The following is a 55,885-nucleotide window of genomic DNA, read 5'->3' on the forward strand; positions in this document are numbered from 1 at the left end:
CCGTTGCACCGCTCCTGTCGGTGCGCCCCCGGGGGGCTTCCCCCCGGGGGGCGGCGCCCGTTGTCACCCGGCCCCCGCCACTGTCATCGTCTCGCGGGGTCAGCCGGCCAGGCCGGCCACCGGGGTCGGGTCGAGCACCACGGTCGCCGAGGCGGACTGCGGAGGTACGCCCGGGTCGGTCGGCGCGTCGGTGTACTCCGCGACGAACACCGCGGTCAGGTTGTCCGCGCCGCTGTGCCCACCGTCGAGGAAGGTGGGGATGCTTCCGGTGCAGCCCGTCGACGTGGACAACGGGTGCCCGTGCTCGTCGTGCCCGAGCACGTAGGTGACCTTCACCCGGGAGCAGTCCACCGGCAGGTCGTCGGTGACCTTCACCTCGTACGCGACCGTCTGCCCGAACTGGAACGGCTGACCGGCCTCCGGGGCGACGAACTCGACGATCGGTGCGGTCGGCCCGACCACGAGCGGCAGGGTAGCCGAGGCGGACCGTCCGGTCCGGTCGGTCACCTTCAGCGTCGGGTTGTACGAGCCGTTCTCCGGGAACGTCCAACTCGCGTTCGGAGCGGTGCTGTCCACCGAGCCGTCCGCGTTGAAGTCCCACGCGTAGCTCAGCTTGTCACCGTCCGGGTCGGTGGTGCCGGCGCTGGAGAACGCGACGGTCAGCGGGGCCTGCCCGACGGTGGGCGTACCGCTGATCTTCGGGATCGGGGTCCGGTTGCCCCGGACGAAGTCGATCCGGGACAGCTGCGCGTCCGGGTTCTCGGCGAAATAGCCGTCGCCGTACTCCAGCACGTAGAGCGCGCCGTCCGGGCCGAACTCCATGTCCATCGGGTTGTCCACCACCATCGACGGCGCCACCGGACGGATGTCCGTCACGTCACCGTCGGAGTCGAGGCGGAACTCCTTGATGTAGTCGCGGGACCACTCGTAGAACAGCGGCACCCCGTCGTAGTAGGCCGGCCAGCGGGTGCGCGACGTGCTGGTCCCGTCGTACTCGTACGCCGGGCCACCCATCGGAGAGATGCCGCCGGTGCCAAGCTGCGGGAACTCGGCCGAAGGGGCGGCCGCGTACCAGACCTCGGGCTGCTCGACCGGCGGCAGCACGCGCTTGCCGGTGTTGTGCGGTGAGTCGTTGACCGGGCGCTTGCAGTTGAACTTCGCGCCGGACTCGCCAGTGGCGAAGTCGTAGTCGCGGTAGGCGATCGTCGGCGTCACGCAGTACGGCCAGCCGTAGTTCGCCGGCTTGTCGACGCGCATCCACCGACCGTGCCCGGCCGGCCCGCGCTCCGGGCTCGGGTTGGACGCGTCCGGCGAGTAGTCGCCCACGTACACGTCATCGGTGCGCTTGTCGACGGCGAACCGGAACGCGTTGCGCAGCCCCATCGCGTAGATTTCCGGGCGGGTCTGCGCCGTGCCGGGCTTGAACAGGTTGCCGGCCGGCACCGTGTAACCACCACCGGCCTTCGCCTTGATACGCAGCAGCTTGCCGCGCAGGTCGTTGGTGTTGGCCGAGGTGCGCTGGGCGTCGTACGCCGGGTTGCGGTCGGCCCGCTCGTCGATCGGGATGTAACCGTCGGAGGCGAACGGGTTGGTGTCGTCACCCGTCGACAGGTACAGGTTGCCCTTGCTGTCGAAGTCGATCTGACCGCCGACGTGGCAGCAGATGCCCCGGTCGGTCGGCACGTCGATGATCTGCTGCTCGCTGGCGAGGTTGAGCTTCATCCCCTCCAGCTTGAAGCGGGACAGTCGCAGCGCGCCCTTGAACCGCTGCCAGTCCGCCTCGGTGCCGGTCTCCGGCGCGTCCCCCTCGTTGACGCCCGGGGTCGCCGGGTCGTCCACCGGGGTGTCCATCGGCGGTGAGTAGTAGAGGTACACCCACTTGTTCTGGGCGAAGTTCGGGTCGATCGCGACCCCCTGCAACCCCTCCTCGTCGTGCTCGTACACCGGAATGTCGGCGGCGAGGGTGTTCAGCCCGGTGCGGGGGTCGTGGATGCGGACCTCACCGGTGCGGGAGGTGTGCAGCACCCGCAGGTCGGGCAGGACGGCGAGGCTCATCGGCTCGCCCGGGAAGTCGTTGAGCGTCACTTTCTGGAAGCTGCTGTCCGGCGGCGCGGCCGGGGCCGCGGCGGCTGCCGACGGCGGTACGGCCAGGCCGGCCGTCACCAGCAGCAGGGCGGACGCGAATGCGGTCCTGTTCATCAAGTGTGTCCCCTGAGGTGGTGTCAGTACCGGAGTGAAGCGAGATAGTCGAAGCCGACGCGCGCGGTGTCCAGGGCGTCGGCGGGGGAGCGCGGCGCGGTGCCCGCGTCGTCACGCTCCACGATGTACTCCTCGATGCCGGCCTCCCGCTCGTGCGCGAAGATGCGGCCGAAGTCGATGATGCCGTCGCCGAGGTCGGAGAAACCACCCTCGACGTCGAGGTCCTTGACGTGCACCTGGCGGATCCGGCCACGGTTGGCCCGGATCACGTCGACCGGGTCGTGCGCACCACGCCACGTCCAGTAGAGGTCAAGCTCGAAGTGGACCAGCCGCGGGTCGGTCTGCCCGCTGAGGATGTCGAACCCGGTCGAGCCGCCGGTCAACGGCACGAACTCGAGCTGGTGGTTGTGGTAGCCGAACTCGAGCCCCGCGCGCTCGGCGAGCCGCCCGGCCTTGTTCAGATCCCGGGCCAGCGCCCGGTAGACGGCAGGGTCCCGGATCGGCTGGCCGGCCGCGTCCCGACCGAAGTACGGATGGACGATCTTCTTGCAGCCCACCACGTTGGCGTCGGCGAGGGCCTGCTCCCAGGTCGCGGCGTCGAACGGCTGCGGAATGCCGACATGCCCGGAGGTGGAACGCAGCCCGGCCTCGTCGAGCGCGGCCCGGAACTGTGCGGCCGTGCGGCCCACGAAGCCAGCGTGCTCCACCCGCCGGTAGCCGATCCGGCGCAGCGCGTCCAGACTGCCGGGCAGGTCGGCGGCGAGCTGGTCACGCAGCGTGTAAAGCTGGATGCTGATCCGGTCCACCGGCACCCGCCGGCGGCCCTGAGCCTGCCCACCGGACGCGGCGGGCGCGGCGGGCGCGGCGGCGGCCGGGCCGCCAAGGAGACCGGCGGCGCCGACGGCAGCCGCGGAGACGGTCGCGGCCCGCAGCACTCCACGCCGGCTGACCGGCTCGGACGCCGGTGTCGGCCCCGGTCGGTTGAGTTGTTGATCCATGGTGGTGGTTCCTTCCTGACGGTGGGTACGCCGTCGGCGGCGGTCGACCTGACTGCCGTCTGCCGGGCGCGCCGAACCGGCCGGAGACGGGCTCCGGCTGGACGGTAAGGACGACGCGGGTGCGGCCCACACCCATCGGGGGCGGAGCGCGGCGACCCGGCAGAGGTGGCGGCAAGTTGATCGACGGATGGGCAACCCTCTATCTAGATCGAAACCTTACCCTTGCCCTCGGACGAAGGCAAAGCTTCGTCGCGTTTGGCAGAAGTTTCGCTTCAACTGACAAAAGCTCGCCCACGAGGTGCGCCCACCGGCATGACCTTCTACTTCTCGCGCCCCCACCGCGGCCCGCCCTTGTCGCGTTCCGCCTCGCGGTGCTGAGCCTCGCGGCGCGCTGAGCCTTGCGGCGCGCTGAGCGTCGCGGTGCTGCGCCTTGCGGCGCGCTGAGCGTCGCGGTGCTGCGCCTTGCGGCGCGCTGAGCGTCGCGGTGCTGCGCCTTGCGGCGCTGCGCCTTGCGGTGCTGCGCCTTGCGGTGCTGCGCCTTGCGGCGCTGCGCCGCGCCGCGTCCCGCTGTGCTCGGCCCCGCTCTACTCGCCGCGCACCGCCTCGCCCGCCCGGTCCGCCTCGCCTGGCCGGTCCGCCTCGCCTGGCCGGTCCGCCTTGCCCGGCCGGTCCGGTTTGCGCGATCCGACTGACCTGCCTGGTCCCCCGGTGCGTGATCCACTCGGGCTCACGGAAGTCGCGGTATCCGGGGTCTGCTGACAGCGCGACCTCATGAAAGCCGAGTGGATCACCAGCCAAGGTGAGCGTGCTGGCATCCAGGGAACGGACAAATGCCGCGCATGACTCTGTGCGCCGGGGTATAGCTGTGACTCGCGAGGTGGCGAGGCCGCAGGCCTGGTGTCGGGTGGCTCAGCCGCACGAGTCCGGATGGTCTGGGCCGATTCCGCTCGGAGCTGGTGCTGCCCTACGCTCGGGCGCCACGCCCCGCCCAACCTCGGGTCTGCAGCTCGCCCACATCTCCCTGCCGCAGCGTCCGCACCCGCACACCCCCACACCGCAACTCGCGCCCACGTGCCATACGCCCCAGACCCCCACGCACGTGCCACGCCGCCGTACCCACGTGCCACATACCGCCATTCGGACAGTCGACGATGGGTCGCTCAAGCGGAGCACAGCGCATGACATGGGTCGGTTGAACCCCTGTTCCGCCAATTGGAACATAGTAGGAAAATGCGCCGGCTAAATGCGCTGACGATTATTTCTGAATACCGCGGATACTCCTGTCGGGCGGGTCAGAATGTGGCGGAGGGAAGCCGAAAACGGGGGGACAGAAGATGACGTCTAGGCGGCCATTGACGCTGTTGGCGGTAACCATCGCGGCCGTACCACTCGTCCTGGGTGGGTGCACCGCCGACCGGGGGTCGGCGAACGGCTCGGCCAAGAAGCACGCCGCGCCGCCGGAGCTCGCCGTGACGCCGGGGGACAAGGCCCGGGACGTCCCGGTCAGCGCCGAGGTGGGCACCGTGGTCAAGGGCGGGCGGATCACCGGTGTACGCCTCACCGACGACAAGGGCAAGCAGGTCACCGCCGAGCCGCGCGAGGACGGGTCGGGGTGGGTGCCGAGCGCGCCGCTGCAACCACGACGGACCTACACCGCCGAGGTGACCGCGACCGGCGACTCCGGTGCCACCACGACCCGCACCACCACCTTCACGACAATGGCCAAATCCACCAAACCGCAGATTACGAGCACCCTCTATTTCAACGGTAACCGGACGTACGGCACGGCAATGCCGGTAACGGTGGCGTTCGACCCGGGAATTCCGAAAGAGGCCAGAGCGGATGTCCAGCGGCGCTTGTTCGTGAAGACCAATCCGCCGCAGCCGGGCACCTGGTCGTGGCTCGCTGATGGAAGTCAGGTCTATTATCGGGCCCCCGATTTCTGGAAGCCCGGAACCACGATCAGCGTCCGCGCCGGCCTGGAGGGCCTGCCGATCGGAAAGGACCGGGTCGGCGACGCCGAACGGACCGCGACCTCCAAGATCGGCCGTCAGGTCTCGCTGGAGATCGACAACGCCACCAAGCAGATGACCGTGCTGCGCGACGGCAAGCAGGTCCGCCGGATCCCGGTCAGCCTGGGTAAGCCGAGCACGCCGAGTTCCAGCGGCAAAATGGTGATCATGGAGAAGCACGAGCGGGCCACCTTCGACACCCGGGGCGAGCCGAACGGTGGGTACGTGGTCGACGTCGACGACGCCCAGCGCTACACCTGGGGTGGCGAGTTCATCCACTCCGCGCCCTGGTCAGAGGGGGATCAGGGCAGCACCAACGTCTCGCACGGGTGCGCGAACGTGTCCGCCACCGCGGCCGACTGGCTGATGGGGGTGACGCAGGTCGGTGACCTGGTCACCGTGAAGGGCACCGAGGTGGAGCTGCAACCGGGCAACGGCTGGACCGCCTGGAACGTGAGCTGGGACGAGTTCGCGCAGGGCAGCGCCCTGCCGGTTCCGCCCGGGCTCAAGCCCGCGCCTGTCACTCCGGCACACCCCGGCGCGGTGGCCGGCGGGTCGCCCGCCCCCGCCCCCTCGGTCAGCGGTCGCTGAGACACCCGGACGGCCGGACGAGGCCGGCTCGCCCCCACGGCGGGCCGGCCGTCCGGCCGTAGGACCTCGCGGTGTGACCCCGCCGCGATCCGCGCAACATCCCCGATGTTGCTGCCTCCAACGCCGAAGGGGCCGCAACATCGGGGATGTTGTTGCCCGCAACGCCCGGGAGGCCGCGACCTCCCCGGTGCCGCGATCTTGCAGTTGCTGTGTCGACAGAAGGGGGCATTCTCCGCATTTCGGCGACAGGAAGTGCAAGATCGGCGCAGCGGGGTGGGGATCGGCGTGGTGGGGTGGAGTTCAGGGCAGTGGGGTGGAGTTCAGGGCAGTGGGGTGGGGATCAGGGCGGCGGGTGGGGATCCCGCGCGGTGTGGGTGCAGGATGGGCGCGGCGGGGTGGAGGTCAGTTGAGGGGGACGCGGGCTACCCCGGGGCCGGTGAGGCTGCCCAGCCAGAGGTGGTCGCCGTGCTGGCGTACCCCGGTGATCATTGAGTAGTACCCGTTCGGGCCGTGCAGCGTCCGGCGGACCGTGCCCGCGTCATCGACGAGCGCGACCAGCCCGTAGCGGCGTGGCTGCGGCTGCATCCGGTCGGGCAGCAGAGCGGCGATCTGACGCAGCCGCGGATGGGGCAGCAGCCGTTCGGCGATCGGCACCCGTGGGCTGGGCAGCGCGATCCAGTACGTCCCGTCGCCCACCGAGGCGAGGTTGTCCGGGTACGCGGGCAGGTCGGCCAGGACCCGGACGCCGCCGCTCAGTTCGACCCGCAGCAGACGGTGGGTGCTGGTCTCCACGAGCATCAGCGCCGACTCGTCCGGGGTCAGCGCGATCCCGTTGGGGAAGTACAGCCCTTCGGTCACCACCTCGGTGTGCCCGCTGCCCGGGTGGTGGGCCAGCACCCGACCGTTGGGGCGGTGCTCCAGTAGGTCCCGTTTCCAGTGTGAGACCGGAAACCGGTCGGAGCTGTCGGTGAAGTAGATGGTGCCGTCGCTCCCCACCGTCGCATTGTTGGCCAGGTGCACCGGGGGTGCCGTCCCGGTCAGTTCGCGTACCGCGCCGTCCGGCGTGACCCGCAGCAACCCGCGGTACGCGTCGCAGACCACCAGGGACTCGCCGTCCGGGTCCAGTTCGATGCCGAGCGGCCGGCCGCCGGTCTCGGCCAGCAGGTGGGGTCGGGTGCCGGCTGCCGCGTCGACCGGCCACCACCAGAGCCGACCGTCCTCGTCGCCGCTGATCACCCGCCCGGTCCCGTCGACGAGCACGTCCTCGGGGCCTACGGCGCCGGCCGGGAGCGGCAACAGATCGGCCTGGTCGAGCCGGCGGTCGGTGGGGGCCCACGGCCCGGCAAGTGCCGGCGGGTTGGTGGCCGGCTCGCGGACCGGACGGATCAGGCGTGGCGGCCGGGGCCGGGGGATCAGCACCGACCTATTCTCCACCCGGTCCCGATCGACGTCGGGCTGCGCACCCGCGCGGCGTGGCGTCCGGTGGTGAGCGCCGGCTCGGGGGTGTCCGTCCGCACATCTGCGACCAGGAGCGGGCGACTACCCGGCGTGACGAGCCTCTCTGGTCCCGGGCTCCACCCCGAGAGGGAGGCGGAGTACCTCGGGGTATGCCCCTGGGCGTACCCGGAATCACTCCGCCGAGGGGCGAAAGTGTCGGTGGTGGGGGCTAGATTTCTCTGCATGGAAGAGCACAGCGACCGGCTCGACGTGCAGGTCAGCGTGGGTGACCAGATGGTCCTCATGCGGGTGGCGGGCGAGGTCGACATCGCCACGGTGGCCGCGTTCCGGTCTGCGCTGTGGTCCGCGCCGGCCCGCCCGGTGCTGCAGCTTGATCTGTCCGGGCTGCGGCTGCTCTCCGCGGCCGGTGTTCGCACGCTGCTCGCCGCGCACCTGCGGGTGCGGGCCTGTGGTGGCGAGCTGGTCCTGGTCGACCCGAGCCCGGTGGTGGCGCGGGTGCTGCGCGTCAGCGGGCTGCACCGTGTGATGCCGATTCTCGAGCTGGCCTCGCCGATCGCGCCCGCACGTCGGCCGGTGACCGCAGCCACTGACCTGCAACTGGCGGCCTGACCGAGGGCACCGACCTGCACTTGGCGGCCTGACCGAGGGCACCGACCTGCAACTGGCAGCCTGACCGGGCCGACGAGGTGGCCCTCACCCGTCGTGACCGGAAGCGGCGCCCGGGCCGCCGGCAGAACCGGAAGCGGCGCCGGGGCCGCCGGCAGAACCGGAAGCGGCGCCGGGGCCGGGGCCGCCGGCAGAACACCGGCGGCCCGAGCGCAGCGAGAGTTTGCCGGCGACCCCGGCGACAGGTCAGCTCACGCCGAGCAGGTCGACGACGAAGACGAGGGTCTCGCCCGGCTTGATGACGCCACCGGCGCCCCGGTCGCCGTACCCCAGGTGCGGCGGGATGGTCAGGCGGCGACGCCCACCGACCCGCATGCCGGCGACGCCCTGGTCCCAGCCGGCGATGACCTGACCGCCGCCGAGCGGAAAGTCGAACGCCTCGCCCCGGTTCCAGGACGAGTCGAACTCGGCGCCGGTGGAGTGCGAGACGCCGACGTAGTGCACGCTGACCAGCTGGCCCGGCTCGGCCTGCGGGCCGTCGCCCACGGTGATGTCCTCGATCACGAGGTCGGCCGGCGGTGCACCCTCGATCGGACCAACCTCGGGCTTGCCCGACTGGGCGCCTGCTGCCTGGTTCATGCGGGGATCTCCTGCCGTGTTGGGTGATGTGTCCGGTCACCGTCGATCCTGCCGGATCACCCCTCACCGATGTGCGGCGGACCCACCACCTGCTCCGCGGCGACTTCGTCGGTCCGCAGTTGCCCGGTCTGGTGTTCACCTACGCTCAGGAAGGGCCGGTCGGCCCGGTGACGGGCGGTGCGCCGTGGTCGATGCGGAGGGCGTCGGTGGCTGAGGCGACGGTCGCGGTCCCGCTGTGGGCCTGGGCGGCGGTCGGCGCGGTGATCGCGGTGATGCTCGCCGTGGACGTGCTCCTGCACCGGGACAACCACGTCATCGAGCTGCGCGAGGCGCTGGTGTGGAGCGCAGTGTGGATCGGCGCGGGCCTGCTCTTCGGGTTGGTCGTGTGGTGGGGCCTCGGTGGTGACCCGGCCATCGCGTACTTCTCCGGCTACCTGCTGGAGAAGGCCCTCTCGGTGGACAACGTGTTCGTCTTCGCGCTGCTCTTCGGCTACTTCCAGGTGCCGCCGGGCTATCAGCACAAGGTGCTGTTCTGGGGTGTCGTGGGCGCGCTCGTGTTCCGGTTGCTGTTCATCTTCGCCGGCGCCGGGCTGTTGGACCGACTCACCTGGGCCGGTTTCGTGCTGGGAGCGTTCCTGATCTGGACCGGCTGGCGGCTGGCCGTACGCGGAAAGCCGGACGTCGACCCGGAACGCAACGTGGCGGTCCGGCTGTTCCGGCGGCTGGTGCCCACCGACGCCCGCTACCACGGGGACCGCTTCACCACCCGGGTGGCCGGCCGGCGCTTGGCGACGTTGCTGCTGGTGGCGCTGGTCGCCATCGAGGCCACCGACGTGGTCTTCGCCATCGACTCGGTGGCGGCGATCCTCGCCATCACCACCAACACCTTCCTGGTCTGGACGGCCACGGCGTTCGCCGTCCTGGGGCTGCGCAGCCTCTACTTCTGCCTGGCCGGGTTGCTGCGACACTTCGGCTACCTGCGGTACGGGCTCGCGCTGCTGCTCGCCTTCGCCGGGCTGAAGTTGATTCTCGCCGAGACACCGGTGGGCAAGCTGCCGGTCTGGTTGACCCTCGCCGTGGTGGTGCTGACCCTGGCGGTCTCGGTCGGCGCCAGCACCCTGACCGCCCACCGCCGCGCCGACGGCTGAGCCGCCGCGGCGATGGTCAGCCGACCAGCACCGGCCGGGACAGCTGGTCGGCGAGGAGGGTGGGCGCCTCGGCCAACGACGGGCCGTACCAGGTGAGGTGCCGCCCGGAGAGCAGAGCGCACGGTACGCCGGGGAACGCCTCCGGCCCGTCGTCGGCGGTGAACAGGTACGGCTCGTCGGGCAGTACCACGAGGTCGGGCTCCTGTTCGCGCAACTCGGTTAGGGACGGGCGGGGGTAACGCTCGGGGTGCTCGTCGTAGGCGTTGACCACGCCGAGGCGGCGTAGCACGTCACCGGCGAACGTGTCGCCGCCGAGCACCACCCAGGGCCGACGCCAGACCGGCACCACCGCGCGGCGGCTGGGCGCCAGCCGGGGTGGCGTGGCCCATGCCCGGCGGGCGGCCTCCAGCCAGGGCGGCTCCGCCGGCGCGCCGAGTTCGGTCAGCAGCTCGCCCAGCTCGGTCAGCGCGCGGGGGACGGTCCGCGGGTAGGTGACCCGCACCGGCACGCCGGCCGCCCGCAGTGCCTCCGCGTCGGCCCGGCGGTTCTCCTCCACGTTCAGCAGCACCACATCCGGCCGCAGCGCCCGGACGCGGTCCAGGTCGGGGTACTTGCTGCCGCCGACCCGGGCCACGTCGAGCCCGACCGGGTGGCTGCACCAGTCGGTTGCCCCCACCAGCACTTCCGGCAGCGTCGACGCCACCGCCTCGGTCAGTGACGGCACCAGCGACACCACCCGCACCCGCGTACCTCCGTTCGCCACCCGTGCACCGATCATGCCCTCCGGGTCGGCTCGGGCTCAGGGTCGACCCGGCTCAGGGTCGACTCGGGTTCAGGGGCGGCCCGGCTCGATGCGAGCGGTCACGTCGAGGTGTGCGGGCTGACAGTCGGTCGTCGCCGCGAACCGGCGGACCGCACCACGAACGTGCTCGCGTACGACGGCGGTCGGCGCGTCGGCGGTGAGGTCCACCCGGATCCACACGTCGGGGTGCGGTGGTGCGCCGGTGAGCACCACCCGGGCCCGGCGTACGCCGGGGTTGCCGGTCAGGTCGCGTACCAGCGCGTCGGTCAGAACGTGGGTGGGTAGCCGGGTTCGGCCCGGCCGGCGTCCGGGGTGGCTCAGGGTGCCGCGCAGCGTACCGCCGGGGTCGCGCAGTTCCCGGGCCAGCAGGCGCTGCCCGGCCAGCGCGACAAGCGCCCCGGCGACCGCAGCGGCCAGGGTGCTCCACGGCGCGGCACTCCGCCATCGGTCGACCAGATCGGCGCTGAGCAGCACCGCCGCCGGGTTCGCGCCGAGGCTGGTCGCCAGCGTCGCCGCGCCCGCCAGCACCAGCAGCAGCGCGATGATGGTCCACAGGAGCCGGTGTTCGGTGTTGGTCATGCCGGCCGCCGACGAGGCAGCAGCCGGACGTCGATCCGGGCGGGGCGGGGTGCGGTGAGGCGGTGCAACTCCTGCCGTACGGCGAACTCGATCTCCGCTCGGGCGGCCGGGTCGCCGGTCGCGCGGACCTGGGGACGCCACGTGTCGCCGCGCCGTCGGACCCGGACGCGGGCGCGGCGGACACCCGGCACCGCGCCGGCGGCGTCGGCGAGCCGTCGCTCCACGCAGCGCCGGTGCAGATACCAGCCGTCGTGCTCGTCGGTGCGCAGCCGGACCGGCGCCCAGCGGCGCAGTTGGGCGACGAGGATGGCCAGGCCGAGCAGGAGCGCCCCGGCGGCCACGGCCCGGACCGCGGGGTCGCCCCACCGGGTGCCGCCCAGCGCGTCGAACCAGCGGCTGGTGTCGAGCGGCGTCGGACGGCGCAGGGTGAGCAACAGCGCCTGGACGGCCACCGCCGCGCCGCCGACGAGCAGGGCGGTGGCCAGCAGCAGGGAGGCGAGCCGGTTGGCGGTGCGCACCTCAGCCGTCCTCCCGTGCGGCGGCCCCGCAGGAGTCGACGCCGGGGACGAGCAGGTCGTCCACGGTGACGGTCACCACGGCCACGTTGAGCCCGGTCTGGGCGGTCACCCGATCGGCGACCACCGCGCGGACCGTCTCGGCGATCGTCGGCACGCTGTGCCCGTACCAGGTGATCAGGTGCAGGTCGAGCCCGACGGACCGGTCGTCCAGGCGGACCGCCGCCGGGCGGACGACTGACACGCCCGGTACGAGGCTGGCGGCCTGCGCCGCGATCCGCGCGACGTCCGCCTCGTCGTCCGGTCGAGGCACCGAGCCGGTCGGGCTGTTGCCGGGTTTCGCCCCTGTCGACGGGCGGGTGGTCATCGGCGTCGCCGAGCGTCGGTCCGGCGGTCGCCGAGACCTGTCACCGCGAGGTCGCCGTCGAGTACCCGGACGACCAGCCAGCCGAGGAGGCCGGCGAGGACGGCGAGGGCGGCCACGCCGATGCCGGCGAGTGCCCAGACCGCCACGGCGAGGAACCCGGCGAGGAAGCCGAACTGCTGTCGCGACATGGTCACCTCCGGAGTGGTCCAGTACCGGCGGTCGCTGGATACACCCGGCGGCCATTCCTGGAACGTCGATGCTCATGTGATCTGAGTCACAGCATAAGTCGGTGCCCCATGATCGACCACCTAGACTCGGCCCGGCTCGACCGACCGGCGGATGGATCAGGCAGATGACGAGCATCGGCAGCGATGAGCGCGGCTGGCTGCGGGCGGTGCCCGCCGAGACGGGGCGCGACGAGCCGCTCTGCCGCGCCGGCCACCGGATCCTGGCCGCACGCCGGCTCAGTGACCTGGTCCACGGCCGTCCACCCGGTGTCACCGGCAGCCAGTGGACCTCGGCGAGCCGCGCCAGCTTCGACTACGTCGTCTACGCCGCTGACACCGGCCGCCCGGTCGTCGCCGTGGAGATCGGCCCGGTGCCGTCCGCCGGCTCGCCGGAGCAGCGTGTGGAGCGGCTCAAGGACGCCGTGAGTGCGGCCGCCGGCCTGCCCGTGCTGCGGATCGGTTCGCCGACGCTGCGGGCCGTCGAGCACGGCCGCCGCCTGGTCGAGTACGTGATCGACGCGCGCGCCTACGCCGCCGGCGGTGCCGATGCTGCCGACACCGACGCGCCGCCCGTGGGTTTCCGGGACATCCTCGGCCGGTTGCCGGACGGGCGTACCGGGCCGGTCAACGACCTCGGCGCGCTGACCCGGGCGGCGGCGGTCGAGGCGTACGTGGCCGGGCAGGTGGCCGACCCGATAGTGCGCGGGCTGCACGTCCGCTGGGTGGACGGGCCGGTGCAGGGGTGGAGTTGGGTGCAGGTACGCCCCGACGCGTGCCTCGTCGAGCAGGTCTCGGTCACCGAGCACCGCTTCTCCTGTGGTGTCGACGCGGCCCGGCTGGCCGAGGATCTCGCCGCCGTCGCCGTGGGGGAGCGGCTGCGGCAGAACGCGGTCGCGGACCTGCCGCCGCGCGCCGAGTGGACCGCGCGGATCGCCGCGCTGAGTCAGCGTCGCCACGAACTGGTCGGCGGGTTCGCCTTCGACCACCTCTGCGCGGACTGATCCGCGCCCGTTTCACCTGCTGATTCCTGCCGCTCGCCGGCTCGGTTCCGGAGCGCGGCAATTTTCTGTGAGTCAGTTGAACCTTCCCGGTCCGGGCCCCGTACTCCTGCGCGAATGAACAGGATCTCCCCATCCGCGTCCGCTGGGCGCGGGAGACGGTGCAGAAAGGGCATCGTCGGCCGTCGACGCATTACCGGGCGGGTCACGGCGGGTCACCGCCGCGGCGTGCCACCTCACATCCGTCGGTCCGCCGAGGGCAGAAATCCAGTACCGGATCGAGAAGGAGAGCAATTCGATGCGCAGGTCCACTCGGGCGCGCCGGCCTTCCGGCAACGCGCGGAGCAAGCGTCTGCTGGCAGTTGTCGGCACGCTCGCGGTCTTCGGCGGAGTTGTCGCCGTGACTCAGATTTCGTCGGCCCAGGACCGGCGGACCAATAAGCCGCGTCCGGCTGCCGGGCAGTGTGTGGAGCCGAGCCCAGGCGCGACCGCGCCGACCGGTGGCGGTTCGACCAGCCGGACCTGGCAGAACGGTCGGTGGGTGCGTAATCACTGGGGTGACGGACAGCAGTCGGTCCCCGAGTGTGAGGACGGCAAGGACGGCACGGTGGGCACCGGAACGGCCATCGCCTGCCCGGATGTGGCGTCCAAGCTGCCGCAGGTGCCGGACCGGGCGCGGGCCGAGGTGGACCGCAACCTGGCCCAGCTGCAGACGCAGATCGCCGAGGCGGACCGCCGGCTGGCGGCCGAGGGCAACAAGGGTGAGGCGTTCATCCGTAACGCGATCCTCCAGCCGTTGGCCGGCAAGCGGCGTGCGGTGCTGGACCGGATCACCACCGCCATCGACCGGGTCGGACCTCGGCCGCAGGGCCTCGCGCAGCTCGCCCAGTGCCAGGTGCAGCCCACCGGCAACACGGGCGGCGGCACCAGCCCCACCACCACCCCGGGCGGTGGCAACAACGGCGGTGGCAACAATGGTGGCGGGAACAATGGTGGCGGCACCGCGCCGGGCGCGGGCCTCGGCGTGCTCGCCAACGACTGCGACGAGAGCCGGCTCCAGCCGCACGACGGTTTCCAGAACGGCAACCGCTGTGTGAGCACCGAGTTCGGTGAGGTCGGCGCGGCGGCAAACAACCCGTCGCTGCTGATCACCCAGTTCCCTGAGCAGGTCGGTCAGAACCAGCCCTTCACCCTGCGGGTCAGCACCCGCAACCTGGTCCGGGACCGCTTCCTGGCCGCCGGTCAGGGCGGCTACTACGTGGAGAGCTCGCTCCTCAACGACCAGGGCCTGGTCCGTGGTCACTTCCACACCGCCTGCCGGATGCTGGACAGCGTGACGGCGCCGCCGGAGCCGCAGGAGGTGCCCGCGTTCTTCGTCGCGACCGAGGACGGCCGCGGTGGCGCCCAGCCCGACGAGGTGACGATCCAGATTCCGGGTCTGCCGGAGTCGGGTACCGCCCAGTGCTCCGTCTGGGCCGGTGACGGGTCGCACCGTCTGCCGATGATGGAGCGGGCCAACCAGACCCCCGCCTTCGACTCGGTGCGCATCGACGTCAACTGACCTGACGCGGCGACGGCGGCCGGCCACCCGGGGCGACAACCCGGGGTGGCCGGCCGCCGTCGCCGCAGCCGGTGCCCGTACAGACGACGGGGCCCCGCCGTTTCCGGCGGGGCCCCGTCGAGTCGGGTCAGCGGCTCTTGTACGCCTCGACGACCTCGACCGGGATCCGGCCCCGCTCGGAAATCTTGTAGCCGTTCTTGACGGCCCATTCCCGGATGGCCCGGTTCTGCTCCCGATCCATTCCCGCGCCGGCGGGTCGCCCCGGCCGTCGGACGGAACGGGCGCTCTCTGCCGGACCGCGACCGATCCGCCGACCCGCATTGATGTACGGATCGAGCGCCTTGCGCAGGACGCCGGCATTCTCGTCGGAGACATCGATCGTGTAGGCCACGCCGTCGAGACTGAACTCAACCGTCCGGTCGGCCTTCCCACCGTCGAGGTCGTCGGTCAGGACCGTGATTACTTTTCTCGCCATTGCCGATTACTCCCTGTGTGCGGCGGGATGTGTCCAAAGTCTGACCTATCACCCCGGTAATCCGCAACAATATGCCTTCCATTCATTCGGCGCGTCGCGATTCCGTTACCGAGCAAAACCGGGAATCGGTCCGATGACGAGGGCTCATTCCTCCAGGATGCCGCTGTGACCGGCGAGGGCGGCCGCCTCGGCCCGGTTCGAGACCCGCAGCTTTCGCAGCAAGGCGGCGGTCATCCGTTTCACCGTTCGTTCGGAGACGTGCAGTTCTTCGGCGATGTCGACGGTGCTGCGACCGGTGGCGATCGCCCGCAGCAGCCGCCGTTCCTCGCCGTCGAGTTCGACGGGGGTGAAGCGAGCCGGTCGCAGCATGGCGCGGAGCAGGCCGGCCGGCAGTACCGCCCAGCCGTCGAGGATGGCCAGCAGCGGGGGCAGCAGCTCCTCCGGTTCGCTGGTCTTGGGCAGAAACCCCTCGGCGCCGGCCCGCAGCGCCTCCAGCGCCGGCGCGGGGTCGGTGGAACCGGACATGGCGACGACCCGTACCCGTGGGGTGGTCCGCCGGATCGCGGCCATCGCCCGGATGCCGCCGGGCGGTGGCATGTGCAGGTCGACAAGGGCCAGGTCGGGGCGGCAGTTGGCGACCAACGCCGCCGCCGCCGCGGCGTCGCCGGTCGAGGCGACCACCTCGGCGCGGCCGTCGGTGGTGATCGGGAGCAGCAACTCCAGGCCGCGGACGAAGAGGGGGTGATCGTCCACGACGACGAGTCGCAAGGTGGAGGCTCCCGGCATGTCTGCGCCGTTCCCCAGCGGGTACCGATCATGCGGGTTCGCACCGTACGGGAGGAGTCGGGTGGATGCGCGTACGGAACGGTCTGCGGGACCTGCTGCGAGGGTTGCGACCGATCGAGCCGACCCGGAGCGGGAGTCGACCCGCCGCGGCCGATTCGGAGTTGCTGCTGCGGGTGTTGTGCCACGAGTTCCGGACACCGATCAGCACCCTCACCTCGCTGACCCGTGCGCTTGCCGACGAGGGGCGGGAGCTGACCAGCGCCGACCGACGGGCGATCAGTGCGCTGGCCCGCGACCAGGCCGCCCACCTGCAGAGCCTGCTGTGCGACGCGACCGCCGGCACCGGCGTGCTGACGCCGGCCCCGCAGCCGGAGCCGACTGTCGCGCTTGCGGGCATCCTGCGGGAGGCCGCCGCGCTGGTGCCGGTCGGTCGTCGACGGGCACGGGCCACCCGGCTGGCGGCCTCCTGCCCGGTGCCGGCCGGGCGAACCCGACAGGTGCTGGTGAACCTGGTGCAGAACGCGTTGCGGCACGGGCCACCGGACGGCCAGGTCGGGCTCTACGCCACCCTGCGCGGCCCTGGCGTGAGCATCCTGGTCACCGACGAGGGTCGGGTCGACGATGAGCTGCTGGTCGCGCTGCGGCGTCCGGCGCCGGCCGTCGGGATGTCCGGCCTGGGCCTGTGGATCGCGCGGCAGCTCGTCGCGACGGACGGGGGAGCGTTGCGGGCACACCGGCTGCGTCCGCGCGGTGTGGCGTTGGAGGTGCTGCTGCCGATGGCCCGCCCGCTGCGGTGACCCGTGCGGGACGCCGGTTGGCCCGCGCGGGTCACCAGGGTGGGAACCGCCTCGCTACCTGTCCCTGGTGCCGAGGAGGTTCGATGTTCGGGCACGTCAAGGATCTGCAGTTCGAGGCGAAACCGGACGGGCCGGACGCGGCGTTCGCCCGCCGTCTGCAGGAGGTGCTCGGCGGCAAGTGGGGCGAGATGACCGTCGCCAACCAGTATCTCTTCCAGGGGTGGAACTGCCGGCTGCCCGGAAAGTACAAGGACCTGCTGCTCGACGTCGGCACCGAGGAGATGGGCCACGTCGAGATGATCGTCACGATGATCACGCGGCTGTTGGACAGCGCGCCGCTGTCGCTGACCGAGGGGATCGCGGAGGACCCCGGGGGTGCGGCGACCTATGCCGGCGAGAACCCGGCGCACTTCATCCACGCCGGTGGCGGCGCCCTGCCCGCCGACTCCAACGGGGTGCCCTGGAGCGGCGCGTTCGTCACCGCCAGCGGCAACCTGCTGGCCGACTTCCATCTCAACGTCACCGCCGAGGCGCAGGGGCGGCTCCAGGTGGCTCGGCTGTTCCACATGACCGACGACCCGGGCGTCAAGCAGATGCTGCGCTTCCTGCTGGCCCGCGACACCATGCACCAGAACATGTGGCTGGCGGCGATCGAGCAGCTCAAGGAGGACGGGCTGGAGGAGATGCCGGTGCCGGAGGCGTTCCCCGACTCGGGCGAGTTCACCGCGGAGTACGGCTACACCTACCTGGGTTTCTCCTCGGGCACCGACGCCGCCCAGGGGCGCTGGGCGTCCGGGCCCTCGCCGGACGGCAAGGGCGAGTTCCGGTTCGACGACAGCCCGCGGGCGAACGCGCCGGAGCCGGTGCTGCCCCCGGGTGACCCCCGGCTCTACGGCACCGACCCGGAAGTGGCCTGGGTCACAGGTCGGAACAAGGGGAACGCTTTGTTACTTGAGTGAGACACGCTCAACTAACGCGAGGTGTTCGATGGCAACTCTTCCGGTACTTCCCCTGACCGACGCCGTGCTGCTGCCCGGCATGGTCATCCCGGTGACCCTCGACCCCACCACCCAGGCCGCGATCGACGCGGCACGGGCGACAGGTGACCGCAAGCTGCTGGCCGTACCGCGCATCGACGGCGAGTACGGACCCGTGGGCGTGGTGGCCACCATCGAGAAGGTCGGCCGGCTGCCCGAGGGTGAGCCCGCCGCCGTCATCCGTGGCCTGTCCCGGGCCCGGATCGGCTCCGGCGTGCCCGGCCCCGGTGCCGCCCTCTGGGTCGAGGCCACCGAACTCGACGAGCCCGCCCACGCCGGTCGGGCCCGGGAGCTGGCCCGCGAGTACCGCGCCCTGGTGACCTCCGTGCTCCAGCAGCGCGGCGCCTGGCAGGTCATCGACGCGGTGGAGCGGATGACCGACCTCTCCGAGCTGGCCGACTCGGCCGGTTACGCGCCCTGGCTGACGCTGGAGCAGAAGACCGAGCTGCTCGCCGCGCCGGACGTCACCGCCCGGCTGGAGCTGCTGGTCGGTTGGGTGAAGGACTACCTGGCCGAGCAGGAGGTCACCGAGCAGATCAACAGTGACGTCCGGGAGGGGCTGGAGAAGTCCCAGCGCGAGTTCCTGCTGCGTCAGCAGCTCGCCGCGATCCGCAAGGAGCTGGGCGAGGACGAGCCGGACGGCTCCGCCGACTACCGCTCCCGGGTCGAGTCCGCCGACCTGCCGGAGAAGGTCCGCGAGGCGGCCATGCGCGAGGTCGGCAAGCTGGAGCGGGCCAGCGACGCCTCCCCGGAGGCGGGCTGGATCCGTACCTGGCTGGACACCGTGCTCGAGATGCCGTGGGGCACGCGTACCGAGGACAACACCGACCTGGCCGCGGCCCGGGCGGTGCTCGACGCCGACCACGCCGGCCTGGCCGACGTGAAGGACCGCATCCTGGAGTACCTGGCCGTGCGCAACCGGCGGGCCGAGCGCAACCTCGGCGTGGTCGGCGGTCGCGGCTCCGGCGCGGTGCTCGCCCTCGCCGGCCCTCCCGGGGTCGGCAAGACCAGCCTCGGCGAGTCGGTGGCGCGGGCGCTCGGGCGCAACTTCGTCCGGGTCTCCCTCGGTGGTGTCCGTGACGAGGCGGAGATCCGTGGGCACCGCCGCACCTACGTCGGCGCGCTGCCCGGTCGGATCGTCCGCGCGCTGCGCGAGGCCGGTTCGATGAACCCGGTCGTGCTCCTCGACGAGGTGGACAAGCTGGCCGCCGGCTACGCCGGTGACCCGGCCGCCGCCCTGCTGGAGGTGCTCGACCCGGCCCAGAACCACACGTTCCGGGACCACTACCTGGAGGTCGACCTCGACCTGTCCGACGTGCTCTTCCTGGCCACCGCGAACGTGGTGGAGTCCATCCCCGGCCCGCTGCTGGACCGGATGGAGCTGGTCACCCTGGACGGGTACACCGAGGACGAGAAGGTCGCCATCGCCCGCGACCACCTGCTGCCCCGGCAGCGGGAGCGGGCCGGGCTGACCGTCGACGAGGTCACCGTCACCGACGAGGCTCTCGCGCTGATCGCGGGGGAGTACACCCGGGAGGCGGGCGTCCGGCAACTCGAGCGGGCCCTGGCCAAGATCCTGCGCAAGGTGGCGGTGACGCTTGCGACGGACCCGACGCCGGCACGTGTCGACACCGACAACCTCGCCGGCTACCTGGGTCGGCCGAAGTTCACTCCGGAGTCGGCCGAGCGCACCGCGGTGCCCGGCGTGGCCACCGGCCTGGCCGTCACCGGCGCCGGTGGGGACGTGCTCTTCATCGAGGCGACGAGCATGGAGGGCGAGCCGGGGCTGACCCTGACCGGGCAGCTCGGTGACGTGATGAAGGAGTCGGCGCAGATCGCGCTCTCCTACCTGCGCTCCAATGGGCGGCGGTTCGGCATCGACCCGAACGCCCTGGCGGGACGCCGGATCCACGTCCACTTCCCGGCGGGCGCGGTGCCCAAGGACGGTCCGAGCGCCGGCATCACCATGGTCACGGCCCTGGCGTCGCTCGTCACCGGACGCCCGGTCCGCCCCGAGTTCGGGATGACCGGTGAAGTCACGCTCTCCGGGCGGGTCCTGCCGATCGGCGGGGTGAAGCAGAAGCTGCTCGCCGCGCACCGGGCCGGCCTCACCGAGGTGATCATCCCGGCCCGCAACGAGCCCGACCTGGACGACCTGCCGACCGAGGTGCGCGAGGCGCTGACCGTGCACACCCTGGCCGACGTGGCCGACGTGCTCGCCCTGGCGTTGCGCCCGGCCGACGTGAAGACGCTCGACGGTCCGGCGCTCTTCGCGGTCTGACGTACCACAGCGACAGGCCCCCGCCGCTCACGAGACGGCGGGGGCCTGTCGCTGTGCTCGGGTCCCGCAGGACCGTACTGTCGTGCTTGAGACGTCAACTACCTCTCCGCCGCAGGGCGGTACCCCCGGAGGAAACCCCTGTGAACCTGGTGCTGTGGATCGTTCAGATCCTGCTCGCCGCGATCTTCGGCGGCATCGGCGTGGTCAAGCTGACCCAACCCAAGGAGAAGCTGCACGAGACGATGGGCTGGACGAAGGCCGCCACGCCGGTCCAGGTCAAGGCGATCGGCGCCCTGGAACTGCTGGCCGCCATCGGGCTGCTGCTGCCCGCCCTCACCGGCATCGCCACGGTGCTCACTCCGCTCGCCGCGCTCGGGCTGGTCATCATCATGATCGGCGGCACCGTGGTGCACCTGCACGGAGTACGCACGGCCACCGCGCCGGAGCGGCGCACCTTGGAGATCCAGGGCATCGTGACGTGCGTGGCGCTGCTCGTCCTCGCCGCGCTGGTGGCCTGGGGCCGCTTCGGGCCGTACCCCCTCTGATCGCAGTCGCGTCGCCGGCGACCGTCGTACCCCGGCGGTCGCCGACGACGCGCTCAGCGCTCGTCGCCGCCGCGGTCCCGGCGCACCGTGGCCTTGCGGCCCTTGATCGTGCTGGAGCGCAGGCCGGAGATGACCTCGTCGGCCACCCCCTGCGGCACCTCCACCAGCGAGAACCGGTCGGCGATCTCGATCGAGCCGATGTCCCGGCCACGGATGCCGGTCTCCCCGGTGATCGCGCCGACCAGGTCCTGCGGGCGCACCCCGGCGCGTCGACCCAGGCCGACGAAGACCTGCACGGTGTTGCCGCCGCCGGAGCGGGGCCGGCCCCCGCCCCGCCGGTCGCCGCCCCGGCCACCGGAGTCGGACCGACCCTCGCGCGGCCCCCGGACCGGAGCCTGCGGGATCTCCTCCTCGTCGTCGGAGCCCGGCGACGTCACCTCGTGGGCCAGCTTCACGGCGGCGAGGGCGACCTCCATCAGGTCGAACTCGTCGGTCAACGTCTCCACGATCACCCGGAACGGGTCGAGGTCGTCCTCCAGCAGGCTCTCCCGCAGGGCGGCCTGGGTCAGCTCCAACCGACGGGTCCGCATGTCGGCCACGGTGGGGATCTTGTCGATGGTGATCCGCTGGCCGGTGACCCGCTCGATGGTCTTGAGCATCCGGTGCTCGCGCGGCTCGGCGAGGGTGATCGCCACGCCCTCGCGGCCGGCCCGACCCACCCGACCGATCCGGTGCACGTACGACTCCGGAGCGGACGGCACGTCGTAGTTGACGACGTGGGTCAACTGCTCGACGTCCAGCCCACGGGCCGCCACGTCGGTGGCGACCAGCAGGTCGGCGGTGCCCGCCCGCAGCCGGCCCATGACCCGGTCGCGCTGCTCCTGGCTCATGCCACCGTGCAGCGCCTCGGAGCGGTAGCCCCGACCGTTCATCGTCTCGGTCAACCGGTCGACCTCTTCCCGGCTGCGGCAGAACACGATCGCCGCGGTCGGGGACTCCACGTCCAACACCCGGCCCAGCGCGGCCGGCTTGTGCGCCCGGGTCACGATGTACGCGCTCTGCCGCACCCGGGGCGCCTCACCGGCGACCGGCTGCTCCCGGCCGATCTCGATCCGCACCGGCTCGCGCAGGTGCTGGCGGGCCATCCCGTCGATGCGCGACGGCATGGTGGCCGAGAAGAGCACCGTCTGACGCTGCGCCGGGGCGTGCTCCAGGATCGCCTCGATGTCCTCGGCGAAGCCCATGTCGAGCATCTCGTCGGCCTCGTCGAGCACCACCGTGGCCAGGCCACCGAGGCGCAGGGTGCCCCGGGCGATGTGGTCGAGGGCCCGTCCCGGGGTGGCCACCACCACGTCGACGCCGCTGTCGAGTGCCCGTAGCTGCCGCCCGATCGGCTGCCCACCGTAGATCGGCAGCACCCGGGCCCCCAGGTCCTTGCCGTAGCGGTGGAACGCCTCGGAGACCTGCACCGCCAACTCCCGGGTCGGCACCAGCACCAGCGCCACCGGGTCGCCGCCCTGACGGTGGGGTGTCATGAGGTTCAACAGCGGCAGCGCGAACGCCGCCGTCTTGCCGGTGCCGGTGGCCGCCTGACCCAGCAGGTCCCGACCCTGCAACAGCGGTGGGATGGCTTCCCGCTGGATGGGGGTCGGCTCCTCGTACCCGAGGGCGGCGAGCGCGCCCAGCAGCTCGGCGCGCAGCCCGAGTTCGGTGAAGGCGCTCGCCTCGTCGGTGCCGTCGGGGGTGGCGTCAGTCGGTGCGTCGTGCTGTGCAGGTGCGGAACTCATGCGCCAAGCTTTTCATCACGCCGTCCGGGCCGTTGCGGCGACTGCCACAAGAGCGGTCCCGAGCCCGTTCCACGACCCCGGTGACGGCCGTGGTCAGGCATCGGTGGTCAGGATGGCAAGCACCATCACCCCGGCGAGGGCCACGTCGAGCACCCCGCAGAACTCGGCGTACCCGCGCGGCACCACCCGGCCGGTGCGGTGGTTGACGAGGTCCCAGCCGGCGTGCGTCAGCCACCCCAACGCCACCAGCCACGAGGCCGTCCGCCCCCCGACCGTGAGGGCGACGAGCGTCAGGGCGACCCAGACGACCAGACCGGCGAGTTGGACGGCGAGCACTCCCCGCCCGCCCAGGGTGCGGCGGGCCGCGCCGATCAGCAGGTAGCCGCCGGGCAGCACCAGCATCGTCCACGGGCTGAGCACGGTCGGGTCGACCCACATGTCCACCGTCAGCAGCAGCGCCAGCCCGCTCGGCCAGTGGCGGGCGAGCGCCACCACGGCCGGATGCCTGCGGATCGGCACCGGCGTCTCGTGCCGATGACGCACCGCCACCAGCACCATGGCCGGCACCATCAGCAGATGACCGCCGAGCATCAGGGCGTCGGCGTCCAGCAGGCCCGCCCACCACGGCACCAGCAGCAGCAGGAACGGCACGTACATCGCGGCGGCCATCTCGACGACCCCGCGCCAGTGGTGCGCCCGGTAGCGCATCCACACCGTCATCCCGACGGTCATGTTCGTGGCCATCACCAGCGCGGCGACGTCCGGCCGGGCCAGCGCGTCGGCGACCCTCAGGGCGGTGCCGGCCAGCTCCCACAACGGCCCGAGCAGCAGCATCCCGGCGACCATCGCCAGCGCCATCTCGCCCAGGTGCCACAGCAGCCGCCGCGTGCTGCCGGTCGGTGCCGCGGGGGTCGGCGTCGGCCGCGGGGGCACCGGGTCGGCGGTGGGCAGGGGCGTGGGCGACGGTACGGCGGTGACGTTGTCCGCGTACATCCGAGTGTTTTCCATGCCTCGACCCTGCCGGTGTCCCCGGTGCGGCCGGCAGACCGCTTCGTCACGGAAAAACCGTGCGGACCGCACGGTCCGACCGTGACGATTCGCAGGGGTGGACCGCGCGCTGCGCGGTCCTAGGATCGGTGCGTGGCGAGCGAGGCGCTGACCCCCCGGGCGGACCGCCGGTTGCGTCGCGCCCGGCAGGCGACGCTGGTGTCGCTGGCCACCGGCGTCTGGGCGAGCGTCCTGCTACCGGCGGTCGGCCTGACCCGCGAGCCCGACCCGGTCCGGGTGGCCCTCGGCGCGGTTGGCATCCTCGCCTTCGTCATCGCCCAGACCGTCGTCCTGTACGCGGCCGTGACGCCGTGGCTCGACCCGCGCTGGCGGCGTCGCGCCGAGCTGAGCCTGGTCGGGGCGGCGGTGCTCACCGTTCCGCTGGTGGGTCCGGTGGCGGCCGGTAGCTGGCCGACCTGGGCCTGGCTCGGTGCGGCGCTGATCGGCATGACGCCGCTGCTGGTGCGCTGGCGGGCCGCGCTGGCAGTCGCGGCCGGTGTCCTGGCGGTGGCGGTCGCGGTGGCCTGGTGGACCGGCGGTTCCGTCCCGCGCCACCTCGCGGTGACCGGTGGGATCGGCGTGGCCGTCGCCGCCGTCAACGGGTTCCAGGTCTGGTTCTGGGACCTGCTGGTGGAGGCCCGGCAGGGCCAGGCCGCCCAGGCCCGGCTGGCCGCCACCGAGGAGCGGCTGCGCTTCGCCCGCGACGTGCACGACGTGCTGGGGCACCACCTCACCGTGATCGCGTTGAAGGCCGAACTCGCCGCTCGGCTCGCCCCGGTCGACCCGGAGCGGGCTGGCCGGGAGGCCGCCGAGGTGCAACGCTTGGCGGCATCCGCGCTGAGCGAGGTACGCGAGACCGTGCACGGCTATCGCGCCGTCGACCTCGACGAACAGCTCACCGCGGTGGCGGGGGTGCTGCGCTCCTGCGGGGTGCGGTGCACGGTGCGGCCGCCACCGGCGGACCTGCCGCAGAGCGCCGCCGTCGAACTGGCGGCGGTCCTGCGCGAGGCGAGCACCAACGTGCTGCGCCACAGCCGCGCCGACTGGTGCCGGATCCACATCGATCGGGAGGCCGACGTGGCCAGGATGACTGTCGCCAACGACGGCGCCGACGGCGGTGGCCCGGACGCGCACAGCCACGGCCTGCGGGGGCTGGCCGACCGGCTCGCCGCCGCCGGGGGCGAGTTACGGGTACACCGGGAGGACACGATCTTCACCCTCGAAGCCACCGTGCCGGCGCGGTCGTGATCCGCGTCCTGCTCGCCGACGACGAGGACCTGATCCGGGTCGCCGTCGCCGCGCTGCTCAGCCTGGAAGCGGACATCGAGGTGGTGGCGCACGCCTCCGACGGGCCGACAGCGGTCACCGCCGCCCTGGCACACCGCCCGGACGTGGCGGTGGTGGACCTGGAGATGCCCGGCCTGGACGGCATCGCGGTGGCCGCCGAGCTGACCCGGGTCCGACCCGACTGCGCGGTGGTCGTGCTGACCGGGCACGGTCGCCCCGGCCACCTGCGCCAGGCGCTGACCGCAGGTGCCCGAGGGTTCCTGCCCAAGGGCTCTCCGGGTTGGGCACTCGCCGACGTGATCCGCCGGGTGCACGCCGGAGGTCGCTACGTCGACCCGTCGCTGGCCGCCGACGCGTTGACCCTGCCTCCGTGCCCGCTGACCCCACGGGAACTGGAGACGCTTCGGCTGGCCGAGGTCGGCGCGCCGGTCGCGGTGATCGCCCGACGGGTGCACCTGTCCACCGGCACCGTCCGCAACCACCTCTCCGCCGCCGCGCAGAAGCTCGGCGCCGCCGACCGTGCCGAGGCGGTGCGCACCGCCCGGGACAACGGCTGGCTCTGACGAGTTGACGACCGGGTCGATCGTGACAGGGGTGACGGTGCGCCCCGGTAGCGTGTCGGGGTGCGTACGGTGGAGTTGGTCTGCTCGCCCGGTCTGGAGGTCACGGTCCGGGCGGTCTGGGGTCGACTGGCCGCCGCCGGGTTGCCCAGCCTGGCCCGCACCGTCCATCCGACCAACCGGCCGCACCTCACCCTCGCCGCCGTCGACGAGTTCCCGCCGGGGGTCGAGCGCCACCTGGCCGACCTGTTCGACGCGGCGCTGCCGGTGCCGGTGACGCTCGACCGGGTCGTCGTCCTCGACGGCAGCGCCCCGCTGGTCTGGCTCGTCCGACCCACCCTGGCGCTGACCGAGCTGCACGCCGCCGCCTGGGACATCCTCGCCGAGGCCGAGGGTCAGCGCCCGTGGCACGCGCCCGACGCGTGGGTGCCGCACCTGAGCCTGGCCCTGCGGTTCCGCAACGCGGACCTGCGGCTGGCCCGCGCCGTCGCCGGTGGGCAGCGACCGACCGGCGAGTTCGACGCCGCCCGCAGCTACGACGGCACGGACCGGACGGTGACCGCGTTGACCCGGTGCGAACAGCCATGAGCGTTGGCACCGATGGTCGGGGGATGGCCGAGTTGGCGGCCCTGCTGGCCGACGGCACCCGCGCCGGGATGTGCCTGGCGCTGCTCGACGGGCGGGCGTGGACCGCCGGTGAGCTGGCCCGGCGCGCCGGGGTCGCCCCGTCGACGGCAAGCGACCACCTCACCCGACTCGTCCAGGGCGGGCTGCTCGTCGAGGAACGGCAGGGCCGACACCGTTACCTGCGGCTGGCTGGGCCGTCGGTGGCCCAGCTGATCGAGGACCTGGCCAGCCACGCCCCGGCCACGCCCGCACCGACCGGGTCGCTGCGCGCGGTGACCGCCACCGCCTCCCTGGCGTACGCCAGGACCTGTTACGACCACCTCGCCGGCCGGCTGGGCGTGCTGATGTACGACGCGCTGCTGCGCGAGCGGCGGCTCGAGGGGTCCAGCGGGTTGGCGCTGACGCCCGACGGGTGGGCCTGGGCGGCCGGGTTGGGCGTACCCGCGGAGGTGCTGCGTGCCGCCCGCCGCCCGGTGGTCCGCGACTGCCTCGACTGGACCGAACGCCGCCCGCACCTCGCCGGGGCGCTCGGCGCGGCGCTGTGCCGCCGCTTCACCGACCTGGGTTGGATCAGCCAGGGCGCCGGCCGCGCCGTCCGCCTCACTCCCAGTGGCCGCCCTAAGCTGGCTGCCGCCCTGGCCATCCCCGAACACACCCTCGACCCGCCGGCGGCCCCGCCGGCCACGAGCGGCCGCGCCTGATCGGCGACCGGGGCGGGATCGTTCGGTCCGGGGCGAACTGTTCGCGCCCTACGGTCGGGCGGTGACTGACACCTGGCCTGTTATCGCGCCCGCCCCGGAAACACCCTTGTGTGGGGCGCCCTCGTTCGACCCGGCGCACGGTTGGTGGGTGACCCGGCACGCCGACGTGCGAGCGGCGCTCACCGACGCGGCGTTCCAGGTGCCGTCCGTGGACAGCGGCCCGCCCGGCACCCTCGCCTGGCTGCGCGCCACGGTCAGCCGGTTCAGCCCGCCCGCGCGGCACGCCGAGCGTCGGGCAGTCGCGGCGGCGGCGTTGGCCACGGTGTACCCGGACGAGCTGCGCGACGACGCGGCACAGCTGACCGGGGCCGTCCTCGACCGCGCCGGCGACCGCGTCGACGTGATGCGGGACCTGGCCCGGCCGGTGCCGCTACGGGCGTTGGCCGATCGCCTCGGCTTCGCTGATCCGGCAGCCGCCGGGACGGCGGTCGCGGTCGTCGCTGCGACGTACCACCCGGGGGTGGAACCGGCGTTGACGACGCGGGCCGACCGGGCGGTCGCGGCGCTGCTGGCGCTCGCGCCGCCCGGCCCGCCGGAGGTACGGGCGAACCTGATCGGTCTGCTGGTCCAGGCGTGCGACGCGACAGCCGGCCTGATCGGCGCCGCCGCCCATCACCTGCTGCCCCCGGGTGGTGCGCCGACCACGGCAGGTACCGCCGATCTGCTGGCCGAGGTACTGCGGCTCGACCCGCCGGTGCGGGCCACCCGACGGGTCACCGTCGATGGGGTACGCCTGGGCGGGCGCGACCTGCCGAAGGGTAGCCCCGTGCTGCTGCGCTTCGACGCGGCCAACCGTGACCCGCAGGTGTTTCCCGAGCCTGGAGCGTTCCAGCCCGGTCGGCCCGGTGCCGGGTTGTTGACCTTCGGGACGGGGGAGCGGGGCTGCCCGGGCGACCGGCACGCCCTGGCGCTGGCCACCGGGGTGCTCGACGTGCTGCGGGAGCACTGCCGGCGCGGCCCGAACCCGTTGCGTCATCAACCGCACCCGACCCTGCGGGTGCCGACGAGTCTGGAGGTGAGCATCCGATGACCGATCGTCGTGCCGCGTTCCACGCCCTGCACCGCGCCGGCCGCCCGCTGCTGTTGCCCAACGCGTGGGACCACGCATCGGCCGCCGCGCTCGCCGCAGGTGGGTATCCGGCTGTCGGCACTACGAGCCTCGGGGTCGCCGCGAGCGCCGGCCTGCCCGACGGCGTGGCGGCCACCGCCGGGGAGACCCTCGCCCTGGCCCGCCGGCTGGTCGGGCTGCCGGTGCTGCTCACCGTGGACGTGGAGGGCGGGTTCAGCGACGACCCGGCGGAGGTCGCCGAGTACGTGGCGGAGTTGGCCGGCCTCGGCGTGGTCGGAATCAACCTGGAGGACGGTCGCGCCGACGGCACCCTCGCCGACACTCAGGTCACCGCTGCCAAGGTCGCGGCGGTGAAGGCGGCGGTGCCGGACCTGTTCGTCAACGCCCGCACCGACACGTGGTGGCTCGGGGTGGACGATCCGCTGCCGCAGACTCTTGCCCGCGCTCACGCCTACCGGCTGGCCGGTGCCGACGGGATCTTCGTGCCCGGGACCGTCGACCTGGCCATCCTGCGCGTCCTCACCCAGCGGATCGACGCCCCGGTGAACGCGCTCTACCAGCCGGGCGGGCCGGGCCTGACCGAGTTGGGCAGGGCTGGGGTGGCCCGGGTCAGCACCGGTTCGCTGTTGTTCCGGGCCGCGCTGGGCGCCGCCCTCGCCGCAGCCGACGCCGTCCGCCTCGGTGGGGCCGCCGCACCGGCGGGACTGCCGTCGTACGCCGAGGTGCAGGCCCTGGTGTCGGCGGGCGACTGACCCGGTTCCCGGCCGTCGGCTGCGGGCCCGTTCCCGGCCGTCGGCCGCGGGCCCGCTTCCGGCCGCTCTCGGCGACTGACCGGCTCCCGGCCGCTCTCGGGGGCGGGCCGGGGCGGGGTGCGAGGGCGTGCGTCGAGGAGAGCCGGCGCCGGCGCAATCTGCTGGTCGGTGCCTTTGGAGCTGAATCGTTGACGACATCACCGTCGGGGCAAGATCGTGCTCGATCCTGGTTCCAGTGGCATCCCTCGTGGTTGAGGCCCCTACAACAAGGATCGAGCACGATCTTCGGGGCGGCCTGGCGGGCCGGGCGGCCTGGCGGGCCGGGCGAGCCGGGGCCGGGGCCGGGGCCGGGGGCGGGCCGGGCGAGCCGGGGCCGAGGGCTGTAGGCGGTGCACGCGCCACCCGCCGGGTGGTCCCACGCTGTGGCTGCTCCTCGGCTGCGGCTGATTCGTTGACGACATCAGCTCCATAGGCAGCGCGTCCACCCTTTGGCCCCTGCCGGCCTTTGGCCCCTGCCGGCCTTTGGCCCCTGCCGGCTCGGCGTCACGCCAGCGTGCCGGTGACGGCTGCCCGGCACCTTGCGAAAGCCGACGTCCCCGCACCTTAGAGGGGAGATAGGAGGAATGTTCGGTCCGTTCCGGTCAGGATGATTACGGTGTGTTTCAGGGCGAACCACCCCCGTGTCATGACCGGAGAGAGGGACCGTCATGCGAGTGCCCAGCCGTAGTCCGGGACAGCAACCCGGCTCGCCTCCGTCGCGCACCGCTCCGGCCCGCCGTCGACCCTCCGGCACGACTCCGCGTCGCGTTCCCGCCCCCGCGCCCGACCTGCCCGCGTACCGCGCCGCCGTGGCTGAGCTGCTGGTCGAGGTCGGTGCCCTGGCCGACGCGGCGAGCACCCGGGCCCGACAGGTGCTCATCGACGAGCGGTTGCGCGAGCCGGCGCTCGCCGCGGTCCTCGACGCCACCCCGCAGGGGCTGATCGGCGCGCGCGAGACGCTGCTGCTGGAGATGGCCCGCTACCAGCCGAACGACCGGACCTCCGCGCGGGACCTCAGCGCGCTGGTCCGGATCTACCTGCTCTCCCGCATCGACGTGCTGTGGTGGCAGGACGCCCCGGCCTTCGTCACCGACGACCAGGTCAACGGCAGCGCGGAACTTGTCGACCTGGAGTGGCTGCGCCGCCGCGACCTGCTGCGGTTCCGCTACCAGGAGCAGCCGGCCACGATGCTGGGCCGGGCCGCGCGGGGGCTGCGGCGCCGACTGCGGCCCGACGCCACCCCACACACCGCGGGGCTGCTGTTCCGCCGCGCCCGGCGCGAGGTGGTGGCGCTGCTCAACGACATCGGACGGGAGTTCGCCGCCGCCGCGCCGCCGGCCACCCCGCCGCTCTGGGTGACCAGCCTGGTCCGTAGCGCCGAGCACCAGTACCGGCTGCGCCGCCTGGGGTACGCGGCGATGCTGCCGAGCGGGCACTGCCTCGGCTACTCCGTCGATGTCGAACTGGCCTGGTTCGAGCGTTTCGGCGCCCGGGAGACCCTGGCGGAGCTGCTGCTGCGCCGGCAGGAGGCCGGCGAACTGAACGTGATCGACGAGGGACAGGCCTGGCACCTGTGTCTCGCGCCCACCGCCCGGCGGCGGCTACGCCGGGCGTACGAGGCCGAGATGGGGGTTTGAGCCGGTGTGCGGCATCGCGTTGAGCATCGGCCCCGAGGCGGACCCGGCGACCTTCCGGCGCATGCTCGCCGCCCTGGCCCCGCGCGGTGAGGTCACCGAGACCCGGTCCGAGAACGGGCTGCTCACCGGCGTCCGGCGGCTGCGGATCGTGGACCGGGACCGGGCGGTGCAACCGTGGACGTCGACCGACGAACGGTGGCTGCTCTGCTTCAACGGTGAAATCTTCAACTACCGGGAGCTGCGGGCGCAGCTGACCCGCCTGGGGCAGGCATTCCGCACCGAGAGCGACACCGAGGTGCTGCTCGCCGCGTTCCAGCAGTGGGGCGAGTCGGCGGTGACCCGGCTGCGCGGCGAGTACGCCTTCGCCATCGTCGAACGGGCCACCGGCCGGGCGTACCTGGCCCGCGACCCGCTCGGGGTGAAGCCGCTGTACTGGTCGCGTCGGCCCGGCTGCCTGCACCTCGCCTCCGAGGTCAAGGCGCTCGTCGGGCACGGGGCCCCGATCGCCGAGGTGCCGCCCGGGCACCACGGCTGGGCGGCGGCGGACGGGCACGTGCGCCTGAGCCCGTACGTCGATCTGCTCACCATCGGCGACGGCCTGCCGGTCATCGACGACCCGGACGAGGCGGCGCTGCTGGTCCGCGCCGCGCTCAGCGACGCGATCCGGATGCGGGTGGAGACCGACCTGACCGTCGGGGTGGTGCTCTCCGGTGGCCTGGACAGCTCGTTGACGCTGCGGCAGGTCCGGGACATCCACCCGGACTGCGTCGCGGTGACGGTCGGCGTGGCGGACAGCCCCGACGTGGCGTACGCCCGGCGGCTCGCCGCTGACCTCGACGTACCGCACGTGGTGGTCGAGCTGCGTCCGCGCGACATCCGGCTCGCCGACGTCCGCGAGGCCATCCGGATCTCCGAGCTGACCGAGTACGGCGACATCATCAACGCCGTCGTCTCGGTGCCGATCTTCCGGCGGCTCCGCGACCTGGGCATCAAGGTGGTGCTGACCGGCGACGGCTCCGACGAGCTGTTCGGCGGGTACCGGATGTACCACCAGGTCGGCCCGGCGGCGGCCCGCCGGCTGTTCCTGCACCGGATCCGTAACCTGTGCCGCACCGAGTTGCAGCGGGTCGACCGGGCCGCCATGGCGCACGGCGTGGAGGCCCGGGTGCCGTTTCTCGACCTCAGCGTGGTGGAGCTGGCGATGCGGCTGCCGGTGGACCTGAAGCTGCGCCACGGCCAGGAGAAGTGGATCGTCCGGCGGGCGTTCGCCGACGTGCTGCCCGACTACATCGTCCGTCGTCCGAAGAACCCGATGTCGTACTCCTCGGGGCTGCACGAGCGGGTCCGGCTGTACAAGCCGCTCTTCGCCCGGCTGCACCGCTCGTTCGGCTACGACCTGCAGGAGCCGGTCCGCCGGGACTTCGACACCGTGCTCAGCCGCTGCGGCAACGACCTGGACCGGGCCATCGCCGACGGGCTGACCCGACCCGACTACACGGTCCTGGAACACGCCCGTGACCTGGTCGGCGCGGCGAAGTGGAACGCCGCGCCGATGGTCCGCCGGCTGGTCGGTCCGCGCCCGGCCCGCCGCTGAGGGCCGCGCCCGGGAGCTGTCAGGTCACCAGCAGCAGTGCGCCGACCGCCGCGAGCGTCCCGGTGACCGCGAGCAGGGTGCTGGTCAGCACGAACCGGGTCACCGGCACCGCCACCCCGGCCGCCCGGCAGCGCTCGAACCACAGCAGGGTGGCGAGTGACGCCCAGGGAGCGGCCAGCGGGCCGACGTTGGTGCCGATCAGCAGGGCCAGCAGGCGGGTGTGGTCGGCGGTCGGCAGCACCGACTCGCCGGCCAGGTAGGCGGGCAGGTTGTTCACCGCGTTGGCGAGCAGCGCTCCGGTGCCACCCGCGCGGAGGGCGCCCAGCGCGCCGCCGTCGACGCCGAGCAGGGTGCCGACCACGTCGTCCAGCCCGTGCCGGCCGAGGGTCTGCACCACCAGGAACAGGCCGGTGACGAAGAACAGCAGGCGTACCGGGATCAGCCCGGGGCGCAGCGTGGCGGGGGAGCGGACGAGGAAACCGACGAGCACCAGCGCCGCCGCCACGGTGGAGGCGAGCCCGATCTCCACGCCGGCGAGGATGCCGGCGACGAAGATCAGGCAGCCGGCGAGCGCCGTACGGTGCAGCACCGGGTCGGCCGGCTGGTGCCGGGTCGGTGGGACGAAACGCCCACCGGCCGGCCGCTCCCGCCGCCACCACCCGAACCAGAGCAGGGCCATGGTGACCGTTACGGCGGCGACCTGCGGCACCGCCATCCGGGCCGCGTACGCCAGGGGCGCCAGATCGACCCGGTCGGCGGCGAGCAGGTTGGTCAGGTTGGACACCGGCAACAGCAGGCTCGCGGTGTTCGCCAGCCAGACCGTGGTGACGGCGAGCGGGGCGGCGGGGATCCGCAGGTTACGGGCCAGCGCGAGTAGCACCGGGGTGAGCAGCACGGCGGTGGTGTCGAGGTTGAGCACCAGGGTGGTCAGTGTGGCGAGACCGCCGCAGAGCAGGAACAGCGCTGCCCAACTGCCCCGGGAGGCCCGGGCCAGCCGGCTGGCCAGCACGTCGAACACGCCGGCCACGGCGGTCAGCTCGGCGAGCACGATCACGGTGCCCAGGAACAGCAGCAGCGGCAGGATCCGGTGCAGGGTGGCGGTGGTCTCGGCGCGGGGGAGCAGCCCGCTCAGCGCGCAGGCCGCGCCGAGCACGGCGAGGACGGCCGCCACCACGTCCAGCGGGTGGGGCCGCCAGCGCGTGGTCGGTTCGGGCGGGGCTGCGAGTGTCACATCGGGTCACGTTGGCACAGGTCCTGACCTCGCGCTCGGCAACCCCGAGCAAGGGTGACCGGTCCCACGGTGGCCGCCGTCGGACACCCCCTGGTCCCCCTTCCACGCCCCTGCGCCACCGACCGGGCGGGGTGGGCAACCGTCGATCGGTACCATCGCGTCTAATGGATATGCGCAGGACTCTGCCGGCTGTCGCGACGGCCCTACTGTTCACCGTGACCTCCTGTGCCCCGTCGGAGCCGCCGTCGCGCGTCGGCCCGTCGCCGGCCGCCCCGGTCGCCTCCCGCCAGGACCCGGAGCAGGCCGAGCGGACCCTGGCCAGCCTGCGCCGCGTGGACGACCTGCCGCTGTACGAGATGACGTACGTCGGGGCGTACGACCCGACGGTGGGCACCGATGCCACGCCACCCAGCCCGTTCGGTTGCTCGTTGTTCGTCGCCGCCGGTGACCCGGGCCGGCCGGTGTTCGCCCGCAACTTCGACTGGGACGCCAACCCGGCGCTGGTCCTGCGGACCGACCCGCCGGACGGCCACGCGTCCATCTCGCTCGTCGACATCTCCTACCTCGGGGTCGGCGCGGATCCCCGTGGTGACCGTCGTCTGCTCGACGCGCCGCTGCTGCCTTTCGACGGGATGAACGAGCGGGGCCTCGCCGTCGGGTTGGCGGCGGACGACGCGGCGACCGTCCGCCCCGACCCGGGTAAGCCCACCGTCGGCTCGGTACGGATCCTGCGGCTGGTGCTGGACCAGGCCGCGACTGTCGACGAGGCGGTCGCCGTCTTCACCCGGCACAATCTCGACGTCGACGGTGGGCCGCCGCTGCACTATCTGGTGGCGGACGCGACCGGAGCGTCAGCGGTGATCGAGTTCGTGGACGGTCGTATGCGGGTGGAACGGGGTGCGGGCGGCTGGCAGGCGCTGACGAACGTGCAGGTCGTCGGCGTACCCGAGCAGCGGCGGCGTGCGGACCGCCGGTACGGGCAGATCGCCGCCGCGCTGACCGACGCCGGCGGGGTGCTGGACGTCGCCGCGGCGCACCGGCTGCTCGCCGCCGTCCGGCAGGGGCACACCCGCTGGTCGGTGACCTACGGGCTGCGTACCGGCGAGGTCCGGGTCGTCACCGCGGGCGGCGGTGAGCGGCGCTACCACCTGGCGACGGGCTGACCCGGTCGGCTCTTCCGGACATGGCCGGGCCCGGCCCCCCGAAGATCGGGGACCGGGCCCGGTCGCGTGCTCGGTGCCTACACAGCCTCGGTGTCTACCAGCCCAGGTAGCTGGGCTGGGTCTGCACGTTGAGCTCCTGGTAACGGGTCAGCTTGGCCGTCCAGGTACGCCAGTCGTTCAGCTCCAGGACGTCCAGGCCCTTGACCATGTCGTTGGAGTAGATGTGGCCGTTGTAGTAGTACGCGGACCAGGTGCCGCCGCCGACGAACGTGTCGGCCGAGAGCGGGCCGCGCTCCCAGAAGGCGATCTCCTTCGGGTTGGCCGAGTCGGTGAAGTCGAACACCGAGATGCCACCCTGGTACCACGCCTGGACCATGATGTCCCTGCCGAGCACCGGGACCAGCGAGCCGTTGTGCGCCACGCAGTTCTCGGTGTCGGCGTTCGCCCGGGGGATCTTGTAGTAGCTGCGGAAGGTCATCGTCCGGGCGTTGCCCCGGCCGGCGATGTCGTAGATGGCGTCCGCGCCCCGGTTCGGGCCGACGGTCTCGTTGCAGGTCGCCGCCCCGCCACCACCCAGCTCGTCGGTGAAGATCACCTTGGTGCCGGAGTTGTTGAAGGTGGCCGAGTGCCAGAACGCGAAGTTGACCTCGTCCCGGACCCGGTTGATGACGCGGGGCGCCTCGCGGTTCTTGATGTCGAGCAGGATGCCGTCACCCATGCAGGCGCCGGCGGCCAGGTCCTTCGACGGGTAGGCGGTGATGTCGTGGCAACCGGTGGTCGCCGAGCCGGTCGAGCTGCCCGGGAAGCCGCCGTCCGGGAAGAGGTTCGGCGTCGCGACCACCGCCGCGTCGGTCGGCTTCTTCACCGGCACCTTGATGATGGAGATGGAGTCGTGCGGCGGCTGGCAGTCCGGGAACTCGGCCCGCGGGCTGTACGAGGAGACGTACAGGTAGACGGCCTTGCGGTCCTTGCCCGGCACCAGGGTGTGGGTGTGGGAGCCGCAGGCCGTCTCGACGGACTTGATGTAGCGCGGGTTGGCCTTGTCCTTGATGTCGAAGACCTTGATGCCCTCCCACGAGCCCTTCACGTCCGCTCCCTGCGTGGTGCTGTTGCAGGAGTCGTCGCTGCGGGACGAGTCGGTGGAGAGGAAGAGCAGGTCACCGTGGACGGAGATGTCGTTCTGCGACCCGGGGCAGAGCACCCGGGCCTTGACCGTCGGCGCGCTGGGCCGCGAGATGTCGTAGATGACGAAGCCGTTGTAGTTGCCGGCGTACGCGTACCTGCCCTGGAAGGCGATGTCGCTGTTTGTCGCGTCCAGTGGGGCGACCTTCGGCAGGTTCGCGATCTGGCGCAGGTTGGGGCTGCTCACGATCTCGTCGACGCCGGGGATCGTGTTGGTGAGCGCGGGTGCTGGGGCCGCCTGCGGCACCGCCTGGGCGTTGCTCGCCGGGGAGACGAGGGCGCTGGCGACGAGGAGGCCGGTCGTGGCGAGCGCCACGATGCGCAGTTGTCGTAACCGTGGCTTGTGGAGTCTGATCATCGGCGGGGCCCTTCGCAAGGGGGAGACGATGGTCGACACGTTACCGCCCGACGAAGAACGTCGATGTGAGCTGGATCACATGAAAGTGACTTCTTCAATGGATAGCATCGCGGTGACCTCGACCTCAGGGAGTGGCCCATGACCAATCGGCGCGCACGCACCCTTGCGGTCGTCACACTGAGTCTCACGTTGTCGCTGGTGGTGTTCCTGGCGATCCGCCTCGACGGCGACAGTGGTCCGGGCGCCGCGCGGCCGGTCTCCGCGCCCGCCACCTCCGCCGCGTCGCCGACCGTCAGCCCCGTCCCCACCGACCTCACCGTCATTGCTCCGGGCCGCCCCGGCGAGACGGCCGCCACCCGCCCGGCACACGAGGTCCGCGACGCCGGCCCGGCCCCGCACAACTCCTTCGACGTCGTGTTCGTCCACATGATGATCCCGCACCACGCGCAGGCCCTGGCGATGGCAGAGCTCGCCCCCGACCGGGCCGCCGACCCCGACGTCCGGGCCATCGCCGAGCGGATCCGGGCCAGCCAGGGGCCGGAGATGGGCATGATGCGCGGTTGGTTGCAGACCCGTGGCCTCCCGGCGGAGGACAAGGGGCACGACCACGGCAGCATGCGTGGCATGCAGTCGCCCGAGGCGATGCGGCAGCTCGCCGCCGTCCGGGGCGCGGACTTCGACCGGCTCTTCGTCCGGATGATGACCGAGCATCACCAGGGCGCCATCGAGATGGCCACCAAGCTGCTCACGGTCGGCTCCGACCTGACGCTCAACGAGTTCGCCAACTCCGTCGCCACCGAGCAGACCGTCGAGATCGAGCGGATGCGCGAGATCCTCGGCTCCTGAGCGGGGCACGAGAGCCGCGGGTTCCAGCCCGTACGCTGGGTGACCGTGAGACGCACCCTGTTCGGTCGCCCGCTGCGCGGCGTCGCCTTCGACGTGGCCGTCGCCGCGCTGGTGGTGCTGGTCTCCCTGACCGCGGCGGTGAACCAGCCGGGCGGCTGGGCGGCCACGGCGGTCGGCGTGGCCATGGCGGTGGCGCTGCTGTTCCGCCGCACCCACCCGAGCGCGGTGACGGTGGCGGTCGCGGTGCTCGCCCTGATTCAGGTGTTCGCCCGGTGGGGTCCGCTCGTCTACGACGTGGCCGTCCTGATCGCGCTCTACAGCGTCGTGAAGTACGGCCGGCGGTTGCGCGACGGCGTCCTGGCCGGCGTGGTCGCGGCCGTCGGCGTGCTGCTGGCCGCCGCGCAGACCCCGGGCGTCATCCTGTGGTGGGTGACCGCGCTGTGGTACGCGCTCGTCACCGGCGCGGTGTGGTTGGTCGCGCTCAACGTGCGGACCCGCCGGCTCTACGTGCTCAGCCTGGAGGAACGGGCCGCCACGCTCGAACGCGAGCGGGAGGCCGAGTCCCGGGCGGCGGTCGCCGAGGAGCGCACCCGCATCGCCCGTGAGCTGCACGACGTGGTCGCCCACAGCATGGCCGTGATGATCGTCCAGGCGGACGGCGCCCGGTTCATGTTCGACCGGGATCCCGACCAGGCGCGTTCGGCCGTGAAGGTGGTCGCGGACACCGGTCGGGAGGCGCTCGAGGAGATGCGCCGGCTGGTCGGCGTCCTGCGGGACGCCGGCCCGGCCGGCGCGGACGGGGCCGACGGGCTGGCGGTGGCGGCCGACCCCGAGCACCGGCGGCTCGCCCTGACCGAGCTGCCCGACCTGCTGACCCGGTTCGACGACGCCGGGCTGCGGGTCCGCAGCACCGTCAGCGGCACCCCACCGGCGCTGCCGCCCGGCCTGGAGCTGACCGTGTACCGCGTGGTGCAGGAGGCGCTGACCAACGCGCTCAAGCACGCCGGGGTGGGTGCCGGCGTCGAGGTCGCCCTGGCGTACACCGCCGAGGCCGTCGTGGTCCGGGTGGTCGATGACGGTCGCGGCCGCCCGCTGGTCAGCCCGGCGCCGTCCGGGGGTCACGGCCTGCTCGGCATGCGGGAGCGGGTGACGGTGTACGACGGCAGCCTCACCGCCGGTCCCCGCCTGACCGGGGGCTGGCAGGTCGAGGTTCGGCTGCCGCTACCGTCGGAGCCGGCAACGGAGGTGATCGCGGCATGACGGTCCGGGTGGTGATCGTGGACGACCAGGCGCTGGTCCGCGCCGGGTTCCGGATGGTGTTGGGCTCCCAGCCCGACCTGGAGGTCGTCGGGGAGGCGATCGACGGCGCGGACGCCCTGCGGGTGCTCGCCCGCACCGAGGCCGACGTCGTGGTGATGGACATCCGGATGCCCACCATGGACGGGGTGGAGGCGACCCGGCGGCTCTGCGCCGAGCGGCCCGAGGGCGGTCCGCGGGTGCTGGTGCTGACCACCTTCGACACCGAGGCGGACGCCTTCGCGGCACTGCAGGCCGGGGCGAGTGGATTCCTGCTCAAGAACGTCCCACCGGAGGAGCTGCTGGCCGCGATCCGGGTGGTGGCCCAGGGCGACTCGGTGGTGGCTCCGTCGATCACCCGGCGGCTGCTGGACCGGTTCGCCGGGCAGCTCGGCGCCGCCCCGGGCGCCGACCCTCGACTCGCGCAACTCACCGACCGGGAACGGGAGGTGCTGCTGCTCGTCGCCCAGGGGCTCTCCAACGCGGAGATCGCCGCCCGGGTGCACGTGGCCGAGGCGACGGTGAAGACCCACGTCGGGCGGATCCTGGCGAAGCTCCAGCTCCGCGACCGGGTCCAGGCGGTGGTTCTGGCGTACGAGAGCGGGCTGGTCACTCCCGGCGGGTGACGCCGCGTACGACCTGGGTCGTAGCTGTCGACGGGCGCACCGCGACCCGGGGCGCACGCAGGTCGAGCGCGCAGGTGGAGATCGCCAGACAGGTGCCGGCCATAGCGTCGGAGGGGTCCGATCCGCCGCCCGCACCGGGAGCCCCGCATGATCCGCCTGACCCTGCGTTCGCTGCGTGCCGAGGCGCTGCGCATGCTGCTCTCGGCGCTCGCCGTCGTCCTCGGTGTCGCGTTCGTCGCCGGGACGATGATCTTCGTCGACGGGATGCGGGCCGGGGCGTACGAGCGGGCCGGCACCTTCGACCGCCACACCGACCTGGGTGTCTACTCGGCCGGCCGCGAGACGTTGCCCCCGGGCCTTGTCGACCGGGTGCGGACGGTCGACGGGGTGAGCGCCGCCGGCGGTGAGTTGACCAACACCGCCGGCATCGTCGGTGCCGACGGTCGGCCGGTGCTCGGCTTCACCATGCTCGTCGCCATCCCCACCGAGGACGCCCTGCGCTCGTACGACGTGGTGGCCGGCCGGTTGCCGGACCGGGCCGGCGAGGTGGTGCTCGACGCGCCCACGGCCGCCGACCAGGGCTTCGGGCTCGGCGCGACGGTCCGGGTGGGGGCCACCGGCGGGGCGGCCCGCCCGTACACCCTGGTCGGCACGGTCGACGTGGCCGGCACCGTCCGCGACGTCGGCGGTCCGTTCGTCGGGCTGGTAGGGCCGGACGCGTTGGCCCTCACCGGCGAGCGGGGCTACGGCCGGATCATGGTGGCGGCCCGACCGGGCGCCGACCTCACGGCGCTGACCGCGAAGGTACGCGCGGTGGCCGGCGCCGAGGCCACCGTGAAGAGTCGCCAGCAGATTCTCGACGAGGCCGTGGCGGAAGCGGTCCGCAACGTGAACCAGTTCCGCATGCTGCTGTTGATCTTCGTGGGAGTCGCGATCGTGGTGGCCGGCTTCGTGATCGCCAACACCTTCGCGATCGTGCTGGCCCAGCGCACCCGCCGGACCGCGCTGCTACGCCTGGTCGGTGCCACCCGGGGGCAGGTCTTCCGATCGACCCTGCTGGAGTCGGCCGTGCTCGGGCTCGTCGCCTCCGCGCTCGGCGTCCTGCTCGGGGTGGCCCTCGCCGGCGGGCTGCGGCTGCTGCTGTCCCGACTGGACGTGCCGGTCAGCGGTGGGCTGACCGTGACCGGTTCGACCGTGCTCACCGCCCTGCTGCTGGGCACCGGGCTCACCGTGTGCGCCGCCCTGCTGCCGGCCTGGCGCGGGACGCGGATCGCCCCGGTGGCCGCGCTCACCGACGCCGCGGTGCAGCCGAGCCGCGGTGCCGGTCGAGGTCGGCTGGCCGTCGGCGCGGTGCTCCTCGCAGTCGGTGTCGCCGCGCTCGCCGGCGCCGCGAGCGCCGGTCAGCTCCTGCTGGTGGCGCTCGGTGGGGTGCTCACCTTCTTCGGGATCGTGCTGTTCGGGCCGGTGCTCGTCCCGGCACTGGCCCGGGTCTTCGGCTGGCCGGTACGTCGCCTGCTCGGCGCCACCGGCGAACTGGCGGTCGCCAACACGGTGCGCAACCCGCGGCGGGTCGCCGCGACGACGACCGCGTTGGTGATCGGGATCGGGCTGGTCTGCGCGTTCATGGTCGGCGCGCGCAGCACCAAGGACGGCATCGAGCGCAGCGTGGACGCCCAGATCGGCACCGACTTCGTGGTCAGCGGAATCGGTCAGAACCTGCCGGCCGCCCTCGTCGGCGAGCTGGCCGCCCGCCCCGAGCTGGGGGTGGTGCACGAGCAGCGCAGCACCGTCGTCGACGACGTCGAGATCCGCGCGGCCCACCCCGCGCTCGTCGGCCGGACGCTGAGCGGGGTGCTGGCCGGCGACGCCGGCCGGGTCGGGCCGGGTCAGGTGCTGGTGCACAGCGAGCTGGCGAGGGTACGCGGTTGGCAGGTCGGCTCGCCGGTGACCGTCGGAGGGCGGCCGTTCCGGGTGGCCGCCGTGGTCACCGACGACACCCCCGCCGGCGAGGTGCCCGCGGGTCACGTCATCGACCTGTCCGACCAGGACTTCGCCGCGCTCTTTCCGAAGCAGCGTGGTTACCTGGCCGAGGTCGACCCCGCCGCCGGGGTGAGCCCCGAGCAGGCCCGCGACGCCATCGCCACGGTGCTGGGCCGATACCCGACGGTGAACCTGTTGGACCAGGGCGCGTACAAGAAGATGCTCACCGGCACGGTGGACATGCTGCTCGCCTTCGTCACCGCGCTCCTCGGCCTGGCCGTGGTGATCGCCCTGGTCGGTGTGGCGAACACCCTGAGCCTGTCGGTGGTCGAGCGGACCAGGGAGAACGCGGTCCTGCGAGCGGTCGGGCTCACCCGGGGGCGGATGCGGGTGGTGCTCGCCATCGAGGCGGTGCTGATGGCGCTTGTCGGCGCGGTGCTCGGCATCGGGCTCGGCACCGGGGTCAGCGCGTCCGCGATGGCCCTGCTGGACCGTCTCGGCGGCGACTTCCACGTGGTACTTCCGCTCGGCCAGCTCGGGCTGGTCCTCGGTGTCGCGGTGCTGGCCGCCCTGCTCGCCTCGGTGCTGCCGGCCCGTCGGGCGCTGTCCCGTCCGGTCGTCGAGGCACTCGCCGACACGTGACCGGGTCGGTGTCACCTCCGGGCCGCCGGCCGGACATCCGCCGGCCGGTCCCGCCATCATCCCCGGCGGCGGGACCGGCCAGCGGTGCCGGGTCTAGAGGCGTTCGACCATCGGGCCGACGCACCTGTTGCGGGTGTCGAAGACGTAGCGGGCGTGCTTGACCACGAGGTCGTAGTCGAAGGTGTCATGGTCGGTGACCACCACCACGGCGTCGGCCGCGCGCACCTCCCGTTCGGTGAGCCCGACCATGGTGACCCCGGCGGGGAGGTGGTGCGCCTCCGCGTACGGCTCGACGGCGTGGACCTCCGCGCCGAGGGCCTGCAACCGACGCGCCACGTCGACGGCGGGGGAGTCGCGCATGTCGCCGGTGTTCTTCTTGTACGCCAGACCGAGCAGCAGGAGGCGGGCGCCGCTGACGGCACGGCCGTCCCGGTTCAGCCCCCCCATGATCCGCTGGGTGACGTGTTCGGGCATCTCGTGGTTGACGTCGTTGGCCAGCTCGATGAACCGGAACTGTCGACCAAGGCGACGCTTGACCTGCCACGACAGGTAGCACGGGTCGATCGGCAGGCAGTGCCCACCGACGCCGGGGCCGGGCCGGAACGGCAGGAAACCGAACGGTTTGCTCGAGGCGGCGTCGATCGCCTGCCAGACGTCGATGTCGAGGTGGTGCGAGAGCATGGTCAACTCGTTGATCAACGCGATGTTGACCTGACGGAAGGTGTTCTCGATCAGCTTGGTCAGCTCGGCGACGCGGGTGGAGTCCACCGGCACGGTGCGCTCCACCAGGCGCCGGTAGAAGTCGTCCACCCGGGCCAGCGACGCCTGGTCCACACCGGAGACCACCTTCGGGGTGTTCTCCAACCGCCAGGTCGGGTTGCCCGGGTCGATCCGCTCCGGGCTGTAGCCGAGGTGGAAGTCGCCGGGACTGGTCAGCCCGCTCGCCGACTCCAACAGCGGGCGCAGCAGTTCCTCGGTGGTGCCCGGGTACGTCGTCGACTCCAGGATCACCGTGCAACCCGGGCGCACGTACGGGCCGATGCCGATCCCGGCCTGCTCGACGTAGCTCAGGTCCGGGGTGCCGTCCCGCAGCGGCGTCGGCACCGTGATGACGCAGATGTCGAACCCGTCGGCGTCGGTGTACTCCGTGCTGGGGTGGTACCTGCCGCTGCCCAACGCGCGGCCCAGCCGATCGGCCGGGATGTCCTCGACGAACGACTCGCCGGAGGCGAGACGCTTCACCCGGTCGGCGTCGACGTCGAGACCGACGACGTCGAGCCCCGCCTCGACGGCCCGCATGGCCAGTGGCAGCCCGACATACCCCTGACCGATGACGACCAGCTTTTCAGCGCTCACCCAGGCTCCCGCAGCAGATGTGTAAATGGCCTGCTGAGAGCCTAGAGGCGTCTTCGGCGCCGTAAGTCCGTTTTGGGGATATCGGTGCTGGTGGGGCTGCGGAGGTCGGCCGCCGGCGGACGGATCAGCCGCCCGCCGGCACCTCCGGATCGACCGGCGCGCTCGTCGTGGTGGGCGGGTCGGACGGCGTCGGCGGGTCACTCGGTGCCGCGCTTGTCGGCGGCGCGCTCGTCGGCGCCCCCGTGGTGACGGCCGCCGTCGGCGTCGGCGAGTTGACGGTCTGGCTCGGCTGCACGTTCGGCGTCGCCGAGACGGAGGCCGACGGGGTGCTGCCGGGCGGGCGCGGGCGGTCCGGCCGGCCCGGCTCGACGCTGGTGATCTGCTCGTTCGCCGCGGGCAGGTCGACGGGGCCGCTCGGTGCCACCGTCGGCGAGGTGCTCGGCAGGCGCACCGCCGGGTTCTCACCGGCATCGCGCGTCGCGGCCAGTGCCGCGCCGAGCCCGACCAGCGCGACCATCATGACCGCGGCAGCGCCGACGAGCGGACCCCGCCGTCGCTCGGCCCGCGACCTGCTGTCCACCGCCGCGCCGGCCGGCACGTCCGCGCGGGTGCCCGGCCCGCCGTCGCGCAGCGCGACGGGCGTGGCCATCGCGGTCGGCGGCTCGCCGCCGGTGACCGCCGTCCGAGCGGCCTCGGCCATCGACGCCCCGCTGGTGAACCGCTCCAGTGGATCCTTTGCCAGGGCCCTCGACACCAGGGCGCGGACCGCCTCCGGAATGTCGTGCGGAAGCTCCGGTGGCTCGTCGTCGAGGTGACGGACGGCGACCTGGAGCGGGTTGTCGCCGGTGAACGGCGGACTGCCGGTGAGGCAGCAGTAGGTGACCGCTCCCAGCGCGTAGATGTCGGTGGCACCGCTGACCGGACGGCCGGCGGCCTGCTCGGGAGCCATGTAGAGGGCGGTGCCCGGCACCGCGTTGGTGCTGGTGATGCTGGTGATGTCGGTGGAGCGGGCCACCCCGAAGTCGACCAGGACGACCGTGCCGTCCTCCTGGACCAGCAGGTTGCTGGGCTTGACGTCGCGGTGCACGATGCCGCCGCGGTGTGCCGCGTTGAGCGCCGCCGCCGCCTGGGCCACGATCGACATCGTCTCGGCCACGTCGAGTCGCCCGGCCGCCTCGATCCGCTTGGACAACGGCTCGCCGGCGACGAACTCCATTACGAGGTAGTCCGCCCGGCCACCGTCGGCGAGGTCGTCCGCACCGCAGTCGAAGACCTGCACGATGCCGGGGTGCCGCAACGCGGCCATGATCCGGGCCTCGGCGCGGAACCGGGCGATGAAATCGGGGTCGGAGACCAGTGCCGGCAGCAGGACCTTGACCGCGACCTGTCGGCCGAGAATCAGGTCGGAGGCACGCCACACGTCGCCCATGCCGCCCGTGGCGACACGTTCGTCCAAGCGGTAGCGACCGCTGAGCACGACCTCCGATGACAGCACGGCATTACCGTACCTAGAGCGCCGCAGCGCGGCGCGCCGCGGCCGGGCCACCGGGTGGCTGGTTCCGGCTGACTGATCCGGCCTGACCTGTGTGGACGCTCGGTCCCTGGTGACGCTGCGGATCGAGGCTGTCACCAAAAGCGACATTTTCCGTCGTTCGGGCCCCCGACCGTGGCAAGAAATCGCCTTCAGAGGCAGTTGGCGTCCCCTGCTCACTGCCCGTTACGACGACGCGCCGTCGCGCAGGGTAGATAATTGTCACTCTTCCGTGACACGACGCCGACTTGTCGCCTCGTGGGCCCCCTCTTAGCGTTAGCCCGGCTCGGGCCCACGGCTGTCTCGGAGCGCGGCGCACCGATCGACGACCCTGGCGTCGGCTCCGGACACGCCGCCCCGACAATCATGGTCGCGGGCACGATCGGAGCGGGGGAGGGTGGTGCGGGTGCTGATCGGGCGTACGCCTCGTGCCGGGTGGCCTGCCCCGGCGTGGCGGCTCGGGCCGGTCCGCCGACTGCGACGCGTGGGCCGCGGATGACAGTCGACCTGTCGGAGATGGTGAGCGCCGCGCAGGCCGGCGACGAGGAGGCGTTCCGCTTCCTCTACCGCAGCCTCCAACCCGGGCTGCTGCGGTACCTCACCGCCCTCGTCGGGGCCGACGCCGAGGACGTGGCCTCCGAGACCTGGCTCCAGATCTCCCGTGACCTGCCCGGCTTCACCGGGGGCGAGTTCCGGGCCTGGACGGTCACCATCGCCCGCAACCGCGCCATGGACCACCTGCGCCGGATGCGTCGCCGTCCCTCGCTCCCGGTCCCGGTGCAGGCGCTCGTCGAGTTGCCCAGCGACGCGGACACCGCCGAGCGCGCCAGCGAGACGATCGGCACCGAGACCGCCCTCGCGCTGATCGCCACCCTGCCGCCCCGGGAAGCCGAGGCGGTCCTGCTGCGGGCCGTGATCGGGCTGGACGCGGGGTCCGCCGGCCGGGTGCTGGGCCGCCGCGCCGGCGCCGTGCGGACCGCCGCGCACCGCGGTCTCCGCCGGCTCGCGGTCCTGTTGGAGCGGCAGAGCCCGGCCGGGCCGCCGGTCGGGGTCGAGGGGGTGCCTCCGCAGCGTACGGGCGGCGGCCCCACCCTGCGGGCACCGCACGTCGAACCGGCGGACGGCTGACGTGAGGGGACTCCCGATGAACCCGTTCCGGCGGGCCGACCATACCGACACCGAGCGGCTGCTCGACTCGGCCCGCACCCGGGCGGAGGCCACGCCGGATCGGGACGCCTCCTCCCCGCCCGGACCACCACAGGGGCACCCGGACGTACCCCCGGCCGAGCCGGTGGTCGCGTTGCTCGCCGCGGCGGCCGGCCCCGCCCGTGCGGGTGAGTTGGCCGGCGAGGAGGCCGCGCTGGCCGCGTTCCGGGCCGCCCGGGCCGACCCGTCGCCAGCCGTGCCGCAGCGGTCGGGTCGTCGCCGGGTGACCACCGGCGCGGTCGCCTGGATCGCCGCGGTGGCAGCCACCGCCACCGCGGGGGCCGCCTTCGCCGCGGTCACCCGGGACCGCGAGCCGGACCCGGTCACACCGGCGCCGTCGCGCACCTCACCCTCGCCGCACCTCGGTGCCTCCCGGTCGGTCCAGCCCAGCCACCCGACGGCGCCCGGCGTCCCGCCGGTCGGCACGCCGTCGCCCGTCACCGGCACACCACCGGCCAGCCCTCCGGTCGGCCACCTGCACGGACTGTGCCGCGCGTGGCGGGCCAAGAAACCCGATCAGCGGGAGAAGGCGCTACGCACGCCGGGCTTCCAGAAGCTGGTGACCGCCGCCGGCGGCCCCACCCAGGTCGAGGCGTACTGCCAGCGGCTGGTGCCCGAGACCGAGCCGCCCGAGCCGACCAAGGTCACGCCGTCGGAGTCGGCGAAGAGTAAGCCCTCCCCGTCGGCGAAGGCCCCGCCGTCACCGCCGCGCCCGGGCCACCGCGCCAACGGCTGAGCGGTCCCGGCTCGAGCGGTTTGGTTCGGGCCTGCATCGGAAATTCGTCTGTTAGACAGAGGTTGGTGGCGCCGTGCTCGCCCCCGATGGTGTCGGTGGGTGGGTTTACGGTGGCACAGTGTGCCGAACCCGGCGCATGGAGAGGGGGCTCGACCCTTGGTGACGTCACCCGACCTGGACCGCAGCGCCATTCTGCGCGAGTCCGCAGCCGCAGTCCGGCACCTGGCCCGGATCTGCTTCAAGACCGGCCCACCCACCCACACCGGCGTCGAACTGGAATGGACCGTGCACGACGCCGCCGATCCCGCCCGCCCCGTCGACACGACGCGCCTGCGAGCGGCGCTGGGGCGGCACAGCCCCGCAACGCTTGATGCCACCAGCCCGGCCGAGCGGCTGCGACACGGCGGCATGGTCACCCTGGAGCCGGGTGGCCAGGTGGAGATCTCCACCCCGCCCCGCCCCTCGGTCGGCGCGTTGATCCGCGCCACCGACGTCGACATCGCCCAGGTCATCGACCTGCTGGCCACCGCCGGGCTGGTCCTCGGCCCCAGCGGCATCGACCCCCACCGACGGCCCCGCCCGGTGGTGGAGACTCCTCGCTACCGAGCGATGTGTGGGGCCTTCGACCGTCGTGGCCCGGCCGGCCGCACGATGATGTACAGCACCGCCGGCCTGCAGGTCTGCCTCGACGCCGGTGAGCCGGACCAGGTCGCTGACCGCTGGGCCGCGGCGCACGCGGTCGGGCCCCCGCTGCTGGCCGCCTTCGCGAACGCCGCACGACACGCCGGGCGGAGCACCGGGTGGGCCTCCGCCCGGATGGCCGCCTGGCTGGCCATCGACCCGACCCGGACCCGCCCGGTCTGGTCGCCGACCCGCGCCGGGGACGATCCGACCGACGCCTGGGTCAGCTACGTGCTCGCCGCGCCGCTGCTCTGTCTGCGCCGGCACCACGGCGACTGGGCGGCGCCGCCCGGCGTGACCTTCGCGGACTGGCTCGCCGGGGCTCTGCCAGAACCACCCACCACCGACGACCTCGACTACCACGTCAGCACCCTCTTTCCGCCGGTGCGGCCGCGCGGCTACCTGGAGCTGCGCTACCTCGACGCCCAACCCGGGCGAGACTGGCGGCTGCCGCTTGCGGTGCTGACCGCCCTCTTCGGCGACCCGGGCACCGTGCGCGAGGCGTACCGGATCGCCACGCCGGTGGCGGACCGCTGGTCGGTCGCCGCCCGGCACGGCCTGGCCGACCCGGCGCTTGCCACCGCCGCGGCGGCCCTGCTCGACCTGGCCCTGACCGCCCTACCTCGACTGGAGTTGCCGGCCAGCACGCACGACGAGATCCAGCGAGGTGTCCGTCGGCGGCTGGCCGCCACAGAAAGGAGAGACCAGTGAGCGCGAGGAGTGAGCCGGGGTTGCGAGCCTCGCAGTCGCGAACGGAAGGCGGTTCAGTGAGCGCGAGGAGTGAGCCGGGGTTGCGAGCCTCGCAGTCGCGAACGGAGGGTGGGGAGCGGTTGCGCGACCGGATCGCGGTGGAGTTGGCGCGGGCCCGGGCCCGCACCACGTTGTTGACCGAGGTGGTCGACGACGACGACCTGACGCGCCAGCACTCACCGTTGATGTCGCCGCTGGTCTGGGACCTCGCCCACGTGGGCAACCAGGAGGAGCTGTGGTTGGTCCGTGACGTCGGCGGCAGGGAGCCGGTCCGCTGTGACATCGACGAGTTGTACGACGCGTTCAAGCAACCGCGTCGGGACCGCCCGACGCTGCCCCTGTTGCCGCCCGGGGAGGCGCGTGCGTACCTGGCGACGGTTCGCGACAAGGTGCACGACCTGCTGGACGCGGTGGCCTTCACCGAGCGGCCGTTGGTCGCCGAGGGGTTCGCCTTCGGCATGATCGTGCAGCACGAGCAGCAGCACGACGAGACCATGCTCGCCACCCACCAGCTACGCGCGGGGCCGGCGGTGTTGCATGCCCCAGCGCCGCCCGAGCCGTCGGTCCGGGTCGGCACGGAGGTGCTGGTGCCGGCGGGCGAGTTCATCATGGGCACCGACACCGACCCGTGGGCGTTGGACAACGAGCGTCCGGCGCACCGGGTCGACCTTCCGGCGTACGTCATCGACGCCGCCCCGGTGACAAATGGCCAGTACGCGGCGTTCATCGCCGACGGCGGCTACACCGAGCAGCGCTGGTGGAGCCCGGCCGGCTGGGACCATCGGGTTCGGGAGCAGCTCAGCGCGCCGATGCACTGGCGTCGCGACGGTGACGACTGGTCGTATCGGCGCTTCGGTCAGTGGGCGCGTGTTCGTGCCGATGAGCCGGTGGTGCACGTGTGCTGGTACGAGGCGCAGGCGTACGCGGCGTGGGCCGGCAAGCGGCTGCCGACCGAGGCGGAGTGGGAGAAGGCGGCCCGGTGGGATCCGAGCACCGGTCGGTCGCGCCGTTACCCCTGGGGGGACGACGACCCGACCGAGGCGCACGCGAACCTCGACCAGCGCCACCTGCGGCCGGCGCCGGTGGGCGCGTACCCGGGCGGCGTCTCGCCGTTGGGTGTGCACCAGCTCATCGGTGACGTCTGGGAGTGGACGTCGACCGCGTTCGGTGGGCATCCGGGGTTCGCCGCGTTCCCCTACCGCGAATACTCGGAGGTCTTCTTCGGCGACGACTACCGGGTGCTGCGCGGTGGCTCGTTCGGCACCGACCGTTCTGCCTGTCGGGGCACCTTCCGTAACTGGGACTACCCGATCCGCCGGCAGATCTTCAGCGGTTTCCGCTGTGCCCGGGACGCGCGACCGGACGAGTCGTACCGGTGAGTCGCGGCACGACCGGCGGCCCGGCGGCGGGCCGGGGGCACTGATGTGTCGCCACCTGGCCTACCTGGGGCCGCCGGTCACCCTCGCCGAGCTGTTGTTCGACCCGGCGTACTCGTTGGTGCGGCAGTCCTGGGCGCCCCGCGACATGCGCGGCGGCGGCACGATCAACGCCGACGGGTTCGGCGTCGGCTGGTACCCGGGCGAGGGCGCGCCGGTGCGGTACCGGCGGGCCCAGCCGATCTGGAGTGATCCGACCATCGCCCAGCTCGCGGCGGTGACCCGCAGCGCGGCGGTGGTGGCGGCGGTGCGCTCGGCCACGGTCGGGATGGCGGTGCTCGACGGCGCGGCGGCGCCGTTCGCCGAGGGGCGGTGGCTGTTCAGCCACAACGGGGTGGTCCGCGGCTGGCCCGACGCCGTGGTTCCGCTCGCCGCCGACCTTCCGGTGCGTGACCTGCTCACCCTGGATGCGGCGACCGACTCGGCGCTGCTCTGGGCGCTTGTCCGCCATCGGTTGCGCGCGGGCGTCGACCCGGCCGAGGCGGTCGGGCGGACGGTGGCCGACGTCGTCGCCGCCGCCCCCGGTTCGCGGCTCAACCTGCTGCTCAGCGACGGGCAGCGGGTGGTGGCGAGTGTGGTGGGGCACGCGTTGTCGGTCCGCGAGACGGCCGATTCGGTGCTGCTCGCCTCCGAGCCCCACGACGACGATCCCGGGTGGCGGTCGGTGCCGGAGGGGCACCTGGTCGTCGCCACCGCGGGCGAGGTGCGGATACGTCCACTGCCGGCCCCGGTGCGCGACGCCGGGCGGGCCGGTAACTGTTGATCGAACAGAGGAGCGAACGGATGACCGCGGAACCCCTGGAGATCTACCTCGAAGAGGGTGACCTGGAGCGCGGCCTGCGCGACGACGTCCGGGCCGGGTTGAGCGCCGGGAGCAAGTGGCTGCCGCCGAAGTGGTTCTACGACGCCCGGGGCAGTGAGTTGTTCGAGGAGATCACCCGGCTGTCCGAGTACTACCCGACCCGGGCCGAGCGGGCCGTGCTCGCCGCGCACGCTCCCGACGTCGCGGCGTTGACCGGGGCCAAGACGCTCATCGAGTTGGGCTCCGGCTCGTCGGAGAAGACCCGGCTGCTGCTGGACGCCTTCACCCGCCGGGGTGGGCTGGGCACGTTCGTTCCGCTCGACGTGTCGGTCAGTGCGCTGCGCGGCTCCACCGCCCAGATCGCCGCCGACTATCCGGGCCTGCGGGTGCGGGGCATCGTGGGGGACTTCACCCGACAACTGGACCGGCTGCCCACCGGCGGCCGACGGTTGGTGGTGTTCCTCGGCGGCACCATCGGCAACCTGTTGCCCGCCGAGCGGGCCGAGTTCCTCACGGCGATGCGCGCCGCGCTTGAAGTCGGCGACTGGCTGTTGCTCGGCACGGACCTGGTCAAGGACCCGTCGGTGATCGTGCCCGCGTACGACGACGCCGCCGGGGTGACCGCCGAGTTCAACCGCAACGTGCTGCACGTGATCAATCGCGAGTTGGGTGCCGACTTCGACCCGGACGCGTTCGCGCACGTCGCCGTCTGGGACCCCGAGCATGAGTGGATCGAGATGCGGTTGCGGGCGACCCGACCGATGAGCGTGCGGGTGCTCGGGCTGACCGTCGACTTCGCGGCGGGGGAGGAGCTGCGTACCGAGGTGTCGGCGAAGTTCCGCCGGGAGGGGATCGCTGCCGAGCTGGCCACCGCCGGCTTCGCCACGCAGGAGTTCTGGACCGACCCGGACGCGCTCTTCGGCGTCACGCTGGCGCGGGCGCGGTGAGCCTGTTCACCCGGCTCGGTCGGGCCGGGCCGTGATCCGATAGGCTGACCACGCGAAGGGGAGTAGCCCCCAATGTCGTGGTCGACATACTGGTGCGTTCCGCACCCGGCCACGCGGCCCCGGTCCTGCCGGGGCGGGCGAGACCTTCGACTCAGGCTGTTGCAGCCGGGTCGAGGGCGCCCCTGTCTCCTCCTCCCGGCGTGAACGGGAAGGACGTCATGGAGGGATTCTTCGCCGCGCTGGTCGTCAGCTTCGGCGTCATCTTCGTCGCCGAGCTGGGAGACAAGTCCCAGCTGATGGCGCTGACCTTCGCCACGCGGTTCAAACCGATCCCGGTGCTGATCGGCATCACGGTGGCCACCGCTGTGGTGCACCTGGCGTCGGTCGCCATCGGCGCGGGTCTCGGGGCGGTGCTGCCGACCGAGTGGATCTCCCTGGTGGCGGGCGTGGCGTTCCTCGGGTTCGGTGCGTGGACGCTACGTGGGGACAAGCTCACCGAGGAGGAGAAGCGCAAGGCGGAGAAGACCAACAAGACCGCCCTGGTGGCGGTGTCGGTGGCGTTCTTCCTCGCCGAGCTGGGCGACAAGACGATGCTGGCCACGATCACGCTTGCCACCAAGTACGGCTGGTTCGGCGTCTGGCTCGGCTCCACCGTCGGCATGGTGGCCGCGGACGCGTTGGCCATCCTGGTCGGTCGGATGCTCGGTCGGCGGTTGCCGGAGAAGACCATCAGGTACGGCGCCGCGATCCTCTTCGCCATCTCCGGTCTCTGGCTGATCCTGGAGGCGGTGAACGAGCTGACCTGAGCGCCGACTAGCTGCTCCGAGGCCGGGTAACGGCCCGGGGTGGACCCGGCCGAGTTGTTGCGCCAGGGCGACCAGGTGCTGGTTGCCGTGGTGGAGGTGGCCGGCGCGCTGGTGATCTTCGTGGGCGCGGTGTGGGCGGCGGTGCGGTTCGTGGTCGAGGGGCTTCGACACCGTAGCGCCGCCCATTTCACGCCGATCCGGCTCTCGCTGGGCCGCTTCCTGACCCTCGGCCTGGAGTTCCAACTGGCGGCCGACGTGTTGCGCACGGCGGTGTCCCCGTCGTTCACGCAGATCGGGCAACTGGCGGCCATCGCGACGATCCGGACGGCGTTGAACTACTTCCTGGGCCGCGAGATCCGTCAGGAGCAGCGTCAGGTGGCCGAGGGGGAGCGCCGACCGTGATGGCGGCCCTGGTCACCGCGGTCACCGCCGTGGCGCTGGTCAGCGGGGTGGTCACCACGCTGGTCACCGGGGCGCTGCGCAGCGGCGTCCGGGTGCTGCTGGACCTGCTCACCGCGGCGGGTCTGCTCCGGCTGGCCGGTGATCCGGGTTGGCACGGTCTGGCCGGGGCGGTGGCGATCATCGCCCTGCGTCAGCTGCTCGGGGCGGCACTGAGCAGGCCGGCAGCGTGGTCTGCCCGACAATCCCCGGCGCGCTGCGCCGAGGACGATCACCACCTACCGTTGGCCTCGAAGGGTGAAACGGGAAAAGCGGGAGGATGACCACATGGGCCGGCACGACGAACCGAACGAGTACGGCTTCGCCGGTGATGGCACCGCTCCGGAGCCGCCGCCCGGCGGGAAGCCCGACGAGCAGGACCGCGTCGAGGCGGTGGCGGTGCCGGGCGACGACCTGACCGGGCCGACGGCCGAGGCACTGGTCGAGGAGACCGAGGACCTGCCGCCCGCCGACCGCCACGACTGACCGGGGTCGGCGCGACGGCGGTCAGCGGGCGTCGGGGTGCTGGTAGACGTCGGGTATGCCGTCTCCGTCGGCGTCGCGCCGTTCCCGCTCCGCGATCCTCCGGTACACCGCGTTGCGGCGGGAGAGCACCGTGGCGGCCAGCCCGGCGGAGATCAGCGAGCCGAGCAGCACGGCCGCCTTGACCCGGTCGTCGGCCGTGCTGCCCGCTCCGAACGCCAGGTCGCCGATGAGCAGCGAGACGGTGAACCCGACGCCGGCCAGCAGGGCGATCCCGAGCAGGTCGGCCCAGGTGATGTCCTCGTCCAGTTCGGCGCGGGTGTACCGGGCCAGCAGGAACGTCGCGCCGAAGATGCCGATGCTCTTGCCGAACACCAGTGCGGCGACGATGGCGATCACCATCGGGTCGGTCAGCAGGGCGCCGAGGTCGGTGCCGCGCACCGTGACCCCGGCGGCGAACAGGGCGAAGATCGGCACCGCGAAGCCGGCCGACACCGGCCGCCAGCGATGCTCCAGGCGCGCGGCGAGCCCGCCCTCACCCGCGTCCGCCGTGCCCGCCCCCGCGTCGCCGGTGCCCGGTTGGTCGCCGCGCGCCTGTCGGCGGGCGAGCACCGGCACCGTGAAACCGAGCAGGACACCGGCCACCGTGGCGTGTACGCCCGAGGCGTGCACGAGGGCCCAGGCGGTGACGGCGAGGGGGATCAACGCCCACCACCAGGTACGCCCCCGCTGCACCAGCACCGCGAAGAGCCCGATCGGCAGCACCGCGGCGAGCAGCGCAAGGGGCTGGAAGTCGGCGGTGTAGAAGATCGCGATGATGGTGATCGCGAACAGGTCGTCGACCACCGCGAGGGTGAGCAGGAATGCGCGGAGCCCCTGCGGCAGGTGTGAGCTGACCACCGCCAGCACGGCGAGCGCGAAGGCGATGTCGGTGGCGGTCGGAATGGCCCAGCCTCGCAGGCCCGTCCCGCCCGTGCCGAGGACGACCGCCACGTAGATCAGTGCCGGTAGCAGCATCCCACCGAGTGCGGCCGCCACCGGCAGCGCGGCCCGGCGCGGGTCGCGGAGTTCGCCGGCGACGAACTCCCGTTTGAGTTCCAGGCCCACCACGAAGAAGAAGATCGCCAGGAGGCCGTCCGCCGCCCAGGTGGCCACGTCCAGGTCGAGGTGCCAGGGTGCGCCGCCGGGCCAGGGCACGACGCCGCCGAGCCGGGCGTACGAGTCGGACCACGGGGAGTTGGCCCAGATCAGCGCGATCACGGCGCCCGAGAGCAGCAGTGCCCCGCCGACGGTCTCGGTCCGCAGCACGTCGGCCAGGTGACGCGCCTCCGGCCAGGACGATCGGGTGAACAGTCGGGTCTTCGCGGGACGCGGCCCGGACGGTGGGGTGCGGGGGGTCATGTTCGGGCTCACCTACGGAAGTCGGGACGGCAGGGATCCACTCGCCGACCAGACTTCCCGGCACACCGTTGTCGACCCTACCCGGCGGTGCGGCGGGCGCGATCGACGGTCCGATCGGACGCCGTCCGATCGGCGTTCGACTTTTCCCCGTTGTCGCCGCAGCCGAATGGGCGTTTGTCGGGTTGGTCATGCGGGTGCACATCTCGCCTCCGGAAAATAGGTAACTCCGGACATAAGCCGTATGAACGGCTTTAATGGTTTCACGAGTTTAAAGACGACCTTGGGGGTTTTTGTGAAGTTCTTTGCCGTAACCGGACCGGCACGGGGGCGCTCCTGATGGACCTGCTCCGCCAATTGCGCCACGTGCGTCGGCACTGGTGGGTCGCGCTGGTCACGGTCATGGTGGCTCTCGGCGTGTCGGCGTTCCTGACCGTCCGGGCCCAACCTCGGTACGTCGCCTCGGTGACCTTCTTCGTCACCACCCCCAACACCGGTGTGACCGACGCCTACCAGGGTGGACTCTTCCTCCAGCAGCGCGTCAAGTCGTACGCCGACCTGCTCACCAGCGACCGGCTGGCGCAGAGCGTGGTGGCCGAGACCCCGGTCGGCCTCACCGCGGACGAGGTGCAGCGCCGGGTGAGCACCTCCACCGAGACCGGCACCGTCCTGCTGCGGGCGTCGGTCACCGACACCGACCAGACCCGCGCGTTGCGCGTGACGGAGACCCTCTCCAGCAAGTTCGTCGAACTCGTCCAGAAGGTCGAGACGACCCCCGAGGGCAAGGCGCCCATCAAGATCGAAGTGGTGAGCGGCCCGCGGGTCAGCGCCGAGCCCGTCTCGCCGCAGCCGGTCCGCAACCTCACCCTGGGTGGCCTGGTGGGACTGGTCCTCGGCATCGGTCTGGCGATCCTGCGGGGCGTCGCCGACGTCCGGCTGCGTGACTCCGCCGGTCTGCAACGCGCCACCGGCAGCCCGCTGCTCGGTGAGATCCCGTTCGAGGCCAACGCCCGCAGCGCCCCGCTGATCGTGGGCGACGCCGCGACCTCGGCGCGGGCCGAGGCGGTCCGCAAGCTGCGGACCAACCTGCGCTTCGTGGACGTGCACGAGCCGGCCCGGGTCATCGCGGTGACGAGCGCCCTGCAGGGCGAGGGCAAGACCACGCTCTCCTGCAACCTGGCCATCGCGCTTGCCGAGGCGGGCTGGCGGGTCCTGCTCGTCGACGCGGACCTGCGCCGCCCGAAGGTCGACGACTACCTGGGCCTGGACGCCGGCGTCGGCCTCACCGACGTGCTGGTCGGCGACGTGAAGGTGGGCGACGTCGTGCAGCGCTGGGGGGACAAGTCGCTGCTGGTGCTGCCCAGCGGCTCGGCCCCGCCGAACCCGAGCGAGCTGCTCGGCTCGAAGGCCATGTCGGACCTGCTGCTGGCGTTGCGCGAGTCGGCGGACATCGTCATCATCGACACCGCGCCGCTGCTCGCGGTGACCGACGGCGTGGTGGTGGCCGTGCAGGCCGACGGCGCGCTGCTGGTGACGCAGCAGGGCCGTACCTCCCGCACCCAGGTCGCCGCGGCGGCCCGGTCACTGCACTCGGTCTCCGTCCGGCTCCTCGGCTGTGTGCTGAACATGGCAAAGGTGGCCAAGGCCGAGGCGTACCAGTACGAGGCCTACCGGGTGGTCGCCTCGACGGCCGAGGCGTCGCTGCCGGCCGACCGGGCCACCTCCGGCCGGCACAGCGCGACCACCGACGGGGTCAACGGCGTCCCCGACCACACCCAGGAACTCACCCGGCTGCCCCGATGAGCGCGGCGAGGGGTCGCAGGGACCGTTCGATCTCCTCGGCGCAGCGTCGGAAGTCGGCCGCGGTGCCGCCGATCGGGTCCCGAAGGTCCTCCTCGTCCGGGGCGGCGGGTTGCAGCCGGCCACGGGCCTGGGCGGCGGCGGCGATCGCCGCCCGCAACGGGTCGTCGGCCGAGTCGGCGGGTGGCTCGGCCGCCGCGGCCAGCCGGCCGAACTGGCGCAGCGTGAACGTCCGGTGCAGCGCTCCCGGTGCCAGCGCCGTGCAGACCGAGCGCTGGCGCCGGGTCGCGGTCAGCACGAGCGTGGCCTCGACCAGATACTCGGGGCGCACCGCCCGGGTCCGGAACGCCGCCGGGTCCGCGCCGGTCTCGGTCGCGACCTCCATGGCGTACGGGTGCATGGCGAGCCCG

At 72.7% G+C, this 55,885-nt stretch carries 52 protein-coding genes (1 of these 52 cut by a window edge); 33 read left to right on the forward strand and 19 right to left on the reverse strand.

The window, feature by feature from the left end:
• Positions 1–99 precede the first annotated feature (99 nt).
• Both AB0C15_RS27580 and AB0C15_RS27585 read right to left on the reverse strand, forming a co-directional pair.
• Positions 100–2,199 (reverse strand): PQQ-dependent sugar dehydrogenase, encoded by a 2,100-nt coding sequence (locus tag AB0C15_RS27580; protein WP_357356676.1) that lies wholly within the window; start codon positions 2,197–2,199, stop codon positions 100–102.
• A 23-nt stretch (positions 2,200–2,222) separates the two neighbouring features.
• Positions 2,223–3,197, reverse strand: a complete 975-nt coding sequence (locus AB0C15_RS27585) for a sugar phosphate isomerase/epimerase (RefSeq protein ID WP_357356679.1) — start codon at positions 3,195–3,197, stop codon at positions 2,223–2,225.
• Positions 3,198–4,531: 1,334 nt separating this feature from the next.
• Between AB0C15_RS27585 and AB0C15_RS27590 the strand changes: the two genes are divergently transcribed.
• Positions 4,532–5,800: an Ig-like domain-containing protein gene (locus AB0C15_RS27590; protein ID WP_357356681.1), complete on the forward strand. Its 1,269-nt coding sequence runs from the start codon at positions 4,532–4,534 to the stop codon at positions 5,798–5,800.
• A 402-nt stretch (positions 5,801–6,202) separates the two neighbouring features.
• Here the strand turns inward: AB0C15_RS27590 and AB0C15_RS27595 are convergent, their stop codons facing one another.
• Entirely contained in the window at positions 6,203–7,219 is a 1,017-nt protein-coding gene (locus AB0C15_RS27595) for an SMP-30/gluconolactonase/LRE family protein (RefSeq protein WP_357356683.1), read from the reverse strand.
• 261 nt (positions 7,220–7,480) lie between these two features.
• On the opposite strand from AB0C15_RS27595, the gene AB0C15_RS27600 reads away from it, so the two are divergent.
• Positions 7,481–7,867 (forward strand): STAS domain-containing protein, encoded by a 387-nt coding sequence (locus AB0C15_RS27600; protein WP_357356685.1) that lies wholly within the window; start codon positions 7,481–7,483, stop codon positions 7,865–7,867.
• Between the two features lie 243 nt (positions 7,868–8,110).
• Here AB0C15_RS27600 and AB0C15_RS27605 read toward each other — a convergent pair whose 3' ends face one another.
• Positions 8,111–8,503: an FKBP-type peptidyl-prolyl cis-trans isomerase gene (locus tag AB0C15_RS27605; protein ID WP_357356687.1), complete on the reverse strand. Its 393-nt coding sequence runs from the start codon at positions 8,501–8,503 to the stop codon at positions 8,111–8,113.
• 191 nt (positions 8,504–8,694) lie between these two features.
• Here AB0C15_RS27605 and AB0C15_RS27610 point away from each other — a divergent pair, with 191 nt between their 5' ends.
• A complete protein-coding gene (locus AB0C15_RS27610; protein WP_357356798.1) occupies positions 8,695–9,651 on the forward strand; it encodes a TerC/Alx family metal homeostasis membrane protein in 957 nt (318 codons plus the stop codon).
• Between the two features lie 16 nt (positions 9,652–9,667).
• On the opposite strand, the gene AB0C15_RS27615 is transcribed toward AB0C15_RS27610, so the two are convergent.
• From AB0C15_RS27615 to AB0C15_RS27635, 5 genes are all read right to left on the reverse strand, one after another.
• Positions 9,668–10,393, reverse strand: a complete 726-nt coding sequence (locus AB0C15_RS27615) for a helical backbone metal receptor (protein WP_357356800.1) — start codon at positions 10,391–10,393, stop codon at positions 9,668–9,670.
• Positions 10,394–10,483: 90 nt separating this feature from the next.
• The gene (locus AB0C15_RS27620) at positions 10,484–11,032 is read right to left on the reverse strand and encodes a hypothetical protein (RefSeq protein ID WP_357356689.1); all 549 of its coding nucleotides are present in this window, start codon (positions 11,030–11,032) and stop codon (positions 10,484–10,486) included.
• Positions 11,029–11,550, reverse strand: coding sequence for a DUF6286 domain-containing protein (locus AB0C15_RS27625; protein WP_357356691.1), 522 nt, complete (start codon positions 11,548–11,550; stop codon positions 11,029–11,031). The genes AB0C15_RS27620 and AB0C15_RS27625 overlap by 4 nt, the downstream gene beginning before the upstream one ends.
• 1 nt (position 11,551) lies before the next feature.
• A complete protein-coding gene (locus tag AB0C15_RS27630) occupies positions 11,552–11,914 on the reverse strand; it encodes an Asp23/Gls24 family envelope stress response protein (RefSeq protein ID WP_357356693.1) in 363 nt (120 codons plus the stop codon).
• Entirely contained in the window at positions 11,911–12,102 is a 192-nt protein-coding gene (locus AB0C15_RS27635) for a hypothetical protein (RefSeq protein ID WP_357356695.1), read from the reverse strand. Before AB0C15_RS27635 ends, AB0C15_RS27630 begins: the two co-directional genes overlap by 4 nt.
• Positions 12,103–12,266: 164 nt before the next feature.
• Between AB0C15_RS27635 and AB0C15_RS27640 the strand changes: the two genes are divergently transcribed.
• On the forward strand, positions 12,267–13,142 hold the full coding sequence (locus AB0C15_RS27640) for a DUF2726 domain-containing protein (protein ID WP_357356697.1): 876 nt from the start codon (positions 12,267–12,269) through the stop codon (positions 13,140–13,142).
• Between the two features lie 295 nt (positions 13,143–13,437).
• A complete protein-coding gene (locus AB0C15_RS27645; RefSeq protein ID WP_357356699.1) occupies positions 13,438–14,700 on the forward strand; it encodes a hypothetical protein in 1,263 nt (420 codons plus the stop codon).
• A gap of 127 nt (positions 14,701–14,827) precedes the next feature.
• Here the strand turns inward: AB0C15_RS27645 and AB0C15_RS27650 are convergent, their stop codons facing one another.
• Together AB0C15_RS27650 and AB0C15_RS27655 are read right to left on the reverse strand one after the other, a co-directional pair.
• Positions 14,828–15,175 carry an Lsr2 family protein gene (locus AB0C15_RS27650; RefSeq protein ID WP_357356701.1) on the reverse strand — a complete coding sequence of 116 codons (348 nt, stop codon included), beginning with the start codon at positions 15,173–15,175 and terminating at the stop codon, positions 14,828–14,830.
• Positions 15,176–15,319: 144 nt separating this feature from the next.
• Complete coding sequence (locus AB0C15_RS27655; protein ID WP_357356703.1) at positions 15,320–15,928, reverse strand: response regulator transcription factor; 609 nt, start codon at positions 15,926–15,928, stop codon at positions 15,320–15,322.
• Positions 15,929–16,026: 98 nt separating this feature from the next.
• Here AB0C15_RS27655 and AB0C15_RS27660 point away from each other — a divergent pair, with 98 nt between their 5' ends.
• The 4 genes from AB0C15_RS27660 (at position 16,027) to AB0C15_RS27675 (ending at position 20,621) form a co-directional block, all read left to right on the forward strand.
• Positions 16,027–16,758, forward strand: a complete 732-nt coding sequence (locus AB0C15_RS27660) for a HAMP domain-containing sensor histidine kinase (RefSeq protein WP_357356705.1) — start codon at positions 16,027–16,029, stop codon at positions 16,756–16,758.
• A gap of 83 nt (positions 16,759–16,841) precedes the next feature.
• Positions 16,842–17,717, forward strand: a complete 876-nt coding sequence (locus AB0C15_RS27665) for a manganese catalase family protein (protein WP_357356707.1) — start codon at positions 16,842–16,844, stop codon at positions 17,715–17,717.
• 28 nt (positions 17,718–17,745) lie between these two features.
• A complete protein-coding gene (gene lon, locus AB0C15_RS27670) occupies positions 17,746–20,076 on the forward strand; it encodes an endopeptidase La (RefSeq protein WP_357356709.1) in 2,331 nt (776 codons plus the stop codon).
• A gap of 140 nt (positions 20,077–20,216) precedes the next feature.
• Positions 20,217–20,621: a DoxX family protein gene (locus AB0C15_RS27675; protein WP_357356712.1), complete on the forward strand. Its 405-nt coding sequence runs from the start codon at positions 20,217–20,219 to the stop codon at positions 20,619–20,621.
• A 53-nt stretch (positions 20,622–20,674) separates the two neighbouring features.
• Here AB0C15_RS27675 and AB0C15_RS27680 read toward each other — a convergent pair whose 3' ends face one another.
• Together AB0C15_RS27680 and AB0C15_RS27685 are read right to left on the reverse strand one after the other, a co-directional pair.
• Positions 20,675–22,408 carry a DEAD/DEAH box helicase gene (locus AB0C15_RS27680; RefSeq protein ID WP_357356714.1) on the reverse strand — a complete coding sequence of 578 codons (1,734 nt, stop codon included), beginning with the start codon at positions 22,406–22,408 and terminating at the stop codon, positions 20,675–20,677.
• Positions 22,409–22,501: 93 nt separating this feature from the next.
• Positions 22,502–23,416, reverse strand: coding sequence for a hypothetical protein (locus AB0C15_RS27685; RefSeq protein ID WP_357356716.1), 915 nt, complete (start codon positions 23,414–23,416; stop codon positions 22,502–22,504).
• A 132-nt stretch (positions 23,417–23,548) separates the two neighbouring features.
• On the opposite strand from AB0C15_RS27685, the gene AB0C15_RS27690 reads away from it, so the two are divergent.
• The 8 genes from AB0C15_RS27690 (at position 23,549) to AB0C15_RS27725 (ending at position 31,781) form a co-directional block, all read left to right on the forward strand.
• Positions 23,549–24,703 carry a histidine kinase gene (locus AB0C15_RS27690; RefSeq protein ID WP_357356718.1) on the forward strand — a complete coding sequence of 385 codons (1,155 nt, stop codon included), beginning with the start codon at positions 23,549–23,551 and terminating at the stop codon, positions 24,701–24,703.
• On the forward strand, positions 24,700–25,305 hold the full coding sequence (locus AB0C15_RS27695; RefSeq protein ID WP_357356720.1) for a response regulator transcription factor: 606 nt from the start codon (positions 24,700–24,702) through the stop codon (positions 25,303–25,305). The genes AB0C15_RS27690 and AB0C15_RS27695 overlap by 4 nt, the downstream gene beginning before the upstream one ends.
• 60 nt (positions 25,306–25,365) lie before the next feature.
• A complete protein-coding gene (locus AB0C15_RS27700) occupies positions 25,366–25,890 on the forward strand; it encodes a 2'-5' RNA ligase family protein (protein ID WP_357356722.1) in 525 nt (174 codons plus the stop codon).
• Positions 25,887–26,630 carry a winged helix-turn-helix domain-containing protein gene (locus tag AB0C15_RS27705; RefSeq protein WP_357356725.1) on the forward strand — a complete coding sequence of 248 codons (744 nt, stop codon included), beginning with the start codon at positions 25,887–25,889 and terminating at the stop codon, positions 26,628–26,630. Before AB0C15_RS27700 ends, AB0C15_RS27705 begins: the two co-directional genes overlap by 4 nt.
• Positions 26,631–26,778: 148 nt before the next feature.
• Positions 26,779–27,720: a cytochrome P450 gene (locus AB0C15_RS27710; protein WP_357356727.1), complete on the forward strand. Its 942-nt coding sequence runs from the start codon at positions 26,779–26,781 to the stop codon at positions 27,718–27,720.
• Positions 27,717–28,511 carry an isocitrate lyase/phosphoenolpyruvate mutase family protein gene (locus tag AB0C15_RS27715; RefSeq protein ID WP_357356729.1) on the forward strand — a complete coding sequence of 265 codons (795 nt, stop codon included), beginning with the start codon at positions 27,717–27,719 and terminating at the stop codon, positions 28,509–28,511. The genes AB0C15_RS27710 and AB0C15_RS27715 overlap by 4 nt, the downstream gene beginning before the upstream one ends.
• 707 nt (positions 28,512–29,218) lie before the next feature.
• A complete protein-coding gene (locus AB0C15_RS27720) occupies positions 29,219–30,187 on the forward strand; it encodes a DUF5715 family protein (RefSeq protein ID WP_357356731.1) in 969 nt (322 codons plus the stop codon).
• 4 nt (positions 30,188–30,191) lie between these two features.
• Positions 30,192–31,781 carry an asparagine synthase-related protein gene (locus AB0C15_RS27725; RefSeq protein WP_357356733.1) on the forward strand — a complete coding sequence of 530 codons (1,590 nt, stop codon included), beginning with the start codon at positions 30,192–30,194 and terminating at the stop codon, positions 31,779–31,781.
• Positions 31,782–31,800: 19 nt separating this feature from the next.
• On the opposite strand, the gene AB0C15_RS27730 is transcribed toward AB0C15_RS27725, so the two are convergent.
• Positions 31,801–33,012, reverse strand: a complete 1,212-nt coding sequence (locus tag AB0C15_RS27730) for an SLC13 family permease (RefSeq protein WP_357356735.1) — start codon at positions 33,010–33,012, stop codon at positions 31,801–31,803.
• A 164-nt stretch (positions 33,013–33,176) separates the two neighbouring features.
• On the opposite strand from AB0C15_RS27730, the gene AB0C15_RS27735 reads away from it, so the two are divergent.
• A complete protein-coding gene (locus AB0C15_RS27735; RefSeq protein ID WP_357356737.1) occupies positions 33,177–34,175 on the forward strand; it encodes a linear amide C-N hydrolase in 999 nt (332 codons plus the stop codon).
• A gap of 94 nt (positions 34,176–34,269) precedes the next feature.
• Here the strand turns inward: AB0C15_RS27735 and AB0C15_RS27740 are convergent, their stop codons facing one another.
• Positions 34,270–35,715, reverse strand: a complete 1,446-nt coding sequence (locus tag AB0C15_RS27740) for a hypothetical protein (RefSeq protein WP_357356739.1) — start codon at positions 35,713–35,715, stop codon at positions 34,270–34,272.
• Positions 35,716–35,853: 138 nt separating this feature from the next.
• On the opposite strand from AB0C15_RS27740, the gene AB0C15_RS27745 reads away from it, so the two are divergent.
• The 4 genes from AB0C15_RS27745 to AB0C15_RS27760 all read left to right on the forward strand — a co-directional run bounded on the left by AB0C15_RS27745 (position 35,854) and on the right by AB0C15_RS27760 (position 41,105).
• Positions 35,854–36,561, forward strand: a complete 708-nt coding sequence (locus AB0C15_RS27745) for a DUF305 domain-containing protein (RefSeq protein ID WP_357356741.1) — start codon at positions 35,854–35,856, stop codon at positions 36,559–36,561.
• A gap of 39 nt (positions 36,562–36,600) precedes the next feature.
• On the forward strand, positions 36,601–37,821 hold the full coding sequence (locus AB0C15_RS27750) for a histidine kinase (protein WP_357356743.1): 1,221 nt from the start codon (positions 36,601–36,603) through the stop codon (positions 37,819–37,821).
• Complete coding sequence (locus tag AB0C15_RS27755; protein ID WP_357356745.1) at positions 37,818–38,483, forward strand: response regulator transcription factor; 666 nt, start codon at positions 37,818–37,820, stop codon at positions 38,481–38,483. The genes AB0C15_RS27750 and AB0C15_RS27755 overlap by 4 nt, the downstream gene beginning before the upstream one ends.
• Before the next feature lie 147 nt (positions 38,484–38,630).
• Positions 38,631–41,105 carry an ABC transporter permease gene (locus AB0C15_RS27760; RefSeq protein ID WP_357356747.1) on the forward strand — a complete coding sequence of 825 codons (2,475 nt, stop codon included), beginning with the start codon at positions 38,631–38,633 and terminating at the stop codon, positions 41,103–41,105.
• Between the two features lie 93 nt (positions 41,106–41,198).
• On the opposite strand, the gene AB0C15_RS27765 is transcribed toward AB0C15_RS27760, so the two are convergent.
• Positions 41,199–42,461: a nucleotide sugar dehydrogenase gene (locus AB0C15_RS27765; protein ID WP_357356749.1), complete on the reverse strand. Its 1,263-nt coding sequence runs from the start codon at positions 42,459–42,461 to the stop codon at positions 41,199–41,201.
• Positions 42,462–42,585: 124 nt separating this feature from the next.
• Positions 42,586–43,956, reverse strand: coding sequence for a protein kinase (locus tag AB0C15_RS27770; protein WP_357356751.1), 1,371 nt, complete (start codon positions 43,954–43,956; stop codon positions 42,586–42,588).
• A gap of 531 nt (positions 43,957–44,487) precedes the next feature.
• Between AB0C15_RS27770 and AB0C15_RS27775 the strand changes: the two genes are divergently transcribed.
• From AB0C15_RS27775 to AB0C15_RS27820, 10 genes are all read left to right on the forward strand, one after another.
• On the forward strand, positions 44,488–45,120 hold the full coding sequence (locus AB0C15_RS27775; protein ID WP_357356753.1) for an RNA polymerase sigma factor: 633 nt from the start codon (positions 44,488–44,490) through the stop codon (positions 45,118–45,120).
• A 16-nt stretch (positions 45,121–45,136) separates the two neighbouring features.
• Entirely contained in the window at positions 45,137–45,934 is a 798-nt protein-coding gene (locus tag AB0C15_RS27780; RefSeq protein WP_357356755.1) for a hypothetical protein, read from the forward strand.
• A gap of 156 nt (positions 45,935–46,090) precedes the next feature.
• Complete coding sequence (gene egtA, locus AB0C15_RS27785) at positions 46,091–47,326, forward strand: ergothioneine biosynthesis glutamate--cysteine ligase EgtA (RefSeq protein ID WP_357356757.1); 1,236 nt, start codon at positions 46,091–46,093, stop codon at positions 47,324–47,326.
• Between the two features lie 80 nt (positions 47,327–47,406).
• Positions 47,407–48,744 (forward strand): ergothioneine biosynthesis protein EgtB, encoded by a 1,338-nt coding sequence (gene egtB / locus AB0C15_RS27790; RefSeq protein ID WP_357356802.1) that lies wholly within the window; start codon positions 47,407–47,409, stop codon positions 48,742–48,744.
• Positions 48,745–48,787: 43 nt separating this feature from the next.
• Entirely contained in the window at positions 48,788–49,564 is a 777-nt protein-coding gene (gene egtC, locus AB0C15_RS27795; RefSeq protein WP_357356759.1) for an ergothioneine biosynthesis protein EgtC, read from the forward strand.
• 20 nt (positions 49,565–49,584) lie between these two features.
• Entirely contained in the window at positions 49,585–50,550 is a 966-nt protein-coding gene (gene egtD / locus AB0C15_RS27800; protein WP_357356761.1) for an L-histidine N(alpha)-methyltransferase, read from the forward strand.
• Positions 50,551–50,768: 218 nt separating this feature from the next.
• On the forward strand, positions 50,769–51,356 hold the full coding sequence (locus tag AB0C15_RS27805; RefSeq protein WP_357356804.1) for a TMEM165/GDT1 family protein: 588 nt from the start codon (positions 50,769–50,771) through the stop codon (positions 51,354–51,356).
• A gap of 39 nt (positions 51,357–51,395) precedes the next feature.
• A complete protein-coding gene (locus AB0C15_RS27810; RefSeq protein WP_357356763.1) occupies positions 51,396–51,758 on the forward strand; it encodes a DUF1622 domain-containing protein in 363 nt (120 codons plus the stop codon).
• The gene (locus AB0C15_RS27815) at positions 51,758–52,078 is read left to right on the forward strand and encodes a hypothetical protein (protein WP_357356765.1); all 321 of its coding nucleotides are present in this window, start codon (positions 51,758–51,760) and stop codon (positions 52,076–52,078) included. Before AB0C15_RS27810 ends, AB0C15_RS27815 begins: the two co-directional genes overlap by 1 nt.
• Before the next feature lie 4 nt (positions 52,079–52,082).
• Complete coding sequence (locus AB0C15_RS27820) at positions 52,083–52,280, forward strand: hypothetical protein (RefSeq protein WP_357356767.1); 198 nt, start codon at positions 52,083–52,085, stop codon at positions 52,278–52,280.
• Between the two features lie 21 nt (positions 52,281–52,301).
• Here the strand turns inward: AB0C15_RS27820 and nhaA are convergent, their stop codons facing one another.
• Positions 52,302–53,678 carry a Na+/H+ antiporter NhaA gene (gene nhaA / locus AB0C15_RS27825; protein WP_357356770.1) on the reverse strand — a complete coding sequence of 459 codons (1,377 nt, stop codon included), beginning with the start codon at positions 53,676–53,678 and terminating at the stop codon, positions 52,302–52,304.
• 336 nt (positions 53,679–54,014) lie between these two features.
• On the opposite strand from nhaA, the gene AB0C15_RS27830 reads away from it, so the two are divergent.
• Positions 54,015–55,478, forward strand: a complete 1,464-nt coding sequence (locus AB0C15_RS27830; protein WP_357356772.1) for a polysaccharide biosynthesis tyrosine autokinase — start codon at positions 54,015–54,017, stop codon at positions 55,476–55,478.
• Here AB0C15_RS27830 and AB0C15_RS27835 read toward each other — a convergent pair.
• Positions 55,459–55,885, reverse strand: the 3' portion of a protein-coding gene (locus AB0C15_RS27835; protein WP_357356774.1) for a low molecular weight phosphatase family protein. Its footprint extends 128 nt past the window's final position; the window shows 427 of its 555 coding nt (coding positions 129–555); its start codon lies off the right edge, out of view; the stop codon is at positions 55,459–55,461. The genes AB0C15_RS27830 and AB0C15_RS27835 overlap by 20 nt on opposite strands.

The sequence above is a fragment of the Micromonospora sp. NPDC048835 genome, assembly GCF_040649995.1.
Lineage (GTDB): Bacteria > Actinomycetota > Actinomycetes > Mycobacteriales > Micromonosporaceae > Micromonospora.

Coding starts and splice junctions, on each gene's coding strand:
- AB0C15_RS27630 (WP_357356693.1), bottom strand. CDS start 11,914: ATGACCACCCGCCCGTCGACAGGGGCGAAACCCGGCAACAGCCCGACC.
- AB0C15_RS27665 (WP_357356707.1), top strand. CDS start 16,842: ATGTTCGGGCACGTCAAGGATCTGCAGTTCGAGGCGAAACCGGACGGG.
- AB0C15_RS27585 (WP_357356679.1), bottom strand. CDS start 3,197: ATGGATCAACAACTCAACCGACCGGGGCCGACACCGGCGTCCGAGCCG.
- AB0C15_RS27805 (WP_357356804.1), top strand. CDS start 50,769: ATGGAGGGATTCTTCGCCGCGCTGGTCGTCAGCTTCGGCGTCATCTTC.
- AB0C15_RS27590 (WP_357356681.1), top strand. CDS start 4,532: ATGACGTCTAGGCGGCCATTGACGCTGTTGGCGGTAACCATCGCGGCC.
- AB0C15_RS27580 (WP_357356676.1), bottom strand. CDS start 2,199: ATGAACAGGACCGCATTCGCGTCCGCCCTGCTGCTGGTGACGGCCGGC.
- AB0C15_RS27645 (WP_357356699.1), top strand. CDS start 13,438: ATGCGCAGGTCCACTCGGGCGCGCCGGCCTTCCGGCAACGCGCGGAGC.
- AB0C15_RS27610 (WP_357356798.1), top strand. CDS start 8,695: ATGCGGAGGGCGTCGGTGGCTGAGGCGACGGTCGCGGTCCCGCTGTGG.
- AB0C15_RS27830 (WP_357356772.1), top strand. CDS start 54,015: ATGGACCTGCTCCGCCAATTGCGCCACGTGCGTCGGCACTGGTGGGTC.
- AB0C15_RS27775 (WP_357356753.1), top strand. CDS start 44,488: ATGACAGTCGACCTGTCGGAGATGGTGAGCGCCGCGCAGGCCGGCGAC.
- nhaA (WP_357356770.1), bottom strand. CDS start 53,678: ATGACCCCCCGCACCCCACCGTCCGGGCCGCGTCCCGCGAAGACCCGA.
- AB0C15_RS27680 (WP_357356714.1), bottom strand. CDS start 22,408: ATGAGTTCCGCACCTGCACAGCACGACGCACCGACTGACGCCACCCCC.
- AB0C15_RS27780 (WP_357356755.1), top strand. CDS start 45,137: ATGAACCCGTTCCGGCGGGCCGACCATACCGACACCGAGCGGCTGCTC.
- AB0C15_RS27820 (WP_357356767.1), top strand. CDS start 52,083: ATGGGCCGGCACGACGAACCGAACGAGTACGGCTTCGCCGGTGATGGC.
- AB0C15_RS27635 (WP_357356695.1), bottom strand. CDS start 12,102: ATGTCGCGACAGCAGTTCGGCTTCCTCGCCGGGTTCCTCGCCGTGGCG.
- AB0C15_RS27605 (WP_357356687.1), bottom strand. CDS start 8,503: ATGAACCAGGCAGCAGGCGCCCAGTCGGGCAAGCCCGAGGTTGGTCCG.
- AB0C15_RS27640 (WP_357356697.1), top strand. CDS start 12,267: ATGACGAGCATCGGCAGCGATGAGCGCGGCTGGCTGCGGGCGGTGCCC.
- lon (WP_357356709.1), top strand. CDS start 17,746: ATGGCAACTCTTCCGGTACTTCCCCTGACCGACGCCGTGCTGCTGCCC.
- egtC (WP_357356759.1), top strand. CDS start 48,788: ATGTGTCGCCACCTGGCCTACCTGGGGCCGCCGGTCACCCTCGCCGAG.
- AB0C15_RS27620 (WP_357356689.1), bottom strand. CDS start 11,032: ATGACCAACACCGAACACCGGCTCCTGTGGACCATCATCGCGCTGCTG.
- AB0C15_RS27735 (WP_357356737.1), top strand. CDS start 33,177: ATGGATATGCGCAGGACTCTGCCGGCTGTCGCGACGGCCCTACTGTTC.
- AB0C15_RS27740 (WP_357356739.1), bottom strand. CDS start 35,715: ATGATCAGACTCCACAAGCCACGGTTACGACAACTGCGCATCGTGGCG.
- AB0C15_RS27600 (WP_357356685.1), top strand. CDS start 7,481: ATGGAAGAGCACAGCGACCGGCTCGACGTGCAGGTCAGCGTGGGTGAC.
- AB0C15_RS27715 (WP_357356729.1), top strand. CDS start 27,717: ATGACCGATCGTCGTGCCGCGTTCCACGCCCTGCACCGCGCCGGCCGC.
- egtD (WP_357356761.1), top strand. CDS start 49,585: ATGACCGCGGAACCCCTGGAGATCTACCTCGAAGAGGGTGACCTGGAG.
- AB0C15_RS27720 (WP_357356731.1), top strand. CDS start 29,219: ATGCGAGTGCCCAGCCGTAGTCCGGGACAGCAACCCGGCTCGCCTCCG.
- AB0C15_RS27685 (WP_357356716.1), bottom strand. CDS start 23,416: ATGGAAAACACTCGGATGTACGCGGACAACGTCACCGCCGTACCGTCG.
- AB0C15_RS27815 (WP_357356765.1), top strand. CDS start 51,758: ATGGCGGCCCTGGTCACCGCGGTCACCGCCGTGGCGCTGGTCAGCGGG.
- AB0C15_RS27745 (WP_357356741.1), top strand. CDS start 35,854: ATGACCAATCGGCGCGCACGCACCCTTGCGGTCGTCACACTGAGTCTC.
- AB0C15_RS27705 (WP_357356725.1), top strand. CDS start 25,887: ATGAGCGTTGGCACCGATGGTCGGGGGATGGCCGAGTTGGCGGCCCTG.
- AB0C15_RS27650 (WP_357356701.1), bottom strand. CDS start 15,175: ATGGCGAGAAAAGTAATCACGGTCCTGACCGACGACCTCGACGGTGGG.
- AB0C15_RS27660 (WP_357356705.1), top strand. CDS start 16,027: ATGCGCGTACGGAACGGTCTGCGGGACCTGCTGCGAGGGTTGCGACCG.
- AB0C15_RS27760 (WP_357356747.1), top strand. CDS start 38,631: ATGATCCGCCTGACCCTGCGTTCGCTGCGTGCCGAGGCGCTGCGCATG.
- AB0C15_RS27755 (WP_357356745.1), top strand. CDS start 37,818: ATGACGGTCCGGGTGGTGATCGTGGACGACCAGGCGCTGGTCCGCGCC.